Annotated in this window: 49 protein-coding genes (1 of these 49 running past the window's edge); 26 read left to right on the top strand and 23 right to left on the bottom strand. The window is 61.2% G+C overall.

The annotated features are described in order from the left end of the window. A protein-coding gene (locus ACIOWE_RS07495) for a filamentous haemagglutinin family protein (RefSeq protein WP_401389285.1) crosses the window boundary here: on the top strand, positions 1-6900 show its 3' portion. The gene continues 5595 nt to the left of window position 1, outside the view; 6900 of the gene's 12495 nt are visible here — the last part of the coding sequence; its start codon lies beyond the left edge, outside the window; its stop codon occupies positions 6898-6900. 47 nt (positions 6901-6947) lie between these two features. Here ACIOWE_RS07495 and ACIOWE_RS07490 read toward each other — a convergent pair whose 3' ends face one another. The 3 genes from ACIOWE_RS07490 to ACIOWE_RS07480 form a co-directional block, all read right to left on the bottom strand. Beyond that, the gene (locus ACIOWE_RS07490) at positions 6948-7184 is read right to left on the bottom strand and encodes a type II toxin-antitoxin system RelE/ParE family toxin (protein ID WP_401389437.1); all 237 of its coding nucleotides are present in this window, start codon (positions 7182-7184) and stop codon (positions 6948-6950) included. Positions 7185-7221: 37 nt separating this feature from the next. Further along, entirely contained in the window at positions 7222-7416 is a 195-nt protein-coding gene (locus tag ACIOWE_RS07485; protein WP_401389282.1) for a stability determinant, read from the bottom strand. A gap of 253 nt (positions 7417-7669) precedes the next feature. Next, entirely contained in the window at positions 7670-8617 is a 948-nt protein-coding gene (locus ACIOWE_RS07480) for a transporter (RefSeq protein ID WP_401389279.1), read from the bottom strand. 211 nt (positions 8618-8828) lie between these two features. Here ACIOWE_RS07480 and ACIOWE_RS07475 point away from each other — a divergent pair, with 211 nt between their 5' ends. From ACIOWE_RS07475 to ACIOWE_RS07425, 11 genes are all read left to right on the top strand, one after another. Then, positions 8829-9866: an AraC family transcriptional regulator gene (locus tag ACIOWE_RS07475; RefSeq protein WP_401389276.1), complete on the top strand. Its 1038-nt coding sequence runs from the start codon at positions 8829-8831 to the stop codon at positions 9864-9866. 235 nt (positions 9867-10101) lie between these two features. Beyond that, on the top strand, positions 10102-10989 hold the full coding sequence (locus tag ACIOWE_RS07470; RefSeq protein WP_401389273.1) for a Dyp-type peroxidase: 888 nt from the start codon (positions 10102-10104) through the stop codon (positions 10987-10989). Between the two features lie 25 nt (positions 10990-11014). Then, positions 11015-11983: a Gfo/Idh/MocA family protein gene (locus ACIOWE_RS07465; RefSeq protein WP_401389270.1), complete on the top strand. Its 969-nt coding sequence runs from the start codon at positions 11015-11017 to the stop codon at positions 11981-11983. A 222-nt stretch (positions 11984-12205) separates the two neighbouring features. Further along, entirely contained in the window at positions 12206-12958 is a 753-nt protein-coding gene (locus tag ACIOWE_RS07460) for a GntR family transcriptional regulator (RefSeq protein WP_401389267.1), read from the top strand. Beyond that, positions 12955-14685: a fumarate reductase/succinate dehydrogenase flavoprotein subunit gene (locus tag ACIOWE_RS07455; RefSeq protein WP_401389264.1), complete on the top strand. Its 1731-nt coding sequence runs from the start codon at positions 12955-12957 to the stop codon at positions 14683-14685. The genes ACIOWE_RS07460 and ACIOWE_RS07455 overlap by 4 nt, the downstream gene beginning before the upstream one ends. A gap of 27 nt (positions 14686-14712) precedes the next feature. Next, on the top strand, positions 14713-14958 hold the full coding sequence (locus tag ACIOWE_RS07450) for a ferredoxin family protein (RefSeq protein ID WP_401389261.1): 246 nt from the start codon (positions 14713-14715) through the stop codon (positions 14956-14958). A 236-nt stretch (positions 14959-15194) separates the two neighbouring features. Beyond that, positions 15195-16598: an ABC transporter substrate-binding protein gene (locus ACIOWE_RS07445; protein WP_401389258.1), complete on the top strand. Its 1404-nt coding sequence runs from the start codon at positions 15195-15197 to the stop codon at positions 16596-16598. Between the two features lie 137 nt (positions 16599-16735). Beyond that, entirely contained in the window at positions 16736-17518 is a 783-nt protein-coding gene (locus ACIOWE_RS07440; RefSeq protein WP_401389255.1) for an ABC transporter permease, read from the top strand. Continuing rightward, positions 17518-18366, top strand: coding sequence for an ABC transporter ATP-binding protein (locus tag ACIOWE_RS07435; protein WP_401389252.1), 849 nt, complete (start codon positions 17518-17520; stop codon positions 18364-18366). Before ACIOWE_RS07440 ends, ACIOWE_RS07435 begins: the two co-directional genes overlap by 1 nt. After that, the gene (locus ACIOWE_RS07430; protein ID WP_401389249.1) at positions 18363-19325 is read left to right on the top strand and encodes a HEAT repeat domain-containing protein; all 963 of its coding nucleotides are present in this window, start codon (positions 18363-18365) and stop codon (positions 19323-19325) included. Before ACIOWE_RS07435 ends, ACIOWE_RS07430 begins: the two co-directional genes overlap by 4 nt. Next, entirely contained in the window at positions 19322-19600 is a 279-nt protein-coding gene (locus ACIOWE_RS07425; RefSeq protein WP_401389246.1) for a DUF971 domain-containing protein, read from the top strand. Before ACIOWE_RS07430 ends, ACIOWE_RS07425 begins: the two co-directional genes overlap by 4 nt. Before the next feature lie 128 nt (positions 19601-19728). Here the strand turns inward: ACIOWE_RS07425 and ACIOWE_RS07420 are convergent, their stop codons facing one another. From ACIOWE_RS07420 to ACIOWE_RS07410, 3 genes are all read right to left on the bottom strand, one after another. Beyond that, a complete protein-coding gene (locus tag ACIOWE_RS07420) occupies positions 19729-21387 on the bottom strand; it encodes a phosphoethanolamine transferase (protein ID WP_401389243.1) in 1659 nt (552 codons plus the stop codon). 230 nt (positions 21388-21617) lie between these two features. Then, positions 21618-22355, bottom strand: a complete 738-nt coding sequence (locus ACIOWE_RS07415) for a TorF family putative porin (protein ID WP_401389240.1) — start codon at positions 22353-22355, stop codon at positions 21618-21620. 195 nt (positions 22356-22550) lie between these two features. Continuing rightward, positions 22551-24293: an amidohydrolase gene (locus tag ACIOWE_RS07410; protein WP_401389237.1), complete on the bottom strand. Its 1743-nt coding sequence runs from the start codon at positions 24291-24293 to the stop codon at positions 22551-22553. 103 nt (positions 24294-24396) lie between these two features. Here ACIOWE_RS07410 and ACIOWE_RS07405 point away from each other — a divergent pair, with 103 nt between their 5' ends. The 8 genes from ACIOWE_RS07405 (at position 24397) to ACIOWE_RS07370 (ending at position 33085) form a co-directional block, all read left to right on the top strand. Beyond that, entirely contained in the window at positions 24397-25314 is a 918-nt protein-coding gene (locus ACIOWE_RS07405; protein WP_401389234.1) for a LysR substrate-binding domain-containing protein, read from the top strand. A 38-nt stretch (positions 25315-25352) separates the two neighbouring features. After that, on the top strand, positions 25353-25970 hold the full coding sequence (gene lexA, locus ACIOWE_RS07400; RefSeq protein WP_401389231.1) for a transcriptional repressor LexA: 618 nt from the start codon (positions 25353-25355) through the stop codon (positions 25968-25970). After that, positions 25970-26587, top strand: a complete 618-nt coding sequence (imuA, locus tag ACIOWE_RS07395; protein WP_201238481.1) for a translesion DNA synthesis-associated protein ImuA — start codon at positions 25970-25972, stop codon at positions 26585-26587. Before lexA ends, imuA begins: the two co-directional genes overlap by 1 nt. 7 nt (positions 26588-26594) lie before the next feature. After that, positions 26595-28010: a Y-family DNA polymerase gene (locus ACIOWE_RS07390; RefSeq protein ID WP_401389228.1), complete on the top strand. Its 1416-nt coding sequence runs from the start codon at positions 26595-26597 to the stop codon at positions 28008-28010. Beyond that, positions 28007-31084, top strand: a complete 3078-nt coding sequence (locus ACIOWE_RS07385; RefSeq protein WP_401389225.1) for an error-prone DNA polymerase — start codon at positions 28007-28009, stop codon at positions 31082-31084. Before ACIOWE_RS07390 ends, ACIOWE_RS07385 begins: the two co-directional genes overlap by 4 nt. A gap of 260 nt (positions 31085-31344) precedes the next feature. After that, on the top strand, positions 31345-32031 hold the full coding sequence (locus ACIOWE_RS07380; RefSeq protein ID WP_401389434.1) for a CsgG/HfaB family protein: 687 nt from the start codon (positions 31345-31347) through the stop codon (positions 32029-32031). A 29-nt stretch (positions 32032-32060) separates the two neighbouring features. Next, positions 32061-32429, top strand: a complete 369-nt coding sequence (locus ACIOWE_RS07375) for a DUF4810 domain-containing protein (protein ID WP_201238478.1) — start codon at positions 32061-32063, stop codon at positions 32427-32429. Beyond that, positions 32426-33085 carry a DUF799 domain-containing protein gene (locus ACIOWE_RS07370; RefSeq protein ID WP_201238477.1) on the top strand — a complete coding sequence of 220 codons (660 nt, stop codon included), beginning with the start codon at positions 32426-32428 and terminating at the stop codon, positions 33083-33085. The genes ACIOWE_RS07375 and ACIOWE_RS07370 overlap by 4 nt, the downstream gene beginning before the upstream one ends. A gap of 173 nt (positions 33086-33258) precedes the next feature. Here the strand turns inward: ACIOWE_RS07370 and ACIOWE_RS07365 are convergent, their stop codons facing one another. The 7 genes from ACIOWE_RS07365 to ACIOWE_RS07335 all read right to left on the bottom strand — a co-directional run bounded on the left by ACIOWE_RS07365 (position 33259) and on the right by ACIOWE_RS07335 (position 40636). Continuing rightward, positions 33259-33921 carry a flavin reductase family protein gene (locus ACIOWE_RS07365; protein WP_401389221.1) on the bottom strand — a complete coding sequence of 221 codons (663 nt, stop codon included), beginning with the start codon at positions 33919-33921 and terminating at the stop codon, positions 33259-33261. A gap of 11 nt (positions 33922-33932) precedes the next feature. Then, the gene (locus ACIOWE_RS07360) at positions 33933-35420 is read right to left on the bottom strand and encodes an amidohydrolase family protein (RefSeq protein WP_401389218.1); all 1488 of its coding nucleotides are present in this window, start codon (positions 35418-35420) and stop codon (positions 33933-33935) included. After that, positions 35417-36613 (bottom strand): amidohydrolase family protein, encoded by a 1197-nt coding sequence (locus ACIOWE_RS07355; protein ID WP_401389215.1) that lies wholly within the window; start codon positions 36611-36613, stop codon positions 35417-35419. Before ACIOWE_RS07355 ends, ACIOWE_RS07360 begins: the two co-directional genes overlap by 4 nt. 162 nt (positions 36614-36775) lie before the next feature. Next, positions 36776-37828 (bottom strand): extracellular solute-binding protein, encoded by a 1053-nt coding sequence (locus tag ACIOWE_RS07350; RefSeq protein ID WP_401389212.1) that lies wholly within the window; start codon positions 37826-37828, stop codon positions 36776-36778. An 18-nt stretch (positions 37829-37846) separates the two neighbouring features. Further along, positions 37847-38635, bottom strand: coding sequence for an ABC transporter permease (locus ACIOWE_RS07345; protein WP_401389209.1), 789 nt, complete (start codon positions 38633-38635; stop codon positions 37847-37849). After that, on the bottom strand, positions 38632-39549 hold the full coding sequence (locus tag ACIOWE_RS07340; RefSeq protein ID WP_201238471.1) for an ABC transporter permease: 918 nt from the start codon (positions 39547-39549) through the stop codon (positions 38632-38634). Before ACIOWE_RS07340 ends, ACIOWE_RS07345 begins: the two co-directional genes overlap by 4 nt. A gap of 1 nt (position 39550) precedes the next feature. After that, on the bottom strand, positions 39551-40636 hold the full coding sequence (locus ACIOWE_RS07335) for an ABC transporter ATP-binding protein (RefSeq protein WP_401389205.1): 1086 nt from the start codon (positions 40634-40636) through the stop codon (positions 39551-39553). A gap of 140 nt (positions 40637-40776) precedes the next feature. Between ACIOWE_RS07335 and ACIOWE_RS07330 the strand changes: the two genes are divergently transcribed. From ACIOWE_RS07330 to ACIOWE_RS07320, 3 genes are all read left to right on the top strand, one after another. After that, a complete protein-coding gene (locus tag ACIOWE_RS07330; RefSeq protein ID WP_007969663.1) occupies positions 40777-41466 on the top strand; it encodes a GntR family transcriptional regulator in 690 nt (229 codons plus the stop codon). A 134-nt stretch (positions 41467-41600) separates the two neighbouring features. Beyond that, positions 41601-43712 carry an ATP-binding protein gene (locus ACIOWE_RS07325; RefSeq protein WP_401389201.1) on the top strand — a complete coding sequence of 704 codons (2112 nt, stop codon included), beginning with the start codon at positions 41601-41603 and terminating at the stop codon, positions 43710-43712. Between the two features lie 267 nt (positions 43713-43979). Next, positions 43980-46613 carry an excinuclease ABC subunit A gene (locus ACIOWE_RS07320; RefSeq protein ID WP_401389198.1) on the top strand — a complete coding sequence of 878 codons (2634 nt, stop codon included), beginning with the start codon at positions 43980-43982 and terminating at the stop codon, positions 46611-46613. A gap of 105 nt (positions 46614-46718) precedes the next feature. Here the strand turns inward: ACIOWE_RS07320 and ACIOWE_RS07315 are convergent, their stop codons facing one another. Genes ACIOWE_RS07315 through ACIOWE_RS07290 form a run of 6 tightly spaced genes read right to left on the bottom strand, consistent with a single transcriptional unit; the run spans position 46719 to position 52123 of the window. Then, positions 46719-48641 carry a response regulator gene (locus ACIOWE_RS07315; RefSeq protein ID WP_401389195.1) on the bottom strand — a complete coding sequence of 641 codons (1923 nt, stop codon included), beginning with the start codon at positions 48639-48641 and terminating at the stop codon, positions 46719-46721. Beyond that, on the bottom strand, positions 48631-49506 hold the full coding sequence (locus ACIOWE_RS07310; RefSeq protein WP_401389192.1) for a sensor histidine kinase: 876 nt from the start codon (positions 49504-49506) through the stop codon (positions 48631-48633). The genes ACIOWE_RS07315 and ACIOWE_RS07310 overlap by 11 nt, the downstream gene beginning before the upstream one ends. Beyond that, on the bottom strand, positions 49499-50509 hold the full coding sequence (locus ACIOWE_RS07305; protein WP_401389431.1) for an ATP-binding protein: 1011 nt from the start codon (positions 50507-50509) through the stop codon (positions 49499-49501). Before ACIOWE_RS07305 ends, ACIOWE_RS07310 begins: the two co-directional genes overlap by 8 nt. Then, positions 50506-50910, bottom strand: coding sequence for an anti-sigma regulatory factor (locus ACIOWE_RS07300; protein WP_401389189.1), 405 nt, complete (start codon positions 50908-50910; stop codon positions 50506-50508). The genes ACIOWE_RS07305 and ACIOWE_RS07300 overlap by 4 nt, the downstream gene beginning before the upstream one ends. Continuing rightward, positions 50907-51269 carry an STAS domain-containing protein gene (locus ACIOWE_RS07295; protein ID WP_201238464.1) on the bottom strand — a complete coding sequence of 121 codons (363 nt, stop codon included), beginning with the start codon at positions 51267-51269 and terminating at the stop codon, positions 50907-50909. The genes ACIOWE_RS07300 and ACIOWE_RS07295 overlap by 4 nt, the downstream gene beginning before the upstream one ends. 2 nt (positions 51270-51271) lie before the next feature. After that, positions 51272-52123, bottom strand: a complete 852-nt coding sequence (locus ACIOWE_RS07290) for an STAS domain-containing protein (protein WP_201238463.1) — start codon at positions 52121-52123, stop codon at positions 51272-51274. Between the two features lie 251 nt (positions 52124-52374). On the opposite strand from ACIOWE_RS07290, the gene ACIOWE_RS07285 reads away from it, so the two are divergent. Next, the gene (locus tag ACIOWE_RS07285; RefSeq protein ID WP_401389185.1) at positions 52375-52638 is read left to right on the top strand and encodes a hypothetical protein; all 264 of its coding nucleotides are present in this window, start codon (positions 52375-52377) and stop codon (positions 52636-52638) included. A gap of 240 nt (positions 52639-52878) precedes the next feature. Here ACIOWE_RS07285 and ACIOWE_RS07280 read toward each other — a convergent pair whose 3' ends face one another. Then, positions 52879-53400 (bottom strand): DUF4142 domain-containing protein, encoded by a 522-nt coding sequence (locus tag ACIOWE_RS07280; protein ID WP_201238461.1) that lies wholly within the window; start codon positions 53398-53400, stop codon positions 52879-52881. A gap of 205 nt (positions 53401-53605) precedes the next feature. Between ACIOWE_RS07280 and ACIOWE_RS07275 the strand changes: the two genes are divergently transcribed. Together ACIOWE_RS07275 and ACIOWE_RS07270 are read left to right on the top strand one after the other, a co-directional pair. Further along, the gene (locus ACIOWE_RS07275) at positions 53606-53848 is read left to right on the top strand and encodes a DUF465 domain-containing protein (RefSeq protein WP_401389182.1); all 243 of its coding nucleotides are present in this window, start codon (positions 53606-53608) and stop codon (positions 53846-53848) included. A 109-nt stretch (positions 53849-53957) separates the two neighbouring features. Continuing rightward, complete coding sequence (locus ACIOWE_RS07270) at positions 53958-54122, top strand: hypothetical protein (RefSeq protein WP_401389180.1); 165 nt, start codon at positions 53958-53960, stop codon at positions 54120-54122. 132 nt (positions 54123-54254) lie between these two features. On the opposite strand, the gene ACIOWE_RS07265 is transcribed toward ACIOWE_RS07270, so the two are convergent. The 3 genes from ACIOWE_RS07265 to ACIOWE_RS07255 form a co-directional block, all read right to left on the bottom strand. Then, complete coding sequence (locus ACIOWE_RS07265; RefSeq protein ID WP_401389177.1) at positions 54255-55331, bottom strand: SMP-30/gluconolactonase/LRE family protein; 1077 nt, start codon at positions 55329-55331, stop codon at positions 54255-54257. Further along, the gene (locus ACIOWE_RS07260) at positions 55328-56473 is read right to left on the bottom strand and encodes an SRPBCC family protein (RefSeq protein WP_401389174.1); all 1146 of its coding nucleotides are present in this window, start codon (positions 56471-56473) and stop codon (positions 55328-55330) included. The genes ACIOWE_RS07265 and ACIOWE_RS07260 overlap by 4 nt, the downstream gene beginning before the upstream one ends. Before the next feature lie 112 nt (positions 56474-56585). After that, on the bottom strand, positions 56586-57449 hold the full coding sequence (locus ACIOWE_RS07255; RefSeq protein ID WP_401389171.1) for a LysR family transcriptional regulator: 864 nt from the start codon (positions 57447-57449) through the stop codon (positions 56586-56588). Between the last annotated feature and the right edge of the window lie 222 nt (positions 57450-57671).

Below are 57671 nucleotides of genomic sequence, written 5' to 3'. Positions count from 1 at the left end.
GCCGTGGTGCGCAGCGGCAACGCCCGCAGCAGTTTCGAAATTCTCGGCAGCGGACAAGCGCCGACCGAGGGCTTCAACGGTATTTCGCTGTACGCCGAAACGCTCAACAACCTCAACGCCGGACGTTTGACCATTGGCGCGATGCCTACTGTCAGCTACAGCACGGCGGGCAACATCATTGGTTTCATCGGTGACACCTCCAGCATCGTCTTGCGTGATGGGGCGTTGTTGGCAGCGCCGGAAGTGCTGTTGCGCAGCAACTCGATCAACGGCGGTATCACCCTCGAAGCGGGCGCCGGGATCAACGCCTTGGGGCGTGGCAACGCCGCTTATGACTCGACGGCCGGGTACATTTATCAGCCGGGGGCGTCCAGTGTGGTGGTGGTTTCGAACGGCTGGACCAATGTGCTGGCGCCGGAGGCGGGCGGCGGCTTCACCGGTGCCGGCAGCATTCGGATCGGCACCTGCGCCACGGCGGTTTGCGCCAGCCCGGCGCTGCTCTACTCAAACGGCAGCATCACCGCCGCCACGGATAATCAGTTCGAACTCGGTGAAGCCGTGCGTTTCGGCACGCGTCATCTGGCCCTGGCGGTGGGCGCGGTCAACGCTGGCAGCGCCGAAGCATTGGCGGCTGCGGGCAACCGCGTACCGGCCGGCCTGACCCTGAACCAGAATGTGCTGGACCGTTTGCTGCGCGGTGATAACCAGTTCGGCGCACCCGCCCTGGAGACACTGAGCCTGACCACGCGCGATGCCTTCAATCTCTACGGCAGCGTGACCCTTGATACCTTCGATGCGCAGACGGGGCAGAGCAAGCTACAAAACCTCGTGCTCGCCACCCCGGCGATTTATGGCGCGGGCACGGCCGAAGACATCGCGACGATCCGTACCGCCAATCTGATCTGGAACGGTGCCACTCAGGACCCCGGCAGTGTGATCAGCGGCGGCGCCGGTACCGGCAGCGGCACCCTGGATATTCAGGCACAACGCATCGAATTGGGTTACGGCCCGATGCCACAACCCAGCGGCCTCGATCAGAACAATCGTCTGGCGTTGGGTTTTGCCAACGTCAACCTCAGCGCCAGCGCACGCATCACTGCCAATCACAAGGGCAGCCTGGCGGTGTATCAACAGCAGGGCGCTTACGACCCGCTCAAGGGTTATGCCTACACTGGCGGCAATCTCACTTTGCGCACACCGTTGCTGACCGGTGAGGCAGCGTCGGTCAATCTGCTCAAGGCTGGCAATCGCCTGACGCTCAGCGGTGCCGGTGCTGCGGGTGTGGCCGATGCCCTCGGCGCGGAGCTCGCTCTGCAAGCCCGCGACATCGTGCTCGACAGCCGCATCGCTTTGGCCAGCGGCAAGCTCACGGCCACAGCCGAGCACGACTTGACCCTCGCTGGCGGCGCGCAACTGGACATGGCCGGGCGCACCTTGCCGTTCAACGACGTGAGCAAGTACAGCTGGGGCGGCGACGTGTCGCTGTTGAGCAACGCTGGCAATATCCGCCAGCTCGCCGGGTCGCGCATTGATCTGTCGGCGAAAAACAATCAGGCCGGCAACCTCAGCGCCGTTGCCTTGGCAGCGGATGCCGGCATCGTCGATCTGCAGGGCGAGATCCTCGGCGCCAGCAGCGGCTATTACGATGCCGGCGGCACGCTGGTGCCGTACAAAGCCGGGGGCGTGGACATTCGCGCTCAGCAGTTGGGCGCAGATGCGAGCGTGCAGTTCGCGGCACTCAATCAACGCCTGAATGCCGGACAGGTGTTCGGCAGTCGCAGCTTGCAACTCAAGCGAGGCGATTTGCTGATAGGCGATGGGCTTAAGGCCGGCGAGATCAATGTCTCGGTGGACAATGGCAGCCTGACGGTCAATGGCTTGATCGATGCCAGTGGCGAACGGGTCGGCAGCATTCGGCTGTCGGCGCAGAACGGCCTGACCCTGGCCGGCAACAGCGTGCTCGATGCCCATGGTCGGGTGTTGCGCGTCGACAGTTACGGCAAGATCATCGACGCGCCGAACCGCGCCATGGTCGAGCTGAATTCCGGGGCCGGGATGTTGACCCTGGCGTCCGGCACGCGCATCGACTTGCGCCATGGTACGGATGCGGTGCCGGGTTTCCTCGCCGGTCAGCACGATCAGATGCTGCGCGGCACTGTGGAGCTCAATGCGCCACGTCTGGGTGCCGGCGACATCGCCATCGATGCCAGCGGCACTGTGAATATTCAGGGCGCGCGTTCCATCGGCCTCAATGGTGTGCGCCGCTATGACGATGCGCGTGATGGCGTCGACCCGGCGGTCAGCGGCCGGCCTTATCAGGTCATTGATCAGGCCCTGTTCAGCCGCATCGACGGCGACAACACCGGGTTCATCGACGCTGCGCTGAACAACGCCGATCTGTTGCAACGCAAACTGGCCGGCCTGAATAATGCGAGCTACGCCGATGCCTTCCATCTGCGCCCCGGGGTCGAGATCGTCAGCAAAAGCGCTGACGGCGACCTGGTGGTTGAAGGTGATATCGACCTGTCGCGTTACCGCTACGCCAGCCTCAATCCGCACACGGGCAAAGTCGATGGCGTCTATGGTTCCGGTGAATCCGCCAGCCTGGTGATCCGTGCCGGCGGCAACCTCGATATTTACGGCAGCATCAACGACGGCTTCGCTCCGCCACCAGAGACTGTCGACGACGCTGGCTGGAAGCTGCTGCCGGGCGTACAGCCGTTCGGCGGTGATCTGGTTGTACCGGGGACCGGGGTGACGCTGGCACCGGGCACGCAATTCCCGTCGGGTGTGACCCTTAATTACGATCTGCCGATTCAGGCGACGACGCTGGTCAGCGGCACGCTACTGCCGGTGCAGGTCGAACTGGCCGCGCCTTATACCTTCAGCGCCGGCACGGTGCTGGCGGGGGCGGTGCATGACGCCTCGGGCAATCTGTTGTATGCCGCCGGGACGCTGTTGCGCAACGATGTGACGGTGCCGGCCAGCAGCCGTCTGGGTGCCGGTATTCGCTTGAACCGCAACACCGCGTTGCAAGCCATGAACTGGCCCAAAGGTGTGCCCTTGCCGGGCGCCTTCGATGTCGACACCGGCAGCAGCAAGAATTTGCTGTTGAGCAGTTCGCTGGCGCTGTTGCGCGGTTCGTTGATTCCGTCGATGACCAATGTGGTACTCGCTGACGGTGTCGCGTTTATCGAATTGCGCGCTTTGACTGGTGCCAACCAGGGTGCCAACTGGGCAATCGCGCCGATGTTGCCGTCGGGTAGTGCCTCGTGGTCGATCCGCGCGGTGGCGGGGGCCGATCTTTCCGCAGCCGATAGTCGTGCAGTGAAACCGCTCACCACCGAAGGCAATTTGCGCCTCGCGGACACCCATTACGGGGCGAAGATCACCGAAGGCAATCCACGCGCGGTGTGGTCGGAAACCAACCAGTATGGTTTCCCTGCCTTCGAACCGGTGCCCGAGGAATACCTGATTCTCTGCGAAACCGATCCCGCTGCCTGTGCACCGATGGCGCGCTGGACCTGGGCCCCCGGCAACCAGTTCGGCTTTCAGGATTACGCGCCGATTCCCGAGGAGTACCTGACGCTGTGCGACAGTTATCCCGAGGTGTGCGTCGAGAGCAATCCGGCGAAAAGCGCCAGTATTCACAGCCAGATGTTCAGCGTCCTGCGCACCGGTACCGGTGATCTGGATCTGATCGCCGCCGGTGACCTGAGCATGGCCTCGCCGTTTGGTGTGTACACCGCTGGCACCCAGTCGGCCGATGTCGATCCGCGCTTCAAGCAGATGCGTGGACGTTTGTCCGACAAGGATTCGGTATTGGGCAGTGCCGGTGGCGACGTCGAAAAATGGGTCAACGGCGGCACCGACAGTCTCTATCAGGCCTGGTATCCGCAGCTTGGCGGCAACTTGACGATCAATGCCGGCGGCTCTGTCTCCGGCGATAGCCTCGGGCGCAAGGTTGCGAATAGCGGCGGCTACCGTGAGCAGGTGCCAAGCGTCGCGGTGGGTAATTGGTTGTGGCGCCAGGGCGATGGCAGCAGTGACGTGCCGACCGCCTGGTGGATCAACTTCGGCAGTTATGCCACTCAGCCGCTGCCGGATGCCGACATGGATGCGGCGCCGTACCTGGTGGGTTTCACCGGTTTCGGGACCTTGGGGGGCGGCAACATCAGCCTGCGCGCCGGTGCAGACGCCGGCATGCTCAAACCGATGGGGGATGCGCGAACCAATCCACGCAGTCAGGGCCTGATCGTGGCAGTGGGCAGCAGCGGTCGTGTCGGCAGCGACGGCAGCCTGCAATTGACCGGTGGCGGTGACATGGACATCCGCATCGGCGGCTCGCTCAATCCATCGCTGCAAGTGCGAGCCGGCAACAATGGGATCACGCCGCCCAAGCATGATCTGCAAGGCGCGTTGATCAACCTGCGCGGCGCGGCACAAGTCAGCGGCAGTGCGGTGGGCGGGATCAATCTGCAATATGGCGCCAACCGCGTGTTGCATGATGCTCGCGAAACCCGTGCGCTTGACCCGTTTACCGCAACCACCAGCAATGCCTCCGGTGGGCTTGTGCTGATCCCTGGCGACTCGGGCATGCGCATCAACACCCGTGGCGATCTGGTCCTGGGCGGCGCAGCGGATCCGGGCCGGGTGCGTTTGCAGAACGCCACGCCGCTGTTCGACGATCAGGGCAACATCACCCAGGGCGGAATTTTGACCGGCTTCTCGTTGTGGACCGAACACACGGCGATCGATCTGTTCTCGGCCGGTGGCAATCTCACCCCGAGTACCCAACTGGCAGAGACAGACACCAACGGGCCACTCAAAGGGCAGAACACTTCGCCAACCGACAGTCGTTTCGTCTATCCATCGATTCTGCGCGCGGTGGCGGGGCAGGGCTCGATCTACGCCGGTTCGTCGGCGGCTTACAGCGTCGGCAACACCGCCCCGGCGACCGCCTATTCGCTGTTGTTGGCGCCGTCGGCGTCGGGTCAACTGGAACTGTTGGCGGGGAATTCGATTTATGCCGGCGGCTATGCGATCAACCAGTCCGGGGCCAGTCCACTGGCGATTGCCACGCCGTTCGCCCCGGCGTTCAACGGCTATACCAGCAACTCGGCGCAAACGCCGTTTATTTCCAACAGCGGCAGCGATGGAGTCCTGGCTGAACCGAACCTTCGTTATCCCTTGTTCGCTTTCGGCAGCAACTCGTACGCCGGCCTCAGCGATGTCATGGGCCCGGCGCGAATCTACGCCTTGAGCGGTGACCTGGTGGGTATCCGCAGTGGCGAATCGTTGCGGGCGAGCGATTCGCTACGCACTTGGTACGAAGCAGCAGGGCCGGTGTGGATGATGGCGGGTCGCGACATCGTCGCCTCAGGCACCAACCTCGGCAGCCCGACGATCTCGGCCAAGGAAGGTATCGGCAACAGTAAGGACACGATCTACTCCACCGGTAATCTGTTTGTGCACAACGATCCAAGGGACGTGTCGAAAGTGTCGGCCGGTCGCGACATTCTCTACAGCAGCTTCGACATCGCCGGCCCCGGCACCCTGGAGGTCAATGCCGGGCGCAACATCCTCATGGAGGACCGGGCCAGCATCACCAGCCTTGGCTCGTTGTTGCCAGGTGATCAGCGGCCAGGCGCCAGCGTGGTCTTGCAGGCCGGCGTCGGTGCGCAGGGGCCGGATTATTCACGGTTCATCGCGCGGTACCTGAACCCGCAGAACGTGGCCAGTGCGGATGCCTCCCTCAGCGCGCAGCCGGGCAAAGTGGTCAAGACTTACCTCGACGAGCTGCAGAGCTGGCTGACCCTCGGTTACGGCTTCAGCGGCAACGCCGAACAGGCGCAAGCGTTCTACGCCGCGTTGCCGAGTACTCAGCAGGCGATCTTCGCCCGTCAGGTGTACTTCGCCGAACTGCGAGCCGGTGGCCTCGAATACAACGATGTCGACGGCCCGCGCAAAGGCAGTTACCTGCGCGGTCGCAACGCCATTGCCGCATTGTTCCCGACCACCGATGTGGCTGGCAATCCGATCCGTTATGACGGCGACATCACTCTTTATGGCGGTGCTGGGGTCAAGACGTTGTTCGGCGGCGATATCCAGATGCTCACGCCCGGCGGTGGTCAGGTGTTCGGCATCGAGGGCGCAGCGCCGCCGTCGACGGCGGGCATCATCACCCAAGGTTCGGGCAACATTCAGCTCTACTCCGAGGGCAGCATCCTGCTCGGGCAGAGCCGGATCATGACCACGTTTGGTGGCTCGATCCTCGGCTGGTCCGCCGAGGGCGATATCAACGCCGGTCGCGGCTCGAAAACCACGGTGGTCTACACCCCGCCGAAACGCGTGTACGACACCTGGGGTAACGTGACCCTGTCGCCATCGGTGCCGAGCACTGGCGCCGGTATCGCCACGCTCAACCCGATTGCCGAAGTGGCACCGGGGGACATCGACCTGATCGCCCCGCTGGGTACCATCGATGCGGGCGAGGCGGGGATTCGCGTGTCTGGCAACGTCAATATCGCCGCACTGACGGTAGTCAACGCCGCCAATATCTCGGTGCAGGGCAAGGCAACCGGCGTCCCGGTGGTCTCGGCGGTCAACACCGGGGCCATCACCTCGGCCAGTTCCGCCGCGTCGTCGGCGACCCAGGCGGCGGAAGACGTCGCCCGTCAGCAGCAGGCAGCGTCGCGGCAGAACCAGGCCTCGGTGTTCACCGTGCAGGTACTCAGCTTCGGCAACGAACAACTGGCTCCGACCCGTGATGGCGCCAGCCGCGCACCGGCCCCGGGGTACAACCCGAACAGCCCGGTGCAGGTGTTGGGTGCGGGGGCGCTGGATGAACAGGCGAAGCAGCAGCTGACCGAGGAGGAGCGTGGGCAACTGACCTTGTAAAGAACTCTCGTGTAGTACGTTTGGGCGGCCATTTGGCCGCCCTTTTTTTATGCTGATGAGCTTCGTGGGTATTTTTGTCGGGCGTGGACCAGCGTCAGTATTCTGATGCGCCCGTTCACTCGATAGACCAGCAGATAGTTAGGATTAACCACCATTTCCCGAGTACCTGGCGCTCGACCGGATCTGTAACCATAGGGGATTGATGAAAGCCTTTGCGTTGCTGTACCCACCTTGTGTTGCAGAGCCGCTGAAGCGTTTGAGTTGTGTTGTTCGACGTAATCGATGATGTCAGCCAGATCGTCCAGAGCTTGATCGCTCCATTCAAGCGGCAGCGTGTCGATTCTTGCGTCTCTCTTCTAATAATTGGTCGAGCAGCAGCATAGCTTCCTCGTGAGGTATGCCCGGACTGGGATCATCCAGTGCAGCCTGCACCTTGGCACGAAACCAGCGATCGTAGCTCTCGGCCTCTTCTTCGGATTCGAAGTCAGAGTAAAACGGGGAAAGTAATATGCTCATGGTGATCTCCGTGATCAATCTTGGCAGTTTAAGGGGGGCATGGCCCAATGTCGTCACTGGCAGACGATGCACCCCATGAGCCCTTGAGGAACCATGGGGTAACGGAGCCAGTATCTGCAAGCGCCCCTTTGAAATCTGCCGGACGTTTCCCACCGTTGTCCGGCAATCTCGACCGCAGCTGTAGGCGTATTCCTCCCCTGCGTTTTTCAGGTTTTCAGGCTACAAAACCGGGTGTTCTTTCCTACAAATACACTCAGAACGCGTACGGAATACTCACCTTCGCCCACAGCATTTCCCCTTCCGGCCGGTTCTCCACGTCGAATTCCTTGGCCCAGCGAATCTCCGCGCTGGCGTATTTGAGGAAGGTGAAGTGCAGCGCCGGGCCGATGGCGAACACCTTGCCACGCACGCCGTCGTCGACATCCTGCCCGGCAAACTGCACGGTATGGCCGAAATGTTTGTCGTCGGTGGTCTGCTTGAGGTAGTAGCCGTTGATGCCGAGCATCAGGTCGTCGGTGATCTTGTAACTGGCGGAGTAATCGAAGTGGAAGATCTGCCCCGATTTGTAATCGGTGTCCTTGTTTTTCTCGTTGAAGCTGTAAGTGGTCTTCATCGACACCTCGGTCTTGTCCGTCGGCAGCCAGGTGAAGGAGAACAGCGGTTTGTAGGTGTAGAAATTGTTGCTGGTGTTGGCCAGCCGATCGACGCTGTACTCACCGGTCGGTACGGTGATTTCCACGGCGGCGCCGAGGGTCAGGTTTTTGCCCATGTCCCACAGAATGATCGGCGCGACGGTGGTGTCGCCCATGCCTTCGCGGGTGTCACTCAAGCCGAACACCGAGACTTCCTGTTTTAGCCAAGGCTGGGCGATGTAGCCGGCCAGGCGTCCGCCGAATATGCGTACCGGGCTTAGATAATCGAGGCGTGGAATCACCGCGGTGGACTCGATCTCGACATTCGGCACCTTGCCGCCAAACGAGCTGATGTTGAGCTTTCGAGCCTTGTAATGGTTGTAGTAGAGGTTGAACGCGACCATGTTCTCAGGAAGGCTGTCGACCTCCAGTGGCAGCATGAAGAAGCCGTCGGTGCCGGTGCCGATGTTGTCGACGCCGGCTTCGGTGGCCAGCGCCGGCAGGGTTGCGGTGCAGCCCAGTAATGTCAGGGCCAGGCGGCAACGGTAAGTCGCGCGGTTCGGGTTCATATCCGTCCTCATTATTATTGTGATTGGGCGCAACGCCGGCACGCAGGACGCCCGGCACTATAGAAATAAGCGCTTGGCGCCCGACAGGGCAGGGTATTGGCGGACAGTTAGGGGGACTTCTGCGGACAGTGCGCCAACCCTGTGCTAACTTCTTTCGACATAACCGGTTACAAAAATAACAATCAAGCGTGCTCCGGAATGTCTCGCCCCCATGAACGTAAAAGTCCAAGACCCGACCTTTGAACTGGCGCTGGTCTCGCCGTTTCTCCTGCAAACCCTCGCCGAAGTTGCGCAGAACAAGGGCGTCGACCCCGAAAGCCTGTGCCGTGGTCTGGGTTTTACCCTTGAAGATTTGCAGGATCCGGCGCAGCGGATTTCCTATCGTCAGGCCGTGGCGATGATTCAGCGCGCGCTCAAGGTGCTGCCCAATCAGGGCCTGGGCCTGTGGGTCGGGGCGCAGAATGTACTTGGCACGCTGGGCCTGCTCGGCCATGTTCTGTCGCTGTGCAAGACCTTGCGCGACGCCTTCGCTCTGGGCATTCGCCATCAGCACACGTCGGGCGGGATTGTGGTTTCCAGCGTCGATGTGGTCGGTGAACAGGTGCATCTCGATGCCGAATGCCGTTTGCCGTTCGCCGATGTCCAGCTGTTCGCAGTCGAGGAGTTTTTCGCCAGTCTGCTGGTGTACGGTCGAGCGCTGGCGGGGGCCGATTTTCAGGCAATTGCCGTGGAATTCGTGCATGCCGCACCGGATTACCTGAGCGAGTATCACCGTTTGCTCGGGCCGCACGTGCGCTTCGGTTGCCTGCACAATCGCATGTTGATCGACGCGCAATGGCTCGACGTCAACCTGCCCAATCACCACTCGTTGGCGTTGCGTCAGGCGGTGGCGTTGTTGGAGCTGGAAGCGGCGCAGGTGCATCAGAAACTTGATCTGATTCAAGCCGTGGAACGCGCGATTGCCCGGGACCTGAGCCGGGGCAGCCATATCGAAAAGATTGCCGGTGACCTGAACATGAGCAGCCGCACTTTGCGCCGGCGCCTGACCGAGCATTCGCTGACCTTTGAAGCCTTGCTGGAGCAAGTGCGGCAGGCGCGGACGATGAGTCTGCTGGCCAATCCCGATATGCCGATCGAGCGGATTACTGAAGAAGTCGGCTACAGCGACGTGCGCAGCTTTCGCCGGGCGTTCAAGCGCTGGACGGGGATGAGCCCGAGTGCGTGGCGGGTTGAGAGCAGCACAACGTAGTCCAGACGATTCCTGTGGCGAGGGAGCTTGCTCCCGCTGGGCTGCGCAGCAGACCCAAAACCTGCCACCTCATTCCTCCAGACACACCTTGCATGCAGGGTTTGCGGGTGCTTCGCGCCCGAGCGGGAGCAAGCTCCCTCGCCACAGGGATTTTCTGTGCTCAATGCATCAGTATTTCAACCACACAAACCGTCTGGCCACAGGTAAACTCCCGCGCACTTTCCAAGGAGTTCACATGAGTTACTACCAGCCGGGCATTCTCGCCACCCCTGTTCCTGCGCAAGCACGTCATCTGTTTTTCGCCCTCGAATCAGTTGCAGCACTGCCGCAGGCGATCGACAACCTGATGAACCTGGTGGACGGCCAATCGGCGGTGGTCGGTTTCGGTGAGTCCCTGGCCAAAGCCCTCAACGTGGAAATCGACGGCCTGCGCAGCTTCCCGGCCATGACCGGTGTCGGCGTGGAAAACCCGTCGACCCAGCATGCGCTGTGGGTCTGGCTGCACGGCGTTGACCGTGGCGAATTGCTCAACCGCTGCAATGCCTTCGAAGCAGCACTGGCTCCGGCCCTGCGTCTGGCGGATGTGCAGGAAGCCTTCCGCCACAAGGACGGCCACGACCTGACCGGCTACGAAGACGGCACTGAAAACCCGCACGATGACGCAGCCATCGCCGCCGCATTGCTCGGTGACGGTGCCGAAGGCCTGGTCGGTGGCAGCTTCGCCGCGATCCAGCAATGGCAGCACGACCTCAAGGGCTTCCATAAGCTGTCCGCCGAAGACAAGGACAACATCATGGGCCGTCGCCTGAGCGACAACGAAGAGATCGACGACGCGCCGGTTTCCGCCCACGTCAAACGCACCGCGCAGGAAAGCTTTGCGCCGGAGGCCTTCGTCGTCCGCCGCTCGATGCCGTGGATCGAAGGCGACCGCGCCGGCCTGATGTTCCTCGCCTTCGGTTTTTCGCTGGATGCTTTCGAAGCGCAATTGCGCCGCATGAGCGGTCTGGAAGACGGCATCACCGATGGCCTGTATCGCATCAGCCGTCCGATCACCGGCGGTTACTACTGGTGCCCGCCGCTCAAGGACGGTCATCTGGATCTGCGCGCTTTGCGCATCGGCTAAGGTCTTCAAATACAGGGAGCGGGCAATGAACGTGGTGCGTTGGGGCATGATCGGTTGCGGCAGCGTCGCTGAGCGCAAAAGTGGACCGGCCTTCTACAAGGCTCCGGGCTCGGCATTGGTGGCAGTCATGGGCCGACGCCTTGAGGCCGTGAGCGATTACGCCGCGCGCCACGGCATCGCCCGGGTCTACACCGATGTCGACGCGCTGATCAATGATCCCGAGGTGGACGCGGTCTACATCGCAACGCCCCCCGACAGCCACCACGCCTACAGCCTCAAAGTCGCTGCCGCCGGCAAGCATTGCTGCGTGGAAAAACCCATGGCGCTGAATGCCGGGCAAAGCCGCGAGATGCAGCAGGCGTTTGCCGATGCAGGCCTGCACCTGTTCGTTTCCTACTACCGCCGTTCGTTACCGCGTTTTGCGCAGGTGCGTCAGTGGCTGGAGCAGGGCCGCATCGGCGAGGTTCGGCACCTGAGCTGGACGCTGACCAAGGCCCCGTCAGCGGCGGATCTGGACGGCAGCAACAACTGGCGCACCGATCCGGCGGTGGCCGGTGGTGGTTACTTCGCTGATCTGGCCAGCCATGGTTTTGATCTGTTCCAGTATCTGCTCGGTGACATTGTTGAAGTCGCCGGATTCACCGCAAGGCAAGCCGGGTTGTACGCGGCCGAGGACGCCGTCAGCGCCAGTTGGCGATTCGCCTCCGGGGCGCTGGGCATGGGCTGCTGGAGCTTTGTTGCGGATCGGCGCGAGGATCGGGTCGAGATCATCGGCAGTCGTGGGCGGATCAGTTTTTCGGTATTCGATGAACATCCTGTTCAACTGCATGCGGATGAACTCCTCAGCCTGGAAATTGCCCATCACGAGCATATCCAGTGGCACCACGTGCTGGGCATGAACGCGCACATTCGCGGCGAATCACAGCATCCTGCCGTCGCTGAACAAGCGCTCAAGACCGACTGGGTCATGGACCAGATCCTCAAACGCCACTGACCTTTACTGACCTACACAATCCCCCTGTGGGAGCGAGCCTGCTCGCGAAGGCGGCGTGTCAGTCACCATCTTTGCTGAAAGAACCACCGCTTTCGCGAGCAGGCTCGCTCCCACATTGGCAGTGCGTCGTCGTATCTAACCTTATGCCCATTCGGTATTTCTCAACCTTGTCATAACAACTCTAAGATCACGTCATAACTCGTTATAACAAGTGATCCCGCGATGACCGATAATGTTCTCTCCCTCAGTAGCGTTCCGCTGCACACCCAACTGCGCGACGTCCTCCGTGCGCGCATCCTCGATGGTGAATATCCGCAAGACAGCCAGATGCCCTCCGAAAGCGAACTCGGTGCGCTGTTCAAAGTCAGCCGCATCACCGTGCGCCAAGCCTTGGGCGATCTGCAGAAGGAAGGGCTGATCTTCAAGATTCACGGCAAAGGCACCTTCGTCGCCAAACCGAAAACCTTTCAAAACGTCAGCAGCCTGCAAGGCCTCGCCGAGTCCATGACCGGGCGCGGTTATGAGGTGATCAACCGCCTGCGCAGTTTCAAATTCATCCCCGCCGACAAACGCGTCGCCGAGCGTTTGCAAGTCACGGAAGGCGAGACAGTGGCGCAGATCAAACGCGTACGGCTGATCAATCGTGAGCCGATCTCGCTGGAAATCACCTACCTGCCCAAAGCGGTTGGCGAACGGCTGGAGAAGGCTGATCTGGTCACCCGCGACATCTTCCTTATTCTCGAAAACGACTGCGGCATCGCCCTCGGCCATGCGGATCTGGCGATCGACGCGGTGCTGGCCGACAGCGACCTGACCCAGGCCCTTAACGTCGAGGCCGGCTCGCCGATCATGCGCATCGAACGCCTGACCCACGACGCCAACGGCCAGCCGCTGGACTTCGAACACCTTTACTACCGTGGCGATGCGTTCCAGTACCGCCTGCGGATCGACCGGCAAAAAGGGGAGCAGGCATGACCCGCAACGTTCTCGAACAGGAATACGACATCGTCGTGATCGGCGGTGGCACCGCCGGGCCGATGGCGGCGATCAAGGCCAAGGAAAAAAACAAGGATTTGCGTGTGCTGCTGGTCGACAAGGCCAACGTCAAGCGCAGCGGCGCGATCAGCATGGGCATGGACGGCCTGAACAACGCGATCATCCCCGGCCACTCGACTCCAGAGCAGTACACCAAGGAAATCACCATCGCCAATGATGGCATCGTCAATCAGGCAGCGGTGTACGCCTACGCCACCCACAGCTTCGAAACTATCGAACAGCTCGACCGCTGGGGCGTGAAGTTCGAGAAAGACGAGACCGGCGATTACGCGGTGAAAAAAGTCCATCACATGGGCGCTTACGTACTGCCGATGCCGGAAGGGCACGACATCAAAAAAGTCCTTTATCGCCAGTTGAAACGCGCCCGGGTGAGCATCACCAATCGCCTGGTGTGCACGCGTTTGCTGATTGACGAGGAGGGCACCGTCAATGGCGTAATGGGCTTCGACTGCCGCACCGCCGATTTCCATGTGATCAAGGCCAAAGCGGTGATCCTCGCGTGCGGTGCCGCCGGGCGTCTCGGTCTGCCGTCGTCGGGTTACCTGATGGGCACCTACGAAAACCCGACCAACGCCGGCGACGGCTACGCGATGGCCTATCACGCCGGGGCCGAACTGGCGAACCTCGAGTGCTTCCAGATCAACCCGTTGATCAAGGATTACAACGGCCCGGCCTGCGCTTACGTCACCGGTCCGTTGGGCGGCTATACCGCCAACAACAAGGGCGAACGCTTCATCGAGTGCGACTACTGGAGCGGGCAGATGATGTGGGAGTTTCACCAGGAACTGGAGAGCGGTAACGGCCCGGTGTTCCTCAAACTCGATCACCTGGCCGAAGAAACCATCCAGAACATCGAAGAAATCCTGCACAGCAACGAACGCCCGAGTCGTGGCCAGTTTCACGCCAATCGCGGCACCGATTACCGCACGCAGATGGTCGAGATGCACATCTCCGAAATTGGTTTTTGCAGCGGTCACTCGGCGTCCGGGGTGTGGGTCAACGAGCGCGCCGAGACGTCGGTGAAAGGCTTGTACTCGGCCGGCGACATGGCCGCCGTGCCGCACAACTACATGCTCGGCGCGTTCACCTACGGCTGGTTTGCCGGGCACAACGCGGCGGATTTTGTCGCTGACCGCGAGTTTTCTGCGCTGGATGCCGAGCAGATCGAAAAGGAGAAAGCCCGGGTCTATGCACCGCTGGATCGTGAGCACGGTCTGCCGCCGGCACAGGTCGAGTACAAGCTGCGCCGCTTCGTCAACGACTACCTGCAACCGCCGAAAGTGACCAAGAAGATGCAGATCGGCCTGCAACGCTTCAGCGACATCGAGCGCGATCTCGAGCAGATGAAAGCCAACAACGCCCACGAACTGATGCGCGCCATGGAAACCAGTGTGATCCGCGACTGCGCCGAAATGGCCGCCCGCGCCTCGTTGTTCCGTGCTGAAAGCCGTTGGGGCCTGTACCACTATCGCGTCGATCACCCGCAGCGCAATGACGCTGAGTGGTTCTGCCATTGCCATCTGAAGAAGGGCGAGGACGGCCGCATGACCAGTTTCAAAAAAGCCGTCGAGCCTTACATCATCCCGCTCGATGCCGAAGAAATGCAGGCCTACGACCGCTTGCGAGTGGGCGCCTTCGCCGCTTGATACATCAATCATCAAAGAGTCCGAACCATGGCCTATCAAGCTCAGGAAATCTTTTTCCGCTCCAACGCCCCCGTCACCGTGGACGAGGACAAATGCATCGCTGAAAAGGGCTGCACCGTGTGCATCGACGTCTGCCCGATGGACTTGCTGGCGATCAACCCGGCCACGCAGAAGGCCTACATGGCGTTCGATGAATGCTGGTACTGCATGCCCTGCGAAAAGGATTGCCCGACGGGTGCCGTCAAAGTCGACATCCCCTATCTCCTGCGCTGACTGACAGGACGCCATCGCTGGCAAGCCAGCTCCCACAGAGATTTTTTTTCGGACATGGATCTTGCAAACACCCGAAAACCCTGTGGGAGCTGGCTTGCCAGCGATGAGGCCGGCCCAGACAACCAAAGCCATCCGGAAACACCGGACGCTGGAATCACCGAAACCCCCTCGTTTCCCACCGCGCCCTGATCGCGGCGGAGACGAACATCCAATAAATGATTCGAGGGGAAACAACCATGTTGCGTGCAGCAATCGCCGGTCTGGTACTGGCTTCGTTCACCGTGTCGGCCTCGGCCGAAACCATCCGCATCGCCATCGGCACCCAGGACACCACCATCAATTGCGCCGCCGGCGGGTTGTTGATTCGTGAACTCGGTCTGCTCGACAAATACCTGCCCCACGACGGCGCCTACAAAGACGCCCAGTACGATGTGCAGTGGAAAAACTTCACCAGCGGTGCACCGCTGACCAACGAGATGGTCGCCGGCAAACTCGACTTCGGCGCCATGGCCGACTTCCCCGGCGCGTTCAACGGCGTGGCATTTGAAACGGCGGGCAAACACAGTCTGTTCATCAGCGTGCTGTCGGGCAGCATCAAGGGCAGCGGCAACGGTATCGTCGTGCCGAGCGCGTCCGGCGTGCAGTCGCTGAGCGAACTCAAAGGCAAGACCATCTCCGTGCCATTTGCCTCGACTGCCCACGGCATGTTGCTGCGCGCGGTGGCGGAGCAGGGCTGGGATCCGCTGAAAGACGTCAACATCATCGCCCAGCCGCCCGAGGTCGCCGGCTCCGCGCTGCAGGCCGGCAAGATCGACGCCCACGCCGATTTCGTGCCGTTCGCCGAGCTATTCCCCAGCCGTGGTTTCGCTCGCAAGATCTACGACGGCGCCCAGGCCAATGCGCCGACCTTCCATGGCGCGCTGGTGGATCAGGCGTACGCGAAGCAGTACCCGGAAATCGTCGTCGCCTATCTGCGTGCGAGCATTGAGGCCAATCAATTGCTCGCCGCTGAACCTGAAAAGTACAGCGAGCTGATTGCCAAGGTCACCGGCGTCGATGCTGAGGTTAATTACCTGTTCCACGGCCCGCTCGGCGTGCAGACCCGCGACCTGAGCTGGAAGCCTGAATATCGTCAGGCCGTCGGTACCGCCATTGACACGTTGAAGCTGCTGAAGAAGGCCGATCGTGGCCTCGATCTGAACACCTTCATCGACGACCAGTACATCCGGGCGGCGTTCAAGGCGTCGAATCTGGATTACACGGCGCAACTGGCCAACTACACGCAGACGCCGCTGAAGGCCACGGATGCGGCGACCGGCAAAGTGATCACCGACTTCAGCCACGTCGCTGAAGTCTGGGTGCGCGGCGAGGACAAGGTGCGCCAATACGCCTCCGCCGAATCAGCCTTCGCTGCGCTCGCCACACTGAAGCAGGAAGGCAAAAGCATCCGCGCTGTGTATGCGCAGGCCAGTGACAGCGGGATCAAGTTATTGGCCGATCAGGCGTGGTTTGCCAGCGATGCCAAGGGTCGTTTGAGTGCGTTCCTGCTCAAAGGCCAGGCGCAGCAATTTGCAGCGGCGCAGGGCGGCAAGGTTTTTGACTTCACCGATGCCACCACCCAGGCCGTTGCCATCCGCTGATTTCATGCACATCACATTCCCCTGTGGGAGCGAGCCTGCTCGCGAAGGCGTCAGACCTGCTAATACATCATCACCTGACCCACCGCTTTCGCGAGCAGGCTCGCTCCCACAGGGGATCTCGGTTGAGAGGAATTATTGTGTACCGATCATTTTCACGCTGGGTTCCGAGGGCTGCCTCACTGCTGCTCTGCCTGCTGTTCTGGCAACTCGCCGCCAGCCACCACTGGAACCTCGGCCTGATCACCTTCGCTAACGTGCCGACACCCTTGGCGGTGATCGAAGCGGCGCTTGGTCTGGGCGACTCCGGCAAGCTCCTGCAACACCTGACCGCCAGCCTCAGCCGCGTCTTCGCCGGTTATCTCGCGGCCGGACTGATCGGCATTGCTTTGGGCCTGGCCATCGGCCGCTCGAAATGGGCCGAAGACTTGCTGTTGCCGCCACTTGAAGTGCTGCGCCCGATCCCCGCCGTGGCGTGGATCCCGTTGGCGATTCTGATGTTCCCGTCCTCCGAGCTGTCGATGGTTTTCATCACCTTCACCGGCGCACTGTTCCCGATCCTGCTCAACACCGTGCACGGCGTCGAAGGCGTCGATCCACGTCTGATCGCCTCGGCGAAAAGCCTCGGGGCAGGGCGCCGGGCGATCCTGCTGGAAGTGATCCTGCCCGGCGCCGCACCGAGCATCATCACCGGCCTGGCCATCGGCATGGGCACGTCGTGGTTCTGCCTGGTGACGGCCGAAATGATCTCCGGGCAGTTCGGCATCGGTTACTACACCTGGGAGTCCTACACCATTCAGAACTACGCCGACATCGTCGTCGGCATGCTCTTGATCGGCGTGTTGGGCATGGGCAGCAGTCTGCTGATCAAACGCCTCGGCGGGTTGTTCACGCCCTGGCATCGACCGCGAGGAAAAGCCTGATGAGCGTGATGCAAACCCCGCAAGGGCGGATCGACATTCGCCAACTGTCGATTGTCCTTGGCGAAGGGCGTGAAGCGTTCGAGGCGTTACAGGGACTCGATTGCCAGATCGAACCGGGCCAGTTCGTGTGCATTCTCGGCCCGTCCGGTTGTGGCAAATCGACTTTGCTTGGAGCGCTGGCCGGGCATCTGCGCGCGCACTCCGGCAGTCTGAAAGTCGATGGCAGCGAAGTGTCCGGGCCGTCGCCGCAGCGCGGCATGGTGTTCCAGCATCACACGCTGTTTCCGTGGCGTTCGGTGCGCGACAACGTTGCCTTCGGCCTGAAAATGCGTGGCATTGGCAAAACCGAGCGCCATCGCGCTGCCACTGAAATCCTCAAACTGGTCGGTCTCGAAGACTTCGCCGAACGCTGGCCTGATCAACTCTCCGGTGGCATGCAACAACGCGTCGAAATCGCCCGCGTGCTGGTCAACCGCCCGCGCCTGTTGCTGATGGACGAGCCGTTCGGCGCGCTGGATGCACTCACTCGGTTGAACATGCAGGAGCTGCTGCTGGATATCTGGACGCGCATCCGTACCACCGTGGTGTTCGTCACCCATGACATCGACGAAGCGCTTTTTCTCGCCGACCGCTTGCTGGTGATGAGTGCGCGGCCGGGGCGAATCATCGAAGACTTGCGCCTCGACTTCGCCCGGCCACGCAGCAGCGAATTGGTCACCAGCCCCGAATTCTCCCGACTCAAGCGCCACTGCCTCGACCTGCTGCGCCACGACAACGACCGACCGCTGCCGCGCCTCAATCCGCTCGGCCTGCCTCCCGAAAACCCTTTGCCGCGATTTGCCCTATGACCTCTATTTTTGCTGTGACCGATAACGCAGACATACTTGCCCTGCAACCACGCCTGACCGCCGAAGACGCGGGTGTGCGACGGATTGCCCTGATTGATCTGGCGGATCTGGAGGAGCCGGATGGCTTGCTCTGGCTGGTTGATCGCCTCGCTCAGGATCCTGCCGAAGAAGTCCGCGCTGAAGCCGCGCGGTTGCTGGAGGCCTGGGAGGAGCAAGCGGTCGTTCAAGCCTTGTGTGAAGCGCTGACCGATCCGTCGCCCGCTGTGCAATCCGCCGCCGCCCAAAGTTTGAGCCTGCTCAAGACCGCTGCAGCCGGGCGGGTGATTCTGCCGTGGACCGGGCATGCCGACGTCAGCGTACGCATCGCCGCGTTCCGCGCCTTGCGTGAACTGCGTTTCGCCGATGCCGCGCCGGCAGCTATCGCGGCATTGAACGATGCCGATGCCAATGTGCGCCGCGAAGCCGTGGGCGTGCTCGGCTGGCTCAAGCAACTCGACGCATTACCGCCATTGGCACGACTGGCCAGCGACGATCCGGACACCGAAGTCCGCCGTGCCGCAACCGGTGCGCTTGGCCTGGCCTCTGACGCTGACGTTCTGCCGGCCCTGCGCCAGGCCTTGCAGGACAACGCCTGGCAAGTGCGCGAAGAAGCCGCGACAACCTTGGGCAAGGTCGGCCACAGCGACGCCGGCCCGGCACTGATCGAAGCCTTGAACGACGACTATTGGCAAGTACGCCTGCGCGCCACCCGCAGCCTCGGCCGCTTGCGGTTTGCCCCAGCGCTGGACGCCCTGATCGAGACCCTCGGCCACCGCATCAGCAACCTGCGCAAAGAGGCCGCGCTGGCCTTGGGTGAGTTGAATGATCGCGGCGCCGTGGCCGCATTGCAGGCGGCGCAGGATGACGGCGATCCGGAAGTGCGCAAAGCCGTGCGGATTGCCTTGAGTCAGTTGCAATGAACCCGCTGTCGGTGGGCAACTCGCAGAGCGAGCAGACGCTACGGCTGAGTTGGCCGGATGGGCGCGAACAGCAGCTCAATCACGCCGAGTTGCGCCGCCAATGCCCGTGCTCGCAATGCCGCGCGTTTCGCCTGAAAGGCATGGTGCCGTTGGTCGATGACCGCGTCCGCCTGATCGAACTCAACCCCCAGGGCTACGGCGTGCAACTGGTGTTCAGCGACGGCCACCAACGCGGCATCTACCCGTGGGCCTACCTGGCAAACCTCACTCCTTGATACACCTCAGCCCCCTGTAGGAGTGAGCCTGCTCGCGATAGCGGTCGATCAGCCAACATCATTGTTGAATGACACACCGCTATCGCGAGCAGGCTCACTCCTACAAGGGGAACTGCGCAATATCCGGGTTATTGCGCAGCCGTCATGGATGGTCGGCAGCCATGGAAGATATCCAGCCCCGGCTGATACAGCGACGTCTTGACTTCAAACAGGCCGAGCACCGAATGAAACAGGTTGTCGTGGCTCAGATCCGTCTGCCCGGTCTTGCCTTGCAGACAACCGCGGTCAATGCCTTCATGGGCCAGGGTGTTGTCGCCAAACCACATCACCATCGGCACATGGGTCTGTGCCTCCGGCGCCAGTGCATAAGGCGCGGCATGCAGGTACAAGCCGTTTTCCCCGAGGGATTCGCCGTGATCGGAGACATAGATCATCGAGGTATCCAGCGTTGCCTGATTGCGCTTGAGCAGTTCGATCACCTTGGCGAGGAAGTGGTCGGTGTAGAGGATGGTGTTGTCGTACACATTGACCAGTTCATCGCGGCTGCAACTGCCCAACTGGTTGGTGTGGCAGATCGGTTTGAAGCGCTCCATGTCTTTCGGATAGCGCTCGTAATACTCGGGGCCATGGCTGCCATCGGCGTGCAACACGATGATTGCGTGGCCCTTGAGGCTGTCGATGTAGCTTTGCAGATCCTCCAGCAAGGCTTCATCCAGGCAGTTGTTGCCGTCGCAGAACGGTCCCGGCTGGTTCTTTGAAATATCGCGATGGGGCACGCGCAGGCAGGTGCCTTTGCAGTCGCTGTTGTTGTCCAGCCACAGCACTTGCACGCCGACCCGTTGCAGGATATCCAGCAGGCCTTCGTAGGTTTTGCCTTTCTTGTCGCTGTAATCCTCACGCGGGAACATCGAGAACATGCACGGCACCGACACCGCCGTCGATGTGCCGCAGGAATGCACCTGCGTGAAGTTGAGGATGTCCAGTTTGCTCAGTTCGGGGTTGGTCTCGCGCTCGTATCCGTTCAGCGAAAAATGATCGGCGCGGGCAGTTTCGCCGACCACGAAGACCATCAGCGATTTCTTCTCGCGGCTGGCAGCCTTGGCGCTCATCACCGCGTCTTCGCCGACGGCCTGCACCACAAAGTGCTTTTTGATCCCCAGTCGTTGCTTGGTGTATTTGCTGATCGCGTAGATGTAGTTGGTCGGGTTGATGAAGTGAGTGAGCTTGTCTTCTTCGCGAAAGATCGGCGCATAGGTCGAATAGAACGCACCCACCGAGACGGCGATGACCAATACGCAGGCGACAATCACCAGCACCTTGTTGAGCAGACCGCGAAAGAACGGCCGATAACTCACCGGCCAACGCCAGATCAGCGCCGCCGGCAGCACGCCGAGCAGCAGCACATAGCTCAGCAGTTTGCCGTTGAACAGCGCTGTCGCTTCGGCGGGGTTGGTTTCGAAGACGTTCTGAATCATCACCGTGTCGATGGTGATCCCGTATTCGTTCATGAAATACGCGGCGCAGGCCGAGAGCAGGGCGACGATCGTGAGCACCGGTTTAAGCGTCCAGCGAAACGACACCAGGGTCAGCAGCAGGGTGATCGCAGCCCAAAGAAACAGTCCGAACGAAGCAAAGAACGCCACTTTGTGCGCGCCTTGCAGGGTGATCAGTGTGCCCAGCGCCTTCCAGGTCGCCAGGTTGTACAACGCGACCAGCGCCAGGGAAAACAGCAGCACCAGTCGGGTAGGAGTGATGGACGGTAAACGCAGTCCGTTGCCCAAAGCCATTCTTGTTCTTCCTCTACGCAAATAGAAAACACACACGGTTACGCGTGTAACTGTAGAAGAACATTGGTAAAAATTCCGTAAACATCCAGTAACAAATGCCGAGCTGGCTCACCCCGATCAAAACTGTGGGAGCGAGCCTGCTCGCGAAGGCGGTATGTCAGTCAAGATTGATGTCGGCTGTTCCACCGCTTTCGCGAGCAGGCTCGCTCCCACAGGTGGACAGCGTTTTTTCAGAAGGATTTGCTGACGCTGGCGACCACGGTTGCCGTGCAGACGTCCTTGAAGCCCCAATTACTCAGGCATTGCGTCTGCGACAGATCGGTGTCGATGTAGCTCAATCCGAGCACCACACCGGCCAGATTGTGGGTAACTTTGACCTCCCATTCCCGGTAGCTGTCTTCTGCCTGCCCGGACGCCGAGTACAAGTGCGGATCCTTGAAATCCATATTGCCGTAGCGCAATTTCAGGCCCGAATCGAACGGCAGCCCGGTTTCATAACTGACATAGCTGTAAAGCGAACTCTGCTTGCTGTCGATCCCCGGCGCGTCGCTGGAGTAATACGCCGCCACTTTCACGCCGTAGGCACCAAAAATCCCGTAGACCTCGCTTTGGTTGAACTGACCTTCCTTGGGATAGGCGTACTTGATGTAACCCAGATCGAGGCTGACATCCTCGGTGGCCTGCCACAGCCAGCCGGCGTAGTAATCGACTTCCTGACGGGTATTCAGACCGCCGCCAAAATCGACGTTGGAACTCCAGGCGCCCAGGTACAAACCGCTGCTGTGAGCGAGGGTCAGACCGGCCTGCACGGCAGGGTCATTCTGGGTCTGCGAGATGCCGCGAGTGCGGTAATCGCTGGCCAGTGTCAGATCCACCAGCACGGCGAAGTCGTCGTTCAAAGGAATCGCAAAGCTGCTCAACGGCAGCAGACTCAAGGAACTGAGGGCGAACAGGGGCAAGGCTTTCATGTGAAGTCCCGATGTTGTGATTATTTTTGGGCAGAAAGACAAACCCGCAGGAGGGCTGGGAATGCAATCTCAGTCACTCTCGCGGAACCCTTGTGGGAGCGAGCCTGCTCGCGAAAGCGGTGGTTCATGCAGCATTGTTTGTGACTGATACGCCACCTTCGCGAGCAGGCTCACTCCTACAGGGGAGACTTGTTGTTATTGAGCGGCGGTGTAGACCTGACGGCCGCCGAACCAGGTCTGCAAAACCTGGGTGTCGTGCAGGGCTTTGTTGTCGACGCTGAACACATCGCGGTCGAGCACGATGAAGTCGGCCTGTTTGCCCGGTGTCAGCGAACCGATCTGCTTTTCCAGGCCAATGGTGCGCGCGGCGTTGACGGTGTAGGCGTAGAACATGGTTTCGCGGTCCAGACGCTCGTCGGCATTGAGCACGCCCAGCGGGCCGACGCGGGTGATGGCCTGAGCCATGGCGTTGAACGGGTTCGGCGAAGACACCGGCCAGTCACTGGCACCGGCAATCGTCGCACCCTGTTTCAGCAGCGAGTGCGCCGGGTACTGGTAGCGAAAGGCGAGGGCGCTGACGTACGGCTTGATCATGTCGGTGGTGTAATCGTCGGCACTGGCCCAGAGCAATTGCATCGAAGCGATGACGTTGAGCGGTTTGAAACGGGCGAACTCTTTCGGGTTGACCATTTGCAGGTGCGTGATTGAGTGCGTCACGCCGCTCTGCCGATCCTTGCGCGCCTGGGCGATACCGTTCAGCGATTCGCGTACGGCGCGGTCGCCGATGGCATGGATGTGCACCAGCCAGCCGCGCTGGTCGATGGCACTGACCAGTTCGCCGAAGTGCTGCGGATCGATGAGCAATTCGCCCTGTTTGTGCGAGTTGCTGTAGGGATCGATCATCGCTGCGCTTTGCGCCGGGTATTCAATCACACCGTCGGCGAAGATCTTGATGCCGGGCAGAGTCAGGTTAGGAATGCCCTGAAATTGCTGGCGCACCTTGTCCAGTGTATCAAGGTCGGCGGGTACGCTTTTCGGGTTGGCCACCAGCAACGCGGCAACGTGCACGCTCATGTCGCCGCTTTCCGACAGTGCTTTATAGGCCGGCAGCACGCCGACGGTTTTCTCGGTGGGTTTGAGGGCGAAAACCGCTTCGCCCGGTGCGGCGTTGGCGGCGGGGTCCATCCACGCGGTGATGCCGAGGCTGTTATTGAAACGCACGGCCGACTGCGCGGCTTTGAGCATGTCGGCGGCGCTCGGCACCGGCATTTTCGAGGCGACCCGATCCCAACCGGCATCGACGACAAAACCGTTGGGTTCGCCGCTGGCCAGTTTGCCGACGGTGTCTTTTTCTGCGTCGGGCAGGGTTTTCAGCAGAGCGGCGTCGATGCCCGCGCGCTTGAGCATGACGTTGTTGGCCCATGCGGTGTGGTGGTCGCTGCCGATGAACACCACGGGCACGTTGGCCCATTCACCGTTGTTGAAGGTTTTGCCCAAGGCTTCGGCTTGTGCCCAGTACTTCGAACTCATGCCGGCAATGCTCAGCACATCGCCGTGCCGGGCCTTGCCGTCATCACGCCAGGTACGCAGGTTTTTTTCCAGTTCGTCGAGGGCGACGACTTCGTCTTCCATGTTCGCCGAGACCATTTCCAGACCGCCGAAAATGGCGTGGGAATGGCTGTCGATCAGACCGGGCATCAACGCTTTGCCACCCAGATCGACGACTTTGGTGCCGGATTCGATCAGCGCCTTGATCTGCGCGTCGCTGCCGACTTTCAGCACTTTGCCGTTCTCGACGGCCAGTGCCTGGACCTTCGGTTGAGCGCGATCAGCGGTGAAAATCTTGCCATTGATCAATACCAGATCGGCAGCGGCCATGGCTTCCATCGAGGCAAAACTTACGGCGGCAGCCAACAGGCTCGGGATGAATCTTTTCATTGAAGATTTCCTTGTTATTGCGTCTGATGGCCAGATTAGTGGCTGGCAACGGCCAGCAGAACGCCTCCCTTACGAAAAACGTTTTTGCCTGAATGGAAAAAGCATGGACAAGTTGGGTGCATTGAAAATGTTCGTGGTCACTGCGCAACTCGGCAGCTTCAGTCGCGCCGCCGAGCAGCTCGGCAAGACCCCCTCGGCCCTGACCAAAGCGGTCAATCATCTGGAGTCGGAGCTTGGTGCGCGGTTGTTCGAACGCAGCACGCGGCGGATTCTGCTGACCGAAATTGGCCGGGTGTATCTGGAAACGGCGCGGCTGGTATTGCAGCGGCTGGATGAGGCCAGTGAAGAAATCGAGCAGTTGCAACATGGCTTGCGCGGCAGCCTGAAAATCACCGCGCCACTGGCGTATGGCCGGGCGTTTCTCGATCAGGTGTGCGACGGCTTTTTGCAGCAATACCCGCAGATCAGTCTGCAAGTGGATCTGTGCGACGAGTTCGTCAATCTGCTCGAAAGTGGTTATGACCTGGCCTTGCGCGAAGGTCACGATGACCTGCCGGGGCTGATTTCGCGGGTGGTCGGCAGTAATCGGCTGGCCCTGTGTGGCAGTCCTGAGTATCTGGCGCGCAAGGGCCTGCCGGTGAACCCGCAAACTCTCGAGCAGCATGAATGGCTGCTGTACCGGCACCCGTTGCTCAGCCGCGAATTCTGGTGGGCCGAGCGCAATGGCCAGCGTTTGAGCCTGCCACAACCTGCAACACCGTTATTGCGCAGCGACAATTACGACCTTTTGCTAGCCAGTGCTCTGGCCGGGCGCGGTTTGCTGCACACGCCGCTGTGGAGCGCCGCGCCGTACATTGCCGACGGGCGCCTGGTGCGGGTCATGGCCGACTACGACATCGACCCGGACAGCTTCGGCCCGCACATTCTGGCGGTGTACCCGAGCCATCGCCGGGCCACGGCCAAGGTCGTCGCGTTCATCGATTACATCTCAGGATTTCTGGCCAAACGTGGCTTGAGCTGACTGGCGGCGCTTGTCAGGAAAATCCTACAGGAGTACAAATGTACTCCATGACGAACCTGACTCCCCGCCGTACCGCCATCCTGACCTTTATCCGCGAACGCATCGCCGAACACGGTCAGCCCCCAAGCCTCGCTGAAATCAGCGAGGCTTTTGGTTTTGCCTCGCGCAGCGTGGCGCGCAAGCACGTGCTGGCGCTCACCGAAGCCGGGTTTATCGAGGTCAATCCGCATCAGGCCCGGGGCATTCGTCTGCTTGGGCAACCAGCGCGGCCGGAGCTGCTGGACATTCCGGTGCTCGGTCGCGTCGCCGCCGGTGCACCGATTGGCGCGGATGCCGACATCCACAGCCGCTTGATGCTCGACCCGGCGCTGTTCTCCCGGACCCCGGACTACATGCTGCGGGTACAGGGCGATTCGATGATCGAGGACGGCATTCTCGACGGCGATCTGGTCGGCGTGCGCCGCAATCCCGAGGCGCTGAACGGCCAGATCGTCGTGGCGCGGCTCGATGGCGAAGTCACCATCAAACGTTTCGAGCGTGTCGGCGACAAGGTGCGGCTGTTGCCGCGCAACCCGGCGTATCAGCCGATTGTCGTGGGCGATGATCAGGATCTGGCCATCGAAGGGGTGTTCTGCGGTCTGGTGAGGCAAGGCTGATGGGCGCCGTCGTTGCGTTGGATACGCTGTTCAATGGCGGCCAGGTCTGGAAGGGCCGGCCTGCGCCACCGGCGGCCAGCCCACAACCGACCGGGCATGCCGCGCTGGACGCCGCATTACCCAGCGGTGGCTGGCCGGAAGCGGCACTGAGCGAAATTCTGCTGGCCGGCCCAGGTGTCGGTGAACTGCAACTGGTCTGGCCGACATTGGCGCGGCTGTCGGCGGCGGGGGAGCGCATCGTGCTGGTGGCGCCGCCATTTGTGCCGTATCCGCAGGCGTGGGAAAACGCCGGGGTCGATCTGCGCCAGTTGTCGGTGATCCAGGCCAGTGAACGCGATGCCTTGTGGGCCGCGGAACAATGCCTGCGTTCGGGCAGTTGCGGCGCGGTGCTGTGCTGGCCGCACAAGGCCGATGACCGCGCATTGCGGCGTTTGCAGGTGGCGGCGGAAACCGGTCAGACCCTGGCATTCGCCTGGCGAGCGTTGAGTGAAGCGGTCAACCCGTCTCCGGCAGCGCTGCGCATTGCCATTGATGCCAAACCTGCGCAACTGCGCGTGCTCAAGTGTCGCGGTGGACTGGCGCGTACGGCGCCGATTGCCTTTGCCGTGGGGCACTGAGGTCGTCATGCGCTGGGTGTGTATCCTTTTTCCGCAATTGGCCCTCGACGCCGTGCTGCGTCAGCGGCCCGACCCCGATGAGCCGTTGGTGCTGCTCAGCGGCCCGGCCCAGCGTCGGGTGCTGCAAGCGGTCAACCCGGCAGCACGCAAACTCGGCTTGCGCGCCGGCCAGTCGATGACGGCCGCCCAGGCCATGAGCAAGGGGTTTGTCACCGCCGATTACGAAGCCGCCGAGGTCGAACACTGGCAGCAGTTTCTCGCCGCGTGGGCTTACCGTTTCAGTGCGCAGGTCAGCGTGCATTACCCGCGCACCGTGGTGTTCGAGATCGAGTCGAGCCTGGGCCTGTTCGGTTCCTGGCCGCAGTTCGAAGCGCGATTGCGCAAGGAACTGACGGATCTGGGTTTCCGTCATCGCATCGTCGCGGCGCCCAACCCGGCGGCCGCACGTATCCTGGCCAACGCTTATGACGGGCTGGTAGTGCCGGACGGCGAGGCCTTGCAGCATCATCTCGGCCAATTGCCGATCGACCGCGTCGGTCTGGAGCCGGGCGTGGCCACGGCGTTGTCGCGCATGGGCCTGCGCAATCTGAGTCAGGTGCAGAGCCTGCCGCGTCAGGCGCTGGCCCGGCGTTTCGAAGCTCCGATGCTCAAACACCTCGATACCCTGTTTGGCGCTCGGCCACTGGCGTTGGCGTTCTATCTGCCGCCGGATCGTTTCGATGTGCGTATCGAACTGAATTTCGACGTGCAATCCCATCAGGCCTTGTTATTCCCGTTGCGGCGTTTGACCGGTGATCTGTCGGCGTTCCTGTGTGGGCGTGACAGCGGCGTGCAGCGCTTTGATCTGCATCTGGAACACGCCGGGCTGCCGGACACCGTGATCAAGGTCGGCCTGCTCAGCGCCGAGCGCGATCCGGCGATGCTTTTCGAACTGGCCCGTGGGCGATTGGAGCAGGTGCAGGTCGAGGCACCGGTGCGTGGCTTCCGTTTGCGCGCCGAAGATCTGCCGAGTTTCGTCCCGCAGTTTCAGGAGCTGTTCGACGACCGTCCGCAGCAGACTTTGCCCTGGGAGCAACTGCGCGAACGCTTGCGTGCACGGCTGGGAGATGACGCGGTGCAAGGGCTGCGCTTTCAGGCGGATCATCGGCCGGAGTGCGCATGGCAAAACGGCGTCGATAAACAACCGTGCTCAGGGTTGCCCAGTGTCCATCGCCCGGGCTGGTTGCTCGGCGAGCCGCAGAGCGTGCCGCAAGGTTCGGCGCGGATCCTCATGGGCCCCGAACGCATCGAATCCGGCTGGTGGGACGGTGATGATGTGCGCCGCGATTACTACCTGATCCAGAACCGTGCCGGTCAGCAAGGCTGGGCCTATCGGGCGGTGGGCGAGGACGGTCCGTTGTGGCTGCAGGGCTGGTTTGCATGAATGCTGACTACGCCGAACTGCACTGCCTGTCGAACTTCAGTTTTCAGCGCGGTGCGTCCAGTGCGCTGGAACTGTTTCAACGGGCGAAAAAGCACGGCTATCAGGCGCTGGCGATCACTGACGAATGCACGCTGGCCGGGATCGTTCGTGCCTGGCAAGCGGCGAAGTCGGTTGAGCTGCCGCTGATCATCGGCAGCGAAATCCGCATCGACAATGGCCCGAAACTGGTGCTGCTGGTGGAGAACCTTGAAGGTTATCAGGCGCTGTGCGGTTTGATCACCCGCGCCCGGCGGCGGACGCAGAAAGGCCAGTATCAGGTGCTGCGCGAAGACTTCAGCGAAGCCCTGCCGGGATTATTGGTGTTGTGGGTGCCGGACTCGGTGGATGACCTGGAAGAGGGCCGTTGGCTGAAGCAAACCTTCGGCGAACGGCTGTGGCTGGCGGTACAACTGCATCGCGGGCAGGACGATCAGCGCCGGTTGGCGATGCTGCTGAGTCTGGCCGCCGAACTGCAGATTCCCGCCGTGGCCAGCGGCGATGTGCACATGCACGCCCGTGGCCGGCGCGCCCTGCAGGACACCATGACCGCGATCCGCCATCACGTACCGGTGGCCGAGGCTGGTTTGCGTCTGCATCCCAATGGCGAGCGCCATTTGCGCAGCGTCGAGGTGTTACGCGAGTTGTACCCGCAGGCCTTGCTGGAGGCATCGGTGAATCTGGCCCGGCGCTGCACTTTCGATCTGGGCGATCTGCGTTATCAGTATCCGAAAGAGCTGGTGCCCGAGGGGCACAGCGGCAGTTCATGGCTGCGACATTTGACCGAGGAGGGCATCGCCTGGCGCTGGCCGAAAGGCGCACAGGCGAAAGTGCTCAAGCAGATCGACGATGAGCTGAAACTGATCGCCGAACTCGGCTACGAAAGTTACTTCCTCACTGTGCATGACGTAGTGCGCTTTGCCCGCACGCAACAGATTCTCTGTCAGGGCCGTGGCTCGGCGGCCAACTCGGCGGTGTGTTTTGCCTTGGGCATTACCGAAATCGACCCGGATCGCACGACGTTGCTGTTCGAACGGTTCATGTCGAAAGAGCGCAACGAGCCACCGGACATCGATGTCGACTTCGAACACGAACGCCGCGAAGAAGTCCTGCAATACGTGTTCCGCCGTTATGGTCGTCATCGTGCGGCGCTGACGGCGGTGGTCAGCACCTACCACGCCGCCGGGGCCGTGCGCGACGTGGCCAAGGCGCTGGGTCTGCCGCCGGATCAGATCAACGCATTGGCCGATTGCTGCGGCCACTGGAGTGATGAAACGCCGCCGGTAGCGCGCCTGCTCGAAGGCGGCTTCGACCCTGACAGCCCGGTGCTGCGCCGGGTCTTGAGCCTGACCGGGCAACTGATCGGCTTCCCCCGGCACCTGTCGCAACACCCCGGCGGCTTCGTGATTTCCGAGCAGCCGCTGGACACACTGGTGCCGGTGGAGAACGCGGCAATGGCCGACCGCACGATCATTCAGTGGGACAAGGATGACCTCGACGCAGTCGGGCTGCTCAAGGTCGATATCCTCGCGCTGGGCATGCTCAGCGCGATCCGCCGCTGTTTCGACTTGCTGAGCCGCCATCGCAATATGGATCTGAGCCTGGCGACGATCCCGTCCGAAGATAAACCGACCTACGAGATGATCAGCCGCGCCGACACCATCGGTGTGTTCCAGATCGAATCGCGGGCGCAGATGTCGATGCTGCCACGCCTGAAACCGGCGAAATTCTACGATCTGGTGATCGAAGTGGCCATCGTCCGCCCGGGGCCGATTCAGGGCGGCATGGTCCATCCGTACCTGCGCCGTCGGAACAAGGAAGAAGAGGAAACCTATCCTTCGCCAGAACTCAAAGTGGTGCTGGAAAGAACCCTCGGCGTGCCGCTGTTTCAGGAACAGGTGATGCAGATCGCCATTGTTGCCGCCGACTACAGCCCCGGCGAGGCCGATCAGCTGCGCCGCTCCATGGCGGCGTGGAAACGTCACGGCGGGCTTGAGCCGCACAAGGAGCGACTCGCCGCCGGCATGAAGAAAAACGGCTACACCCCCGAGTTCGCCGCGCAGATCTTCGAGCAGATCAAGGGTTTCGGCAGTTACGGCTTTCCTGAGTCTCACGCTGCCAGTTTCGCCTTGTTGACCTACGCCAGTTGCTGGCTCAAGTGCCACGAACCGGCGGCCTTCGCCTGTGCACTGATCAACAGTTGGCCGATGGGTTTCTACAGTCCCGACCAGATTTTGCAGGACGCACGTCGCCATCAATTACAGATTCGCCCGGTGGACGTGCGCGCCAGTGATTGGGATTGCAGCCTGGAAACCACCACGGCGGCGCAACCGGCGATCCGCATGGGCCTGCGCATGATCAAGGGTTTTCGCGAAGACGATGCCCGGCGCATCGAAGCGGCGCGGGCGCGTGGGGCGTTTGCCGACGTTGCCGATCTGGGCGAGCGCGCCGCACTCGACAGCCGGGCGCAAGCGTTGCTGGCGGATTCCGGGGCGTTGGGCGGCTTGGCCGGTCATCGTCACCGGGCACGCTGGGAAGTCGCCGGAGTGCAGAAACAACTGGGACTGTTTGCCGGATTGCCGAGCCAGGAAGAGCCTGATGTGGTGTTGCCAAAACCCAGCGTTGGCGAAGATCTGCACGCCGATTACACGACGGTCGGCACCACGTTGGGGCCGCATCCACTGGCGTTGTTGCGCGGCGAATTGAAGGCGCGACGCTGCCGCAGTTCGCAGGAGTTGCTCGATGTCGAACACGGGCGACCGGTGAGCATTGCCGGTCTGGTCACGGGCCGGCAACGACCGGGCACCGCCAGTGGCGTGACGTTCGTGACTCTGGAAGACGAGTTCGGCAACGTCAACGTGGTGGTCTGGCGCGACCTGGCCGAGCGTCAGCGCCAGGTGCTGGTGGGCTCGCAACTGCTCAAGGTCGACGGGCGCTGGGAGCGCGAAGGCGAAGTGCGCCATTTGATCGCCGGACGCCTTAGCGACCTGAGCCCGCTGCTCAACGGCATCCGCGTACAGAGCCGCGACTTCCACTGATCAACACACAACCCCCTTGCGGGAGCGAGCCTGCTCGCGAAAGCAATTTATCAGTCAAAGATTTTTGTCTGATGCACCGCTTTCGCGAGCAGGCTCGCTCCCACAGTGGATTTGTGTACGACCAATCAGGGCCAAATTGCTGACGCCAAAAAAACCTGTCTTCAATGATGGCACTTTGTCATAATGCCGCCCCTTTTCCGCTCCCCAGCGATTTATCACGCCGGGACACACCGTTTTTCAAGAAGGAATATTCAGTGAGAATGATCTCCCGGATGTTGGTCTCAGGCGTTGCCATCGCCGTGCTCGGCACGCTGGCCACCACGCTTTCCGGCTGCGCCACCGAAAGCTCCCGCGCATTGCCGGTGGCCAAGGTGGAAAGCGCCACGCAAGTCTGGACCGGCGTGCGCGTGCCAATGGCCGTGGGCAAGTTCGACAACCGCTCGAGCTACATGCGCGGGATCTTCTCCGATGGTGTCGATCGTCTCGGCGGTCAGGCCAAGACCATCCTGATCACCCACCTGCAACAGACCAACCGTTTCTCGGTACTGGATCGCGACAACATGGGCGAAATCCAGCAGGAAGCGGCGATCAAGGGCCAGGCCCAGCGTCTCAAAGGCGCCGATTACGTGGTCACCGGTGACGTCACCGAGTTCGGCCGCAAAGAGACCGGCGATCACCAGTTGTTCGGCATTCTTGGTCGCGGCAAGACCCAGGTGGCCTACGCCAAGGTCAACCTGAACATCGTCAATATCAGCACTTCCGAAGTGGTGTATTCGACCCAGGGCGCCGGCGAGTACGCCTTGTCCAACCGCGAAATCATCGGCTTCGGCGGCACCGCTGCCTACGATTCGACCCTCAACGGCAAAGTCCTCGATCTGGCCATGCGCGAGGCGATCAATCGTCTGGTCGATGGCTTGAACGCCGGTGCCTGGAAACCGGGCAACTGAAAGCCCCCCTTTGCAAGGAGCAACACACCATGAATTCGATTTTGTCGCGGTCGCTGCTGGCCCTGACGCTGGCCGCCAGCGCCTTGCTGGCCGGTTGCAGCAGCCCGCAAACCCTGTACCAGTGGGAAGGCTACCAGCCGCAGGTTTACGAATACTTCAAAAGCGAAACGCCAAAAGAAGCTCAGGCCGAAGCGCTGGAAGCCGATCTGCAAAAGATCCGCGCCAGTGGCAAAGCCGTTCCGCCGGGTTACCACGCACATCTCGCGCTGCTGTACCTGAGCATGGGCAAGGACGATCAGATGGTGCAGCAGTTGCGCACCGAAAAGACCTTGTTTCCTGAGTCCGGGACGTACATGGACTTTCTGCTGAAAAACGCCAAGACCGGAGACGCGCAATGATCTCCCGCACCCTGAAGCTGCTGGCCGCTGGCCTGGCGCTGACCGTTCTCGGTGGCTGTGTCGCACCGAAAACCGTGGACTATTCGGCGTACAAACAAGCGCGTCCGAAGTCCATTCTGGTGCTGCCACCGCTGAACACCTCGCCGGACGTCAAGGCGTCGTACAGCCTGTTGTCGCAGGTGACGTTCCCGCTGGCCGAGGCCGGTTACTACGTGTTGCCGATCACGTTGGTTGACGAGACGTTCCGCCAGAACGGCCTGACCACCCCGGATGACATCCATCAGGCACCGGCGAACAAGCTGAAGGAAATCTTCGGCGCCGACGCTGCGCTGTACATCACCGTGACCGAATACGGTACGCGTTACATGGTGATCAGCAGCGAAACGGCGGTGACGGCGACGGCGAAACTGGTTGACCTGAAAACCGGCACGACGCTGTGGACCGGTTCGGCGCGAGCGTCGAGCGAAGAGGGTAACAACAACGGTGGCGGCGGCCTGATCGGCATGCTGATCACGGCGGCGGTGAAGCAGATCATCAACAGCTCCACTGATGCCGGTTATCCGATTGCCGGTGTGGCGAGCAATCGCCTGCTGTCGGCCGGGCATCCAGCGGGCCTGCTGTATGGGCCGCGTTCGCCGAAATACGGCACGGACTGAAACCTTGAGGCAGTGATGCCTTTGTGGCGAGGGAGCTTGCTCCCGCCGGGCTGCGAAGCGGCCCCAAATCCGACGGCGCGGTTGAGTCTGATTCACCGCGTCGTTTGGGTTTACGACTGCTGCGCAGCCGAGCGGGAGCAAGCTCCCTCGCCACAGGTTTTCGCAATACCGGTTTATTTGGTGGCAGGCCAAAACCGTTCGCCACCGCCCGGCGCTTCCGTCCACGCTTGCAATGAGCGGGTCGGCAAATCGAAGTAGTCGCGTGTTCGTGCATAACCATGGCCACCCATGCGCCCGATGGCATCCAGGCCCAATTGATCGATGTACAGCGTCTTCGGGTCGATCAACTCATCGCGCACATGCGCCATCAACACCTCGCCAAAAATAATCTCCCGTGACTGACCGATGTTCAGCGCCATCATCCGTCGGCACTCCAGTGCTACCGGTGCTTCACCGATGCGCGGGCATTTGACCGTGGTGCCGGGGATCGCCGTCAGACCCGCAGCGGTCAGCTCATCGAAGCCCGGCGCGAACGGCACGGCGCAGACGTTCATCGCTTCCACCAGCGCGTCGCTGACAATGTTGACGGTGAATTCCTGATTCAACTGGATATTGCGCGTGGTGTCTTTCGGGCTCTGATCGCCGTAATTCTCCACGCCCAGCGCGAGGATCGGCGGGTCTGCCGACAACGCGTTGAAGAAGCTGAATGGCGCGGCATTGACCCGGCCTTCGCCATCAATGGTGGTGACCAAGGCAATCGGTCGAGGGACGACGCTGCCGATCAGGATTTTGTATTTTTCCCGTGGGCTGAGTTGGCTGAAGTCGAAACTGTGCATGGCAGAACTCTCTAAAAAAGGGGATCGATTGCGCTCAACGGCGCTTCGGCGCTGTAGTCATCGGCGAACGGAATGGCCGGCTGGAACAGGGTTTTCCAGTCCGGTCGGGCAAAGGTCCGGTCGCTGTGGCTGCGCAGCAGTTTTTCGTATTGGCGTTGGGCCTGGCGTTGCAGGGCGGAGTAGTCGACGCCGCTGACCTGGCCGTCGTGCATCACGCAGCGACCGTCGATGTAACTGGCGATGCAGTCATCGCCGCGCCCGGCCAGCAGCAGGTTTTTCAGTGGATCGAACAGTGGCCCCAGATGCAGGCCGCGCAGATTGAACACGGTGATGTCGGCTTTGGCGCCGGGGGCCAGACGTCCGAGGTCAGCACGCCCCAATGCCTGCGCGCCACCGAGGGTGGCGGCGTTGTACAGGTCGAGGCTGCTGGTCAGCGAAGAACCGCCCTCCATCAACCGCGCAATGTTCAGGCCGTGACGCATGTTTTCCAGCAGGTCTGCCGGCCAGGTGTCGGTGCCGAGGGCGAAGTTGATGCCTTTGGCCCGATAGCGCCCGAACGAGTTCAGCGCCTCGCCGTCACGGGCGAATACCAGTGGGCAATGCACCAGACTGGCGCCGCCGTCGATGACGCGTTGCAGGTCGTCGGCGCCCGCGGTGTAGATACCGTGGGGTAACAGGCTGCGCGGTGTGAGCAAGTCCAGTTGTTGCAACCAGGCCAGCGGTGTGGCGCCGCGCAACTGTTCGACCATCGTCACTTCGCTGAGCGCCTGACAGCAATGCAGGCGCATCGGCGCATTCAGTTCCCGGCTCAACGCGGCAGTGCGTTGCAGCAACGCCGGGGTGCAGGTCTGAATCCGATCGGGCAGCAATGCACCGCGAATCAAACCGTTGTGCGCGCCGTCGAAATTCTTGAAAAATCGTTCGGCAGCATCGAGTCCGGCCAATCCACGCGCCTCATCCCAGTGATGGCCGAGGCTGCCGTCGGAATGCCAGTAACTCATGCCGCTCATGTAGCAGGGGCCCAGATAAGTGCGCAGTCCGAGTTCGCCAGCAACCCCGGCAACGGCGGCAAATTCGTCGTAGGTTTCCGCCCACTCGCGGTAGTACATCGAGGTGATCGGCATGGCCGTGGTGATGCCGTTGCGGATCAATTGGGTGAAGGCGTAGCGATATTTGAAGACTTCTTCGTCCGCGCTGAACGTCTCGCGCGGCCCACGGGCCAGATACTCCGCCGACCACATGCGGCCCATGGCGCACTCATCGCCGTTGTCGAGGGTGAGTACCGTGGAATCGAGGTCGCCGAGGGCGTCCAGGTCAATGAAACCGGGGCCGATCAGCGCGTTGCCGTAATCGATCCATTGATCCACTGGCCCTGCATATCCGCGCCCGACAAACTCGATCCGCGCCCCGCAAAACACCACTTCACCGTCACGCCACAGCACATGTCGGGTGCCGTCGAAGCCGACCACGCAAGTGGCTTTCAGGCCGATGCGTTTCACAGACGGCTTTCCAGCAAACGGCCACCGCTGGCGATCAGCTCACCGCCGCGATAAACCTGACGCAGTGGCCGCGTCACCACCACCTCACCGAGCGTCTCGACGGGCATCAGCAGGAAATCCGCAGGCCCACCGATGTCGAAACCATATCCCTCGATACCCAACGCCCGGGCACCGTTGACCGTGGCTGCTGCAAACGCCGCCGCCAGTTCTTCGTCCTTGCCCAAGTCAAAACGAAACGCCAGCAACATCGCCCGCTCAAGCATGTCGCCATTGCCCATCGGCGACCACGCATCGCGAATGCCGTCGGAACCGAGACAAACGTTGACGCCGACCTCGCGCAACGCCAGAAACGGTGGAACGGCGCAATCGGCCGGGGCGGAACTCATCAGCGAAATCCCCAGCGCCGCCAGACGTTCAGCCAGCGGTTTGACCTGACTCCACGGCAACATGCCCAGGCAGTAGGCATGGCTGATCATCACCCGGTTTTGCAGGTTGAAGCGCTCGGTGTAATCGGCAATCCGCGCGATCTGCCACAGGCCCAGTTCACCTTTGTCATGCAGGTGAATGTCGACGCCACGGCCAAATTCAGCCGCCAGTTTGAAGACGAAATCCAGCTGTGCGATGGGATCGTTGTCGATGCCACACGGGTCGAGCCCACCGACGTTTTCCACGCCCAGCGCCATCGCTTCGCGCATCAGTTCGGCGGTGCCGGGACGACTGATCAGCCCGGTCTGCGGGAACACCACCAGTTGCAGATCAATCAGGTCTTGGTAGCGCTCGCGCAATTGCTGCATGGCCTCGACATGGCGCAGGCCAAATTCCGGATCGATGTCGACGTGGCAGCGCATGGTCAGCGAGCCACGGGCGATGCAGTTTTCCAGCAGCGCGCCGGCGCGTTCGGCGATCGGTGCTGTTACTTCACGGAGAATGCGGCGTTCGTTGCTGATGTAGTCCTTGAGCGTCGGGCCGGCGCTGTTCGGGCGCCAGGGTTGGCCGTAGAGGGTCTTGTCGAGATGGACGTGGCTTTCCACCAAAGGGGCGGTGAGCAGTTGGTTCTGGCCGTCGATGTCGGTGGCTGTCAGCGGCGCGTTGGAGGCTGGGCGGCGTTGAGTGAAGCGGCCGTTTTCGATCAGCAGGTCTTCGGCGGGGGCGCCGTAGGGGCGTACGTTGCGTAGCCAGTGTGGCTGGGTCATACAAACCTCATTCAGGTCTTTGAATTATGTGTTGGCCGGGCGGGCCTCTTCGCGAGCAGGCTCGCTCCCACATGGGTCCATGTGTTGAACTCAAAATGTGTGGGCAACCAAAATCCCCTGTGGGAGCGAGCCTGCTCGCGAAGGCCGCACCTCGGTCTCGGATCAACCCTTGAGCTTCGACCAGATCCGGTCCTGCAGCTCGCGCGCCTTGTTGCTGCATTCCTTCTCCGGGCGCAGGCGCGAGGCGTATTCGTCGGGCATGTTGATGGCGTCCATGACTTTCCATTTCGCATCGAGCAACTGGTCGCTCTGAATCCCGTTGGCATAGGCGATGGCATTGGACACAGCCGCGGCGTTTTCCGGCTTCATCATCCAGTCGATGAAGATCTTCGCGTTGCCCGGGTGCGGCGCGCTTTTCGGCACGGCGAAGTTGTCCTGGAACATCGCCAGGCCTTCACGCGGATAGACGTACTTGATCGTGCTCTTCTGCAACGTCGCCCGGGCGGTCGAGCCGTTCCAGTTCTGCATCATGATCACTTCGCCCGAGGCCATGCGGTCGACGGTGTTGTCCGAGCTGTACATCTTCAGGAACGGTTTCTGCTTTTGCAGCAGTTCGAGAATGCGCTTGGCGTCCTGCGGGTTTTCGCTGCATTCGTCGACGTTCAGATAATGGCTGGCGGCGTTGATCACGCTGCTGGAGGTGTCGAGCGCGGCGAGTTGGCCTTGCAGCTCTTTGCGCGGTTCGAAGAACTCTTTCCACGAATCATCCAGTTTGCCCCCCGGGACCCGCGCACTGTCGTAGGAGAACCCGGTGGTGCCCCACAGATACGGTGCCGAAAACTTGCGGCCGGGGTCGAAACTCGGGTCGCGGAATGGTCCTTTGACGTACTGGAAATTGCTCAGGCTCGGCGTGTCGATCTCCATCAGCAGATCCTGCTTGATCAGCGTCTGCATGATCGACTGCGACGGCACGATCACGTCATACGCGGCGCCGCCGGCCTGCAACTTGGCGAGCAGGGTTTCGTTGCTGTCGTAGCCATCCATGGTGACCTTGATCCCGGTCTCCTTTTCGAACTTGGCCAGCAGGTCCACCGGGTAGTAATCGGTCCAGTTGTAGAAGAACAATTGCTTGGGCTCGGCGGCGTGAGCGCTGAACGCGGTGAAATAACTGAGGGCCAGACCGGACACAGCCAAACGCATGTTTTTGATGTTCATGAACAGAGCGCTCCAGGTTTATTGTTGTTTGCCGCGTTGGCCCAGCCAGAAGGCCAGCACCACCAGCACGATGGAAATCACCAGCATCAGCGTCGAGATCGCATTGATCTCCGGGGTCACGCCAGCCTTGATTGCCGAGAAGATGTACACCGGCAACGTCGTCGAACCGGGGCCGGCGACGAAGAAGGTCATGATGAAATCGTCGAGGCTGACCACGAACGCCAGCACCGCACCGGACAACACCGCCGGCCACAGCAGTGGCAAGGTCACGCGGCGGAACACCTGCCACGGATTGGCGTACAGATCGTTCGCCGCTTCCAGCAGGCTCTTGTCCAGATCGTTGAGTCGCGCACGAATCGGCAGATACGCGAAAGGAATGCAGAAGCCGATGTGCGCAACGATCACCGTCAGCAAACCGAGCTTGATCCCCAGCGCCATGAACAGCAGCAGCGTCGCCACTGCGGTGACGATCTCCGGCAGGATCAGCGGCAGGTTGATCCCGCCCTCGACCATTTTCTGTCCGTAGAACGGCCGGTACGTCGCCAGTGCCGCCAGCAGCGCGATGGCCGTGGCGCAGACTGTGGCGATGGTCGCAACGATGAGCGAATTCAATGCCGCCGTCTGGATCGACGGGTTGGCCATAATCCGCCCGTACCAGGCGAACGAAAACTCCGTCCACACTGTCGCCGAGCGATTGGCGTTGAAGCTGTAGACGATCAATACGAGGATCGGCAGGTACAGATAGGCGAGGATCAACAGGCTGATTTCGCGGGTCGCCGGGAGTTTTTTCAGGTGCAGGGAAATCATGCTTTCGCTCCTCGATTGAGCTGCTTCGCCGCGCTGCGGCTGTAGAGCGCGTAGAGCACCAGCGACACCAGCAGAATCGCCAGCAACAGGAACGACAGCGAGCTGCCCAGCGGCCAGTTGCGCGCGGTGCCGAACTGCTGCTGGATCAGGTTGCCGATCATCAACGTCTTGCCGCCGCCGAGAATCGCCGGGGTGATGAACGCACCAAGGCTCGGCACGAACACCAGCAGCGCACCGGCAATCACGCCGGGCATCGACAGCGGCAGGATGATCCGCCGCAGCGCATGCCAGCGATTGGCACCGAGGTCATACGCGGCTTCGACCAGACGCCAGTCGAGTTTTTCCAGGGTCGAGTAGATCGGCAGAATCATGAACGGCAGGAAGCTGTATACCAGCCCGACGCTGACGGCGAAGTCGTTGTAGAGCAGGGTGATGCCACCGGCGCCGGGGAACAGCGCGTTGAGGCTTTGTGCGACCCAGCCCTGTTCGCGAAGGATGATCAGCCACGCGTAGTTGCGGATCAGCAGGTTGGTCCAGAACGGAATGGTGATCAGCAAGACCATCAGGTTGCGTCGGCGTGGGGTCAGGCTCGACATCCACAACGCCACCGGAAATCCGAAGAGGAAACACAACAGCGTGGTGCCGCCGGCCTGCAGCACCGAGCGCAACAGCGCCTGAGCGTAGACCCAGTTCAGTTCCAGTTCACCGTCGAAACCTTCCTGGAAAAACAGCTGCACGTAGCTTTGCAGTTGCCATTGCGCCTGCCAGTCGACACCGCCGTAGGTGTTGCGCGGCAGCAGGCTGATGTAGCCCATGATGCCCAGCGGAATCGCGATCAGGGCGAGCAGGGTCAACACCACCGGGCTGAGCAACAGCGCACGGTTGAGAGCGGGGGAAGTGCTGCTGACGCTCATCTCAGGCCTCCATCAACAGGCAGGCGTGCGGCGGCAGGTGCACGGCAACGCGTTCGCCGACGGCGCGGCCACGGTTCAGGCCTTCATTGTTTTCGCGAAGCATGACTTTGATGTCGTTGTTCAAGCGGCACTGGTACAGCGTCGCGGTGCCGACGTACAACACCGCCTCGATCACCCCGCGCAAGTGATGCGGCTGGCTGGCATCGACCAGTTGCGAGCGCTCCGGACGGAACGCCAGTTGCACGCTGCTGCCGTCGAAGCCCTGCGGCTGGCAGGCGATTTCCACGGGCATGCCGTTGGGCACGAAGAGCTTTTCGTTGTGCTCGCCGTGTTTGAGGTGACCGGGGAGGAAGTTGATGTCGCCGATGAATTGCGCGACAAAGCGGTGTTGCGGATGTTCGTAAATATCGGTCGGCGTGCCGATCTGCAGGATCTTGCCGGCGGACATCACCGCGATGCGATCGGACAGGGTCAGCGCTTCTTCCTGATCGTGGGTGACAAAGATGAAGGTGATCCCGGCTTCTATCTGCACACGCTTGAGTTCGACCTGCATTTCCTTGCGCAGCTTCAGGTCCAGCGCCGACAGCGGTTCGTCGAGCAACAGGACTTTCGGCTTCGGCGCCAAGGCCCGGGCCAGAGCCACGCGTTGCTGTTGGCCGCCGGACAGTTCGGCCGGTTTGCGTCCGGCCAGATGCTCCATTTGCACCAGCGCGAGCATTTCGTTGACGCGATCCGGAATCAACTTGCGCTCAAGACCCTGCATCTCGAGGCCGAAGGCGATATTCTGCGCAACACTCATGTGCGGAAACAGCGCGTAACTCTGGAATACCGTGTTGACCCGACGCTTGAACGGCGGCAGGTGATTGACCGTTTCACCGGCCAGACGAATCTCGCCTTCACTGACGTGTTCGAAACCGGCGATGGTGCGCAACAAGGTGGTTTTGCCGCAGCCAGAAGGGCCGAGCAGGGTGAAGAATTCGTTGTCGGTGATATTCACCGAAACATTGTCGAGGGCCGGCGCGAGGCCAGGATCATCAGAGTACCGTTTGGAAACGTTACGCACTTCAATTGCTATTGGTTGACCCATAATGGTGCAATCCTCTAATTATTGTATGCAATATCTGAATGCAATTTAGAAATACCCGGATTAATCTGCGTGTGCAACCCCCTTTTTCCATGGCCATGCATCGCCAGGGGCTGGTTGCCCGACGCTAAAGGAGCTTTCGAATGACCGAAAAGAAACTGGAAACCACGGTCGACCGCGTCTACCAAGGGGTTTACGAGGCGATCAGCAAGCGCTCGTTGCGCCCGGGGATGAAGTTGGGCGAGGCATCGCTGGCGGAGCTGTTCAATGTCAGCCGCACGTCGGTGCGCGCCGCGCTCAAGCAATTGGAGGCCGATGGACTGGTCACCACCGAGCCCAATAAAGGTGCATCGGTGTCGCTGCCGAGCAACGAAGAGATCCGCTCGCTGTTCGAAACCCGACGGCTGATCGAGATCGGCATCGTCACCGAACTGTGCCGGCGCAAGGACACCGCCGCGATGCAGGACTTGCGTGAACACCTGCTGCTGGAAGACGAGGCGCACGCGGCAGGGGATCACGAACGGCTGATTCATCTGCTCGGCGAGTTCCATATCAAACTCGCTCGCAGCCTCAACAACCCGGTGCTGCTCGACTGGTTTCAGAAGCTGATTTCCCGTGCCTCGCTGTACGCCGCCGCGCTGGATGACGACAGCCACGAAGCCTGTCGCGACGATGAACACCTGCGTCTGATCGAGTACATCGAGGCCGGTAATCAGAGCGCCGCCATCGAGTTGACCTGCATGCATCTCAACGGCATCGAAAAGGCGATTCTGGACGTCGCCGCGAAGATGAAAACTGGCTACCATCCGCTCAAGCACCTGATCGGGGTCTGAGTTCCAGACAGTGCGAAATCGGCTATACCTCTAATGAAACCAATGCGCTCGGCAACGCTCGAAACACACGGGCGTTGCGTCGTTTTGGGCGTCACGGTTTATCGGGCAACCACCACAGGACACTGAGTCAGTCGATGCAGTTTTTATCTGATAGCCACGGCTGTGGCGGCTGGAAAGGCGAAATGGCCGGACGCATTTGTGCATTCGACTGGAGCGCCACCGCACTCGGTCCGTTGCGGGACTGGCCGGCCAGTCTGTGCAGCACGGTGCAGATGATGCTTGCCTCGCCGCTGCCGATGGTGATGCTCTGGGGGCATGCCGGTTACATGATCTACAACGATGCCTACTCGGAATTCGCCGGTGGTCGTCATCCGTATCTGCTCGGCTCTCCGGTGGAGCTGGGCTGGCCGGAAGTCGCCGAGTTCAACCGACATGTGGTGGATACCTGTCTGGCCGGCGGCACCTTGTCCTATCGCAACAAGGAACTGGTGCTGTTGCGCGACGGCGTTCCCGAAGACGTCTGGATGGATCTGTATTACAGCCCCGTGGCTGGCGATGACGGCCGTCCGTCCGGGGTCATGGCGATGGTGGTGGAAACCACCGAGTTCATGCGTTCCGAGCGTTTGCGCCAGGCCGCCGAGGAGGCTTATCGCGCGGACAACGAGCGCGTGCGGCTGGCGTTGAATGCCGGGGCCTTGCTCGGCTCGTTCGTCTGGGACGTGAAGAACAATGTGCTGTCGGCGGATGAGCGTTTTGCCCGCACGTTTTCCTATCCGCCGGAACATGATCTGAGCAACCTGGCGCAGCACATTGCCGAATCGCGCATTCATCCCGATGACCGCGCCTGGGTTCAGGAACGCGTCGCCCATTGCGTGCAGACCGGCGAGCCGTATAACGCCGAATACCGGGTCCTGCGCAGCGATGGCAGTTACCTGTGGGTACTGGCCAGCGGCGGCTGCGAGTTCAACGAACGCGGCGAAGCCTTGCGTTTCCCGGGCGTCTTGATCGACATCCATGAACGCAAGAACGCCGAAGAATCCCTGCTGAAATTCACCCGCAACCTTGAGCAGCGAGTGGCCGATGAAGTCGAGGCGCGACTGGCCGCCGAGGAGCAATTACGCCAATCGCAGAAGCTTGAAGCGATTGGCGGGCTCACCGGTGGCGTGGCCCATGACTTCAATAACCTGCTGCAAGTGATCGCCGGCAACCTGCATTTGCTGGCGCGCCATGAGCGCGACAACGCCAACGTGCAGCGGCGAGTCAGCGCCTCGCTGGCGGCGGTCGAGCGTGGGGCCAAGTTGTCGTCGCAATTGCTCGCGTTCGCCCGTCGCCAGCCGCTGTCGCCGGCGGTGTGCAATCCTCGGCAGATCTTTGAGGGCGTCGGTGAGTTGTTGCAGCGGGCGCTGGGTGAAACCATTCAGATCGACGTGCAGTTGCCGCACGAGCCGTGGCACATCAACGTCGACCGCAATCAACTGGAAAACGCCATTCTCAACTTGGCTATCAATGCCCGCGATGCGATGAAGGGCGAGGGCACCATCGGGCTCAGCGCGTCCAACGTAAGGCTCGACCGCGAGTTCTGCATCGGCAAAGGGATTCTCCCGGGAGAGTTTGTCCGCGTCGCGGTCAGCGATACCGGCGCGGGCATCCCGCCGCAGATGCTCGAACAGGTATTCGAACCATTCTTCACCACCAAGGCTGACGGCCAGGGCACCGGGCTTGGCTTGAGCATGGTCTTCGGTTTTGTCAAACAGAGTGGCGGGCATGTCGAGATCGACAGCACCGTGGGCGAGGGGACGCGGGTGCAGTTGTACTTTCCGCGCAGCCTGCGTGCGATCGTTGATGAGTCGCCGAGCATCGACCCGCAGCAGCGTGGTGGTCACGAAACGATTCTGGTGGTCGAGGACAACGATGCGGTGCGCGCCTCGGCGGTGGAATTGCTGCGCGAAGAAGGCTATCGCGTGTTGACTGCCGGCAATGGCGACGCGGCGATGCAGATGCTGCTGGAGGGCGCTGAAATTGACCTGATTTTCACCGACGTGGTCATGCCGGGGCTGATCAAGAGCTCCGATCTGGCGGCGTGGGCCAAGGTCCAGTCGCCACCGGTGGCGGTGCTGTTCACCTCCGGGCACACCCGCGACATCATTTCGCGCAATCACCAACTCAGTCCCGACACGCATCTCTTAGGCAAACCCTATAGCCCCGAAGCGCTGTTGCAGATGATTCGTTCGGTGTTGGGTGCATAACCTGCTATCTCATTGTTCTTTGTGGCGAGGGAGCTTGCTCCCGCTGGGCTGCGAAGCAGCCCCAAACCAGGCTGCCAAATCTATTTAGGCGTCTGGTTTTACGACTGCTTCGCAGCCGAGCGGGAGCAAGCTCCCTCGCCACAGGGATATCACCAGTCTCAGGGATATCACCAGTCTCAGGGATATCACTAGGCACAGGGATTTCAATAGTCTCAGGGGTGTAAGCCGCTAGAGAGACCGCTTTCAAATTTCAGAAAAGGCCCGCCAATGACCTCCAAGCGTAATTCCAAAGCACCCGCCGGCATGGTTCGGGTGCGCGGCGCCCGTGAACATAATTTGAAGAACGTCGATGTCGACATCCCCCGCGATGCGTTGGTGGTATTCACCGGGGTGTCCGGCTCGGGCAAGTCGTCGCTGGCGTTCTCGACCTTGTATGCCGAAGCGCAGCGGCGCTATTTCGAATCGGTGGCGCCCTATGCGCGGCGGCTGATTGATCAGGTCGGCGTGCCGGATGTCGATTCCATCGAAGGCCTGCCGCCCGCCGTGGCCCTGCAACAGCAGCGCGGAACACCGAGTACGCGCTCATCGGTGGGCAGCGTGACCACGCTGTCGAGCCTGATCCGCATGCTTTACTCCCGCGCCGGCAGTTATCCGCCGGGGCAGGCGATGTTGTACGCCGAGGACTTTTCGCCGAACACGCCGCAGGGTGCCTGCCCGCAGTGTCATGGGCTGGGTCGGGTGTTCGAAGTCACCGAAGCGCTGATGGTGCCCGATCCGAACCTGACCATTCGCCAGCGCGCCGTAGCCTCCTGGCCGCTGGCATGGCAGGGGCAGAACCTGCGTGACATCCTCGTGACCATGGGCATCGACGTCGACATTCCGTGGCGCAAGCTGCCTAAAAAGCAGCGCGACTGGATTCTCTTCACCGATGAAACTCCGACCGTGCCGGTGTACGCCGGGCTGACCCCGGAGGAAACCCGCGTAGCCCTCAAGCGCAAGCTGGAGCCGAGTTATCAGGGCACCTTCACCGGCGCCCGGCGCTACATCCTGCATACGTTCACACATTCGCAAAGTGCGCTGATGAAGAAGCGCGTTGCGCAGTTCATGCTCGGCAGCCCCTGCCCGTTGTGCGAGGGCAAACGCCTTAAGCGCGAGGCGTTGTCGGTGACGTTTGCCGGCTATGACATCGGCGAGCTGTCGCAGATGCCGTTGTTGCAAGTCGCCGAAGTGCTGCGGCCGGTGGCGGCGGCCAGTTATCTGGAGCACGCCGAGGAAACCGGCGAGACCTTGAGCCATGCGCAGACCCGCGCAGCGCGCCAGCAACGCATCGCCCAGGGCGCCAGTGGCCACGCCAGCGCGCCGGATGTGCGGCACACGCCGAACCTGTCGCTGGAAAAGCGTCTGGCGGCGCAGCGCATTGCCGAGGATCTGCTGGAGCGCGTCAGCACCTTGACCGATCTCGGCCTGGGTTATCTGGCACTCGAGCGCAGCACGCCGACCTTGTCGTCCGGTGAGCTGCAGCGGTTGCGGCTGGCCACGCAATTGGGCTCGCAGCTGTTCGGGGTGATCTACGTGCTCGACGAGCCTTCTGCGGGTCTGCATCCCGCCGATGGCGAGGCACTGTTCGAAGCCTTGCAGCGTTTGAAGGCCGATGGCAATACGCTGTTTGTGGTCGAGCATGATCTGCAAACCATGCGCCGTGCTGACTGGCTGATCGATGTTGGGCCAGCGGCGGGCGAGAAGGGCGGGCGGGTCTTGTACAGCGGTCCGCCGGCAGGGCTGGCCGAGGTGGCAGAGTCGCAGACCCGCGCCTATCTGTTTGCCAACCAGCAACGTCCGGCACGGGCGGCGCGCAAGCCCTCGGGCTGGTTGAAACTGGCGGGCATCAGCCGCAATAACCTGAGCAACCTCAGCGCTGAATTTCCCTTGGGCTGTTTCACTTCGGTGACCGGCGTGTCCGGCTCCGGCAAGTCGAGTCTGGTCAGTCAGGCGTTGCTGGAATTGGTCGGCGCGCAACTGGGACGTGCGACTGTCGAGGTTGAAACTGAAGAACCGAGTCTGGAAGACGACGCGCCGCAGGCCAGCAGCGGTCAGGTCATTGCCGGTCTGGAGTCGATCAAACGGCTGGTGCAGGTCGATCAGAAACCTATCGGCCGCACGCCACGCTCCAATCTGGCGACATACACCGGGCTGTTCGACAACGTGCGCAAGCTGTTTGCCGCGACACCCGAGGCGCGGGCAGCGGGGTATGACGCCGGGCAGTTTTCCTTCAACGTCGCCAAGGGTCGTTGCGCAACGTGCGAAGGTGAAGGCTTTGTCAGTGTCGAGTTGCTGTTCATGCCCAGCGTGTATGCGCCGTGCACGACCTGTCATGGCGCGCGGTACAACCCGCAGACTTTGGCGGTTTTGTGGGAAGGCTTGAGCATTGCGCAGGTGTTGCAACTGACTGTCGATGAAGCCGTGGCGGTGTTTGCCGGGCAGCCGGGCATTCGTCGTGCGCTGGAGGTGCTGCACGATATCGGCCTGGGTTATCTGCGGCTCGGACAACCGGCCACGGAGCTCTCCGGTGGTGAGGCGCAACGGATCAAACTGGCCACCGAGTTGCAGCGCAATCAGCGTGGCGCGACTTTGTATGTGCTGGATGAACCGACCACCGGCCTGCATCCGCGGGATGTTGATCGGCTGTTGGAGCAACTGGATACGCTGGTATCGGCCGGGCACACAGTGATCGTGGTCGAGCATGAAATGCGCGTGGTCGCGCAGAGCGACTGGGTGATCGACATCGGCCCGGGGGCAGGGGATCAGGGCGGCAAGATTGTCGTCGCTGGCACCCCGCAGAAAGTTGCCGCCAGCAAGAAGAGCCGAACCGCGCCGTTCCTCGCCCGCGCTTTAAGCCAATAATCGAGGTGTCTGGGCTATGGTCTTCGCGAGCAGGCTCGCTCCCACGGGGATTAGTGTCGATCACAGATCCAATGTGGGAGCGAGCCTGCTCGCGATAGCGGTGGTTCAGGCGCCGTCGATCGTACGGCGGACCTTATCGAGTAGTTCGCTGATCTGGAACGGTTTGACCAGCATCTCCATGCCGTCGCCGAGGAACACTTGGCGATTGATCGCCGTTTCGGCGTAGCCGGTCATGAACAGGATCGGCAAGCCCTCGCGCCAGCCTCGGGCAACGTCCGCCAGTTCGCGGCCGCTCATGCGTGGCAAACCAACGTCGGACAGCAGCAGGTTGATTGTCGGATCATTTTGCAGACGCTCCAGCGCTGTCTCGATATCAGCCGCCTGAGTGCAGCGATAACCCGCATCCTCCAGCACTTCGGTGACGAACATCCGCACCGAGGGCATGTCCTCGACAATCAGCACATGCTCGCCGCTGCCTTGCGGATCGACCGCCGGCGCTGGAATGTCGACCCCGGTTGGATCGCTGGTGGCCGGCAACATGATCGTCACTTCGGTGCCGCGTCGGGCCACGCTGCGGATATGTGCATCGCCGCCGGACTGGCGGGCAAAACCATAAATCGTCGACAGCCCCAACCCCGTGCCCTGGCCCAGCGGTTTGGTGGTGAAGAACGGATCAAAAACCTTGTCGATCACATTGTGTTCGATACCGGTGCCGTCATCGCGCACCGACAACGCGACATAGGCGCCGTCGGCCAGATTCGGATCACCGTGGGAGTACGCCGCATAGGTGTTGACCCAGATGTTACCGCCCTGGGGCAGCGCATCGCGGGCGTTGATCACCAGGTTGAGCATCGCGCTTTCCAGCTGACTCGGGTCGACCAGCGCAATCGCTGGTTTATTGGTCAGTTCAAGTTTGAGGGCAATCCGTTCACCGATGGTGCGCACCAACAGTTCTTCAAGTGAGCGCACATGCTCGTTGATGTCCACCGGTCGCGTGTCCAGCGGTTGCTGGCGCGCGAACGCCAGCAAGCGGTGGGTGAGGGCGGCGGCGCTCATCGCCGAATTCAGTGCCGCTTCGGCGTAAAACCTGACTTTTTCCGGGCGCTCATCGGCGATGCGTTTCTGGATCAACTCAAGGCTGGTGATGATGCCGGTCAGCAGGTTGTTGAAGTCGTGGGCGATACCGCCGGTGAGCTTGCCCAGTGCATCCATTTTCTGCACTTGCAGCAACTGCGATTCGGCGCGCGCCAGTTGCGACGTGGTGTCGTCCAGGCGCGCCAGATGCGAACGCTCACGATGGCGATGTTCGGTGACGTCTTCGACGAACACCAGGCTCAGTTCCGGGGTGCGATACGGCGAAATCTGCCACTCGGTCTCGCGAATCTCACCCTGCACGCGCATGTTCAGCGTGCCTTTCCAGCGTTCGCCATCGACCAGGCGCAACCGCAGTTCATTGAGAATGGCGCCTTGTTCGTCGGCGAAGCATTCGCTCAGGGTTTGTGGATCGCGGTTATCCAGAATCAGCTGGTTGAATGCGTGATTGCACTCATGCACCTTGAGAGTGGCATCGAGGACCGCAATCGGCGCGGAAACATTGGCGAAGATTTCGCGAAACCGCGCCTCGCTTTCGCGCAAGGCATTTTCCGTGTCGCGCACCCGCAGCAACGTACGCAGCGTCGCCAGCAGCACGTCCGGGTCGACCGGATGAATCAGGTAGGCGTCGGCCCCGGCGTTGAGGCCGGTGATGATATCGCCAGTCTGGATCGATGCGGCCGAGACATGGATCACCGGCAGCAAAGCGGTGCGCGGATCGGCCCGCAGGATGCGCACGATGTCGAAGCCGCTCATGTCCGGCAGGTTGACGTCGAGAATCAGTGCATCAAGCGGTTCGCTCTCGATCAACGCCAGGCCGTCGGTGCCGGTGCCGGCCTCCAGCACCTCGTACCCATGGCGCTCCAGACGCTTGCGCAAGGCATAGCGAGTGGCGACGTTGTCATCGACGATCAACAGGCGGATGTCACGTTTCATCGACGTTCTCCAAAGCGATCGCCAACGGAATGATCACGAAAAAGGTCGAACCGACCCCCGGCGCGCTGTCCATGCCGACCTCGCCACCCAACAGGGCCGCGAAGCGCTTGCACAACGACAAGCCCAGACCGGTGCCGCGCAGGCGTTTCTGCAACGGCGAGTCGACCTGGGAAAAGTCTTCGAACAATGCGCCATGCAGCTCGGCGGCGATACCTATTCCGGTATCGGTGACGGCAAAGCGCACTTTATCGGCACCTTCCAGTCGCGCCGAGACCCGCACTTCACCACGGGTGGTGAACTTCAGCGAGTTGGAAATGAAGTTGCGCAGGATCTGCGCGAGTTTCTTGTCGTCGGTGTACAGGCGCGGCAGGCCGACCGGTTCTTCGAAGATCAGGTCCACTGCGCTTGCATCGACAATCGGCCGGAACATTCCGCGCAGGGCGGAGAACAGGTCGAACATGTCAAACCATGCCGGGGAAATGGTGATGCGCCCGGCCTCGATTTTCGCCAGATCGAGCAAGTCATCGACCATGTCGCTGAGTTCACGGGCCGCGCTGCTGACGAACGCCACCTGTTTGTGCTGTTCGGGGCTCAGCGGCCCGTCGAGTTCGTCGGCCAGCAAGCTGTTGATGCTCAGGATCGAACCCAGCGGGGTGCGAAACTCGTGGCTCATGTACGACAGAAAGCGGCTTTTCAGATCCGAGGCCTGACGCAGTTCTTCGGCCTGGGTGTCGAGTTCGGCGTACAGGGCCAACACGCCCTGATTGGTTTCGTCGAGTTCTTCACGCAGGGCCGCCGTTTCGCTTTGCAGCTGCGCGATCAGCGCGGCCTGTTCGGCATTGCTCAAGTTGGGCGACTCAGCCATGGGCGGCCTCCAGGGCAACGACCAGTACCGTTACATCGTCACGCCCGCGACAGAAGTCGCGATGCAGGACGCTGGCTATCACGGCGGGATGGCGGTGCACCAGACCGGGATAGTCTTGAAGATTCCAACGGGACTGCAAGCCGTCGCTGTACATGATCAATAGATGTCCGTTCACGTGAGCATAGTCAAAGGGCTGGGCTTTTCGGTATTGGCCGCCAACGATACCCGGGTGCGAAGCCAGGCCGCGCGACTTGTCGGCGGCAATCAGACTGGCGCCGATGTTGCCGACCCCGGCAAACGTCAGGCTGGCGCGGTCGGCGTGGAACTGCGCAAACGCCACGGCGCCGCCACGGGTGCCGATCATCTCGCGGTGCATGTCTTCCATCAGCATCACCGGTGAGCTGAACGGAGCATCGGCGAACGCTTGTTCGCCAGCGCGAGCGGCTTTCTCGGCGTCTTCGCCGTGGCCGAGACCATCGACGATCAGTGCGCTGATATCGCCGCCGTGATACGCCAGATGCCAGACATCGCCGCAGGCCGGGTCGTTATGCAACGAGTGCTGGCTGACGCCGTACAGCAGATCCGCCTGGCGGTCGCTGCGCGGATACAAACGGGCGAGCAGCACCGCGCCGCGATGATCGGCGTACACGTCAAACACGTCGGCCTGGCGTGACACGGCGCCGAGGCCGATGCCCTGGGTGCCGCCAGTGGAAAAACCGTCGGTCAGACACGCCTGCAAGTCAAAGCCCTTGGCCCGGTCCACCGCGATCATCTCGATACCGGCGTCGCCCTGTCGCGGCAATAACCGCAGATGCAGTTCGCCGTGACCGGCATGCTTGAGCAGATTGCTCGCCAGCTCGGTGGCTATGAGTGCCACGCGTCCCGCATCGCTTTCGCCAAAACCATGTTGTTCGGCGAGCTGTTGCGCGCTGCGCCGGGCATGGCCGATCTGACTGCTGTCTTCGATCAGTAATACCTGGGTCAGTGACCCACTGATGTTCATGTCCATCGGGTAATCGTTATGCGAGTGCCCTTGCCGGGCTCGGTGTCCAGTTCGAATTCGTCGACCAGCCGTTTCGCGCCCGTCAGGCCCAGACCCAGACCACTGCCGGAGGTCCAGCCGTCGGTCATCGCCAGTTTGAGGTCGGGAATGCCCGGGCCTTCATCGCGAAAGGTCAGGCGCAGGCCGACACGGCCGTTGTCCTCGAGGATCTGCCAGTCCATGTCGCCGCCACCGCCATAAACCATGGTGTTGCGCGCCAGCTCCGAGACGGCCGTGACCAGTTTGGTCAGGTCGATCAGGCGCATGCCGCACTCGGTGGACAGTTTACGCGCCGTCTGCCGGGCCAGCACCACGTCCTGTTCGATATTGATCGGTTGAGTACCGCTGCTGCGCACGGTCATTGCTGGCGTACTCGTTCCTGCAACAGTTTCATCCCGCGCTCGACGTTCAACGCCGTGCTGACGCCGGGCAGGGTCAGACCGAGCTCGACTAACGTGATCGCTACCGCCGGTTGCATGCCAACCAGCATGGTCTCGGCGTCCATGATTTTCGACAACCCGGAGATGGTGCCGATCATGCGGCCAATGAACGAATCGACCATGTCCAGCGCCGAGATGTCGATCAACACCCCACGCGCCGAGGTTTTGCTGATGCGTTCGGACAGATCGTCCTGCAGGGTCAGGGCGAGTTGGTCATGCATGTCGACCTGAATGGTCACCAGCAGGAATTCGCCCATTTGAAGAATCGGGATACGTTCCATGCTTAAACCGTCTTGACGAGGCTGACACCCAGGCGGGTCAGGGCCAGTTTCAGTGCATCGGCCAGATTGGCCTTGGTGACCACGCCTTGCAGGTCGAGACCAAGGTGAACGATGGTTTGCGCGATCTGCGGACGCACGCCGCTGATGATGCAATCGGCCCCCATCAGACGGATCGCCGTCACGGTTTTCAGCAGGTGCTGAGCGACCAAGGTGTCGACGGTCGGCACGCCGGTGATGTCGATGATGGCGATTTCCGAACCGGTGTCGACGATGCGTTGCAGCAGCGACTCCATCACCACTTGTGTGCGCTGGGAGTCGAGGGTGCCGATCATCGGCAACGCCAGTACGCCGTCCCACAGCTTGACCACCGGCGTGGACAGTTCGAGCAGCTCTTCCTGCTGACGCTTGATCACCGCTTCACGGGATTTCTGGAACGTGCGGATGGTGTGCAGGCCGAAGGCGTCGAGCAGCTCGGAGACTTCCCACAGCTGTTCTGCCAGCAGTGCCGGTTGGTCTTTGTAGTGACTTTGCAGCAGGGTGAACAACGGGCCTTTGAGGGAGAAAATGAAGCTGGCGGTCTGTTGCGAATCCTGGCCGAGCAGGGCGCGGCTGTGCGACAGCTTTTCGAGGAACTGCCGCGTGGCTTCCCAGCCTGGTGCATTGATGTTGGTGCCGTTGTCGTTTTCCAGCCCGCTAACGACCAGTTGCAGGAACTCGCTGGTCTGTTGTTGCACGTCGTGGTCTTTCAGGTTGCGGGTGGCGCCGCTGGTTTCCAGTCCGTTGATCCATTCGCCCAGCAGTTGTGCCTGTTTGTTTTTCATCGCATCGAGTGTGCTGTTCTGCAGTGCTGCCATGTGCCTGTTGCTCCGTAGCGAATTGGGGGCCGATTTCTTAAAACTGATCGGCGCGAAGTCAGTGACCGTTGCCGTTCGAAATAGTTGTTCGCTCTTGCAAGGATATTTTTGATCTGGCGCAAGAAACGCCTCGGTAACTCTAGTCGGCATGCCTGCAAGGCGCGATGTTTTGAACGTTGGCGCGGTAGTGGCTTCGAATCGGCAAGGCCCGACTGGTTTCGGTCGCGCCCGCTTTGACCTAAGAGGTGCTTATGAACGAGCAAAATCAATCCGCGGAGCCAATCAACCGCAATGATCCGGCGATCGACCCGCAAGTGCCGGGGCAACCGGCGCCGACGCAGCCTGCGCAAAAGCAGGGCGACACTGAGCAGACGCAGAGTGCCGATCCGGCGGTGGACCAGAAGAATCGACACACGGATAACGACAATGAGTTCAGCCCGGGTTTCAAGCCGAAGCCGGATCGTCCGCAGCCGGGTGAGGAGACGGATGCCGATATTGATACGGACGGGGGTTAGTCAGGAGGTTAGTAAGTCGAATGCCGCATTGTTGGATGCGGCATTTTTTTTCTGATTTTGTGTTGCCAATGAGAACCAGCCCCTCACCCCAGCCCTCTCCCAATGGGAGAGGGGGAAAGGGAGCCAATCGGGGGCTTCTCAAAACCGGGTTCACCTCGGTGGTTCACGTCGGTCCATCTCGAAAGAACAACCCGGTCAGGCCCCTCTACCTCTGGGAGAGGGCCAGGGTGAGGGAAAAGGCTATTTGCTCGGATGTTTGGCCTGCAGCTCTTTCGCCGCCGCGAGGTGTTTTTCCAGCGCCGGCAGCATTTTTTGCGCAAAGGCTTTCAGCTCGGTCGCGCCTTTGACCTGGTCGTCCGTCACGGTATTGGCTTCTTTCTTGAACAGCTCGATGGTCTCTTCGTGGGCCTTGACCTGATTGTTGGCGTAGGCCGCATCAAAGGACTCGTCGCGCATATCAAGAATTTTCTCTTTAGCCTGTTTGACCAGCGTGGTGTCGTCCGGAACCTTAATGTCATGGGCCTTGGCGATCGTCGCAAGTTCATCGTTGGCCTTGCCGTGATCGGTGATCATCATGTTGGCGAACGCCTTGATGTCGGCCGACTGACTTTTTTCCAGGGCGAGACGGCTGGTTTCGATTTCGGCGATGCCACCGGCAGCGGCGTTATCGACGAAATTATTGTCGGTGGCCGCAAAGGCGCTGCCCATGCTGGCACTCAGTGCGACAGCGAGGGCGAGGTGACGCAGGTTGAATCCGTCCATTGGTGTATCTCCACGCAGTTTGTTGTGAGCGTTATTCAATGGAGGCAGGGCGGCGGACAAAGGTTTTATCGCATTTGCGACAGGGCGACGAACGGGCACCGCTGGTCTGACAGGTGGTCGACAGAACGGCCTTTCCGAGGCCATTCTGATAGCTGACCAGCGCAATCGGTCGCGTTGGCCACCGATCAACTCACGGAGGTGTTCCATGCCGGTTCCCCATGACCTGTTACAGGACTTGAAGATTGCAAAGGACGAGATCCAGCAAAAACGCTCCAAGGATCCTTTACTGAATTCATTGATCAATAAGTATTCCGAAGCTGATGCCGAAGTGGTCAAGGCCGAAACCGCCCAGTCGGATGCTCCCAGCGACGATGTGCTGAAGAAACTCAAAGAGAAGCGCTTGCAGGTCAAAGACAAAATCGTCGAGCAGTTGCAGGCAAAGTCCTGAGTCGCTGTTGATCCGCCGACCTGCGGTTGCGGATTGAATGGAACGACAGCCCCGACCGGCACCTCGAATGTTCAGAGTCCTCAATCATCGACTCTTTGCGAGGTGCCTTATGAACAACGACAAATTTCCCAGTGAAGAGCAGGGCGCATTCGACCCCGTGCCCACCCATCCCGAACCCAACAGCCCGGCGCATACCACCGCCAATCCCGAAGAACCGGACAAGGATCTTCCCGCAGACGAAGACCCCGAAAAGTTCGACAAGTCCAGCAACTGACAGACCGCTATCGCTGGCAAGCCAGCTCCCACAAGGATCTCTGTCGTTAACAGATAGTGCGAACGATCCAGTACCTGTGGGAACTGGCTTGCCCGCGATGGCGTCAGTCAATCCGACACAGAAACGCCAGCCTCACTTCAAGGCTTCAGCCAACGGCAACCGCGCCATATGCGTCGCCTTCAACGAGCCGAAATACAACCAGTCGCCATACTCGCGAACCGTGGTAATCGGCGAGTAATTGCCGCTGCCGGCATCCTGCAAATTGGCAATCACTTTGCCCTGCAAATCCAGCCCCAGCGCAAACCCGCGCTTCTCCACCGGTTTCGGCAACACCGTCAGCGCCCGGACAATCATCTTGCGAACGAACGGATGCCCGGCGGTGCCATCGAGCAAGGCATTGCGCGGCGCATACAGTGCCACCCAGAAGCGGTCGAGACCATTGAACGCGAGGTTGTCCGGCAGCCCCGGCAGGTTGTCGATGAACAGGTCGTGGGTGCCGGCCTTGGGCCCGGTCAGCCAGAAGCGGCTGATGCGGTAGGCACCGGTTTCGTTGACCAGCACATAGGCATCATCGGGGCCGAGGGTCACGCCGTTGGCGAACTCCAGCTTGTCGAGCAACACGTTGGTTTTGCCGGTCTGGAAGTCGTAGCGCAACAGGCGTCCGTCACCGCCGTGCTCAATGATCGCCTCGCCGTCATGACCATAGCCCCAACGGCTGGAGGCATCGCTGAAGTAGGCGTAGTGCCCGGATTTATCGATCGCCACATCATCGGTGAAACCGAATGCCAAGCCATTGGCTGCAGTGCTCAGGGGTATCAACTGGCCCTGAGCATCGAGTGAGAGCAAACCCTTGACGCCGTCAGCGATCACCAGCAATCCGTTGGGATGCCGCGCCAGGCCCAGCGGACGCCCGCCGGTATCGGCCAGCACCTTGCGTTGCTGGCCATCGAGGCTGCTGCTGATCAGTCGTCCATCGTGCAATCCGGTGATCAAAACGTCGCTTTCCAATAGCAACGCTTCCGGGCCATCAATGTCACTCGGGCCGACCTGCTCGATGTTTTTCAGACGTTGATTTTCTGCATAGACGCCATCCTTGAGTGAGGGCGCCGGTGACGGCTGCCAGGCGACGGGCTCAATCCGGGTGGGCATCAGCAGTACAAACGCGATGACCACGGTAATCAGCACAAACAGCACCCGCTGCCACTTCATGCGCTGGCCCTCGCTGACGCCAGGTACTGCGCAGCCCTGTCCCGTAGCGCGAGCATGGAAGCGGCGGATTCGCGCTCGATACGTCGTTTCAGCAACAGCCGATTGGCGATGCGCATACCCAAGCCGTCAAAACGATAATCCAGCGTGCGCACAAATCGCGTGCCGGCACCTTCGGCCGCGCATTCATACGTCAGCTCCAGCGACAAGCCGTGATCACCCTGAGCCCGAGCACACCAGCGCCGCCCCGGCAGGTACTCGGTCACTTGCCAGCGGAGATGACCTGTACGGCCGCCGGCATGAATGTCTTCTTCAAACCCCGAACCCGCATGCAACGGGCCTTGCGGGCCGTCGATTTTCAGCGACGAGGGGTGCCACTCGGGCCAACGGCTGACCGTGGCGGCATAGGCGAGTACGGCAATCGGGTCGCCGGCGATATCGATCGTGTGCTGTTGACGGGTCATGGGCATTCTCGAATAACTCAAAGGGGCGGCTTCCGGCTCCCAATACAGGGTGCCGAACAGGTAGTCCATCAGCGGCAGAACGATGTTGAAGTTGCGCTCCTGCATACGCTCGCGACGGTGATGCAATTCGTGCAGGCGGCGCATCTGACGGATCCACGGCAGACGCGTCAGTGGATTGTCCGGAGGCAGGTGTTCGGCGGCGTGAAACACTTCGTAGGTCAGATAACCAAGGACCATGCAGCCACCGAACAACCCGGCGACGTTGGCGTTGACCTGCGCTACCAGCCACCACAAGGGCAGGGTGATGAGTAGCGTATGGATCACGATCAGCCACGCCGGGAACAGAATTACCCGCCAGTCGCGGGCACTGTCGTAGGTCATGTGGCCGGGGGTGAAGAAACTGTGATGGTCGCCGGCGTGGCGGGCGTAAAACATTTTCGCGAAGGCTTTTTTATGATGGCCGAGATGACGATGGACCATGTACACGCCGAAGTTGAAGAACAACAGCGTCAGCGGCACGGTCAGCCATTCCAGCCAATTGACCTGGTCGACGCTGCTCCAGAATGCGCCGATGGCCAGCACACCGAACAGCAGCACGAAGGCGCCGTGCAGCCACGGGTTGTAGAACGGATGGATCGCCGCACGATAGCGGCTGCGAAATGCCTCGGTGGTCTGCCTCACTGCGTTCACCTGTGGGTATTGTTGTTATACCCGGCAGATTAGCCGATCCGGCCATTTGTGCAGGCCGGACCTTGAGGTCACATGCGCCATGATCCGGTGTAGAACGGCAGATTCAGCTCAACGGATTCCAGCGTTGCGACCAGTCGTCATCGGCTTCGATCACTTTGCGCAGCAGATCGAAGGCCTGTTGCAGCGTCGCCGAGTCACGGTCGCGGGAGTACACCAGATAGGTCGGGTAGCCGAATTCAGGGGCTTTGGTCACCGGTTCCAGAGCACCGCTTTCCAGATACGTGCGCACCACGCGGGTACGGAAATAACCGCTGCCGCCGTGTTCAAGGATGTATTGCAGGGCCAGCGGGCCGAGGTTGAAACTCAGCGCGGCTTTGGCTTTCTCCGGCAGGGCGGCATCGTGTTGACGGCGGAAGTCCGGGCCCCAATCGATGTAGACGTAGGGATCGGCACGCTCCGGGGTGCGCACCAGAATCAGTTTTTCTTCCAGCACTTGCTCGACCTGCAGGCCGGGCCAGTATTCCGGCTGATAGACCAGCGCTGCATCGAGCACACCGAGTTCGAGTTGGCGCAGCAGGTTTTCGCCGTCGCGAATTTCCATGCGCAAGGCATGGCCGGGAATCTTTTGACGCAGTTCCGCAGCCCAGCTAAGCATCAGCGGATTGCACAGGCTGACTTCGCCGCCGATGTGCAACACGTTGTGATAGCCCTCGGGCAGCGGCAAGTCGCGACGCGCGGCTTCCCACGTCTGCACCAGTTGATTGGCGTAGACCACGAACGCTTCGCCGTTCGGCGTCAATTTCGCCCCGGCGCGGTTGCGCACGAACAGCGTGCTGCCCAATTGGCTTTCGAGTTTCTGCACCCGCGCGGTAATCGCGGTTTGCGTGACGAAGAGCTTCTGCGCGGCGGCGGCGAGGCTGCCGTGGCGGACAATTTCGAGGAAGGTGCGGGCGAGGTCGATGTCCATGGGCGGGCCGGTGTTTGAGGTGCACGCATTGTAAGTGCAGCCCTGACACCGCGTCATCGTTCATCGCTGGCAAGCCAGGCTCCCACAGGTTTTGCGGTGTACATAGAACCTGGGTACGCCACGGACACTGTGGGAGATTCTATGGTTGAGGGGAAGCCCTCAACCGGCTTTCGGCTGATATTCGCTTTGCCCCTTCAGCAGCGCAAATACCACTCGCGCAAG

Origin of the sequence: Pseudomonas sp. NPDC087598 (assembly GCF_044743525.1) — a bacterium.
In the GTDB taxonomy this organism is placed as follows: domain Bacteria; phylum Pseudomonadota; class Gammaproteobacteria; order Pseudomonadales; family Pseudomonadaceae; genus Aquipseudomonas.
This window is presented reverse-complemented; position numbering and strand designations above follow the sequence as displayed.

What these genes read in the sequence shown, in the direction of transcription:
- ACIOWE_RS07470 (WP_401389273.1), top strand. Translation starts at nt 10,102, where the DNA reads ATGAGTTACTACCAGCCGGGCATTCTCGCCACCCCTGTTCCTGCGCAA.
- ACIOWE_RS07485 (WP_401389282.1), bottom strand. Translation starts at nt 7,416, where the DNA reads ATGAGCATATTACTTTCCCCGTTTTACTCTGACTTCGAATCCGAAGAA.
- ACIOWE_RS07405 (WP_401389234.1), top strand. Translation starts at nt 24,397, where the DNA reads ATGGACAAGTTGGGTGCATTGAAAATGTTCGTGGTCACTGCGCAACTC.
- ACIOWE_RS07425 (WP_401389246.1), top strand. Translation starts at nt 19,322, where the DNA reads ATGAACCCGCTGTCGGTGGGCAACTCGCAGAGCGAGCAGACGCTACGG.
- imuA (WP_201238481.1), top strand. Translation starts at nt 25,970, where the DNA reads ATGGGCGCCGTCGTTGCGTTGGATACGCTGTTCAATGGCGGCCAGGTC.
- ACIOWE_RS07305 (WP_401389431.1), bottom strand. Translation starts at nt 50,509, where the DNA reads ATGAACATCAGTGGGTCACTGACCCAGGTATTACTGATCGAAGACAGC.
- ACIOWE_RS07255 (WP_401389171.1), bottom strand. Translation starts at nt 57,449, where the DNA reads ATGGACATCGACCTCGCCCGCACCTTCCTCGAAATTGTCCGCCACGGC.
- ACIOWE_RS07330 (WP_007969663.1), top strand. Translation starts at nt 40,777, where the DNA reads ATGACCGAAAAGAAACTGGAAACCACGGTCGACCGCGTCTACCAAGGG.
- ACIOWE_RS07350 (WP_401389212.1), bottom strand. Translation starts at nt 37,828, where the DNA reads ATGAACATCAAAAACATGCGTTTGGCTGTGTCCGGTCTGGCCCTCAGT.
- ACIOWE_RS07335 (WP_401389205.1), bottom strand. Translation starts at nt 40,636, where the DNA reads ATGGGTCAACCAATAGCAATTGAAGTGCGTAACGTTTCCAAACGGTAC.
- lexA (WP_401389231.1), top strand. Translation starts at nt 25,353, where the DNA reads ATGTACTCCATGACGAACCTGACTCCCCGCCGTACCGCCATCCTGACC.
- ACIOWE_RS07290 (WP_201238463.1), bottom strand. Translation starts at nt 52,123, where the DNA reads ATGGCAGCACTGCAGAACAGCACACTCGATGCGATGAAAAACAAACAG.
- ACIOWE_RS07445 (WP_401389258.1), top strand. Translation starts at nt 15,195, where the DNA reads ATGTTGCGTGCAGCAATCGCCGGTCTGGTACTGGCTTCGTTCACCGTG.
- ACIOWE_RS07315 (WP_401389195.1), bottom strand. Translation starts at nt 48,641, where the DNA reads ATGAAACGTGACATCCGCCTGTTGATCGTCGATGACAACGTCGCCACT.
- ACIOWE_RS07295 (WP_201238464.1), bottom strand. Translation starts at nt 51,269, where the DNA reads ATGGAACGTATCCCGATTCTTCAAATGGGCGAATTCCTGCTGGTGACC.
- ACIOWE_RS07280 (WP_201238461.1), bottom strand. Translation starts at nt 53,400, where the DNA reads ATGGACGGATTCAACCTGCGTCACCTCGCCCTCGCTGTCGCACTGAGT.
- ACIOWE_RS07345 (WP_401389209.1), bottom strand. Translation starts at nt 38,635, where the DNA reads ATGATTTCCCTGCACCTGAAAAAACTCCCGGCGACCCGCGAAATCAGC.
- ACIOWE_RS07480 (WP_401389279.1), bottom strand. Translation starts at nt 8,617, where the DNA reads ATGAACCCGAACCGCGCGACTTACCGTTGCCGCCTGGCCCTGACATTA.
- ACIOWE_RS07325 (WP_401389201.1), top strand. Translation starts at nt 41,601, where the DNA reads ATGCAGTTTTTATCTGATAGCCACGGCTGTGGCGGCTGGAAAGGCGAA.
- ACIOWE_RS07420 (WP_401389243.1), bottom strand. Translation starts at nt 21,387, where the DNA reads ATGGCTTTGGGCAACGGACTGCGTTTACCGTCCATCACTCCTACCCGA.
- ACIOWE_RS07270 (WP_401389180.1), top strand. Translation starts at nt 53,958, where the DNA reads ATGAACAACGACAAATTTCCCAGTGAAGAGCAGGGCGCATTCGACCCC.
- ACIOWE_RS07375 (WP_201238478.1), top strand. Translation starts at nt 32,061, where the DNA reads ATGAATTCGATTTTGTCGCGGTCGCTGCTGGCCCTGACGCTGGCCGCC.
- ACIOWE_RS07465 (WP_401389270.1), top strand. Translation starts at nt 11,015, where the DNA reads ATGAACGTGGTGCGTTGGGGCATGATCGGTTGCGGCAGCGTCGCTGAG.
- ACIOWE_RS07340 (WP_201238471.1), bottom strand. Translation starts at nt 39,549, where the DNA reads ATGAGCGTCAGCAGCACTTCCCCCGCTCTCAACCGTGCGCTGTTGCTC.
- ACIOWE_RS07300 (WP_401389189.1), bottom strand. Translation starts at nt 50,910, where the DNA reads ATGACCGTGCGCAGCAGCGGTACTCAACCGATCAATATCGAACAGGAC.
- ACIOWE_RS07265 (WP_401389177.1), bottom strand. Translation starts at nt 55,331, where the DNA reads ATGAAGTGGCAGCGGGTGCTGTTTGTGCTGATTACCGTGGTCATCGCG.
- ACIOWE_RS07475 (WP_401389276.1), top strand. Translation starts at nt 8,829, where the DNA reads ATGAACGTAAAAGTCCAAGACCCGACCTTTGAACTGGCGCTGGTCTCG.
- ACIOWE_RS07415 (WP_401389240.1), bottom strand. Translation starts at nt 22,355, where the DNA reads ATGAAAGCCTTGCCCCTGTTCGCCCTCAGTTCCTTGAGTCTGCTGCCG.
- ACIOWE_RS07390 (WP_401389228.1), top strand. Translation starts at nt 26,595, where the DNA reads ATGCGCTGGGTGTGTATCCTTTTTCCGCAATTGGCCCTCGACGCCGTG.
- ACIOWE_RS07355 (WP_401389215.1), bottom strand. Translation starts at nt 36,613, where the DNA reads ATGACCCAGCCACACTGGCTACGCAACGTACGCCCCTACGGCGCCCCC.
- ACIOWE_RS07435 (WP_401389252.1), top strand. Translation starts at nt 17,518, where the DNA reads ATGAGCGTGATGCAAACCCCGCAAGGGCGGATCGACATTCGCCAACTG.
- ACIOWE_RS07380 (WP_401389434.1), top strand. Translation starts at nt 31,345, where the DNA reads ATGATCTCCCGGATGTTGGTCTCAGGCGTTGCCATCGCCGTGCTCGGC.
- ACIOWE_RS07275 (WP_401389182.1), top strand. Translation starts at nt 53,606, where the DNA reads ATGCCGGTTCCCCATGACCTGTTACAGGACTTGAAGATTGCAAAGGAC.
- ACIOWE_RS07365 (WP_401389221.1), bottom strand. Translation starts at nt 33,921, where the DNA reads ATGCACAGTTTCGACTTCAGCCAACTCAGCCCACGGGAAAAATACAAA.
- ACIOWE_RS07310 (WP_401389192.1), bottom strand. Translation starts at nt 49,506, where the DNA reads ATGGCTGAGTCGCCCAACTTGAGCAATGCCGAACAGGCCGCGCTGATC.
- ACIOWE_RS07430 (WP_401389249.1), top strand. Translation starts at nt 18,363, where the DNA reads ATGACCTCTATTTTTGCTGTGACCGATAACGCAGACATACTTGCCCTG.
- ACIOWE_RS07370 (WP_201238477.1), top strand. Translation starts at nt 32,426, where the DNA reads ATGATCTCCCGCACCCTGAAGCTGCTGGCCGCTGGCCTGGCGCTGACC.
- ACIOWE_RS07285 (WP_401389185.1), top strand. Translation starts at nt 52,375, where the DNA reads ATGAACGAGCAAAATCAATCCGCGGAGCCAATCAACCGCAATGATCCG.
- ACIOWE_RS07450 (WP_401389261.1), top strand. Translation starts at nt 14,713, where the DNA reads ATGGCCTATCAAGCTCAGGAAATCTTTTTCCGCTCCAACGCCCCCGTC.
- ACIOWE_RS07320 (WP_401389198.1), top strand. Translation starts at nt 43,980, where the DNA reads ATGACCTCCAAGCGTAATTCCAAAGCACCCGCCGGCATGGTTCGGGTG.
- ACIOWE_RS07455 (WP_401389264.1), top strand. Translation starts at nt 12,955, where the DNA reads ATGACCCGCAACGTTCTCGAACAGGAATACGACATCGTCGTGATCGGC.
- ACIOWE_RS07460 (WP_401389267.1), top strand. Translation starts at nt 12,206, where the DNA reads ATGACCGATAATGTTCTCTCCCTCAGTAGCGTTCCGCTGCACACCCAA.
- ACIOWE_RS07385 (WP_401389225.1), top strand. Translation starts at nt 28,007, where the DNA reads ATGAATGCTGACTACGCCGAACTGCACTGCCTGTCGAACTTCAGTTTT.
- ACIOWE_RS07410 (WP_401389237.1), bottom strand. Translation starts at nt 24,293, where the DNA reads ATGAAAAGATTCATCCCGAGCCTGTTGGCTGCCGCCGTAAGTTTTGCC.